We start from the raw sequence: 53,221 nt of genomic DNA, 5'->3' as shown, positions 1-53,221 counted from the left end.
CTCGCGGCGGACACCCTTGCCTTAAGCTAATGGCTACTGCTACCTTCACCATTCGGGACTTTCACCCTATAGACTACGCCCATGCCGGGCGCACAAAAACGAACCCAATCAGCGAAGAAGGATTGGGTTCGTGGTTACAAATTTATGTTAATGGTTTTGTAAGAACTGATTAAAGGATTACCAAGCAACGCCGTCTTTCACCCCGCGATTAAATGGGAAACCGGGGGTTTTCAACCTCCAATTGCTGTAATCATCCCTTGGCCTCTGCAACTGCACTCTTCTCCAAATTGTACTTTCTGTTAATGCGGTTCAATTGCTGCTCAAGGGTTTCATTCAGATCTGGACGAACCATGCGGATATAGCTGGCGTATCCTTTGATATAACCCCAAAAATCCGGATGATGATAAATATTTTGCTTTTCTGGTCCGGTTTTTTCCACATTGTGCAGCAGAGCCCGAAAAGCCCGCAGTTCTTTGCGGCTGATGTTAACTTTTTCGTTTAAGACGATACCCGTCACTTTTTGCCTGCGGGAAGAGCGCAAAACCCGCGTTTTTTCTTCATTCACACGAAATCCTTCAAAACGGATAATATGGCGGGCCGTGTTTATTACCCCGCCCATTTGTGGCAATCCCTCTTCATCGCAGGAAAACGTCAAATCATCTGCATATCGGCTGTAAGTAAAGCCGTTGGCTTCTCCCAAGCCCGTTAACCGCAGATCTAAACGCCGGCACAAAAGATTGGTGATGCCCGGGCTGGTGCAAGCGCCTTGCGGCAACTGGCGCTCACCAATCGCTACATAATAAAATTTCCCGTCAAACTGTACCTGTTTGCGCGGCGGCTCTGTACATAAGAGAGCCAGCAACGTGCTGATCGCTGCACTATAGCCGAACGATTGAAACAACCCTTTGACACGCCAAAACGTGATACTTGGAAAGAAGTCTTTCAAATCCATCTTGATGACCGCAGCTCTCTTCAGATGACACTTCGCGTTATCAACCGTACTCCTTCCGGGAATAAATCCATATGCGCTCGGGTGGACCTCCGAACCTCCTAAAATATGGGTTTTAACCCATTCCTGGGCTCGTCGCAGTTTGGGTTTCGGTGCGGAAATCTCCCGCATCCCCCCGCTTTTTTTGGGTATGGTAAACCGGTGATAATGGCAGATGGTTGCTGTATCCCGATGATAAGTCAGCCATTTCAGTTCACTTAAAGAAATCCCCATTTTCCCGGCGAGTTCTTCTGCTGTCCGAATCACAGGCAATTTGTTTAAACGCAGTTTTTCCTCGTCCATGTCAAACGACTGGAGATCTTTTGAAAAACCGGCTCCGACGTGGATCACATTTTTACTTTTGTACTCTTCCCAGCGTTTCCTGGCCTCTGCCCGGAGCCGCTCCCGTTCTGCTTTCCGTTCGGCCCGTTTCCGTTTGCTCTCCTCGATCCGCTGTTTTCTTCGTTCACGGATCATCGACTCAATATCGCCTAATTTTTCACTTTCCTGTTTCAGCCTATTCAACTCTTCAGTCAACAGGGCATATTCTTCATCTTCCTGTTCCTGCTTTGCTTTTTCTTCCGGAGGGATTGGCTTTTCCGACCAAAAACCCATGCGGATCATCTCCTGCCGGATCACTTCATCCTTTCCCTCTTGCATCACCCGTTCGATCCATTCTTCCCGGGATAAAGGTTGAGTTTCTTGTTGATTTTCTTCGGCCATTTCGCCCCTCCTCCAACTTTATTTATTGCTCTATTTGCGATGGGTTAAAATCAATGACAACATATGGGCACAAGGTCCCTGCATCAACCGGTTTTGCTTATAAAAATAACAGGAGCAAGAAGCATCCTTGATCCGACCGTCTTTATCTACACGCACCACGGGCTTATATGAACGGACTTCCCCTTTAAGCTCATACTCATCCGCGTTTTCAACAATTGATTGCAAAGTTATTTTTTCTTTTGAGAGCAGCTTGGCTGCTTCTTCTTCACGTGGATTGGCATATTGCAACTGCTCCATCGGCAGCGGGTCACGGGTCAATTCACGCAAACGGTATTTTCCCTCTTCCAGATCGTACATCACCCGGCCGGCGCTGCACAGTTGACGGAGTGCCGCCTGTACTGTATCCGGAGACAGTTGTGTCCGGGCAGCCAGTTCACTGGAAGATAACGTTTTGTGCAATTTTAACTGAGCGAAAACTAATGCACTTTGCCGCGGGTCAGCTTTTCCGCCACCGATCATCAAATCAAAATTTCCTGCCTGCGCCCAATCATTCCGGGTCCAGCCCGACAATCCCAGGGTAAAGCTGAAGGAACCCAGATCAGCAATATAGAAGCTGGGCATACCCGTTCCCAATAGATGAATCGTAATGCGACGAGATAAAGGAAGTAGTCGTTCTAACAGGAACAGTCGCCGTCTTCCCCAGGTACGGATTTCCCGAGTGGCATCACCCGTATACACAGACTCGCTGAATATCAATTTTTCGTTCCAGGGTTCAATGATCAATTTGACAGGTTCACCCGGCGTTAACACATAACGCAGAGAACGCGGGCTGTGCCGTTCACGGTGTCTGCGCAAAAAAGTACACAGATTATAAATATCAATCGGTTTCACATCAAAGGAAACCGTTGGCAGACTCATCGCTGACTGTACTTGCAGAAACCCGCGAATCCAACTATCCGGGACATCAATTTTCTGTTCCTTGTATACTTCCCGGCCCTCTGTCGCCACCTCAAAACCGGCAGGATCGATCTGAAACTCAGTGGGACGGTAGGTGCGCATCCTTAATAATTCTCCGTACAGCGCATCAGAAAAATCGATGTTGGTCGTTCCGTACTGAAACTCTTTGACATCACTAAATACATCCTCCCGTACAGCTAAGCGTCCGTAAGAGGATTCATCCTGGGAAAAAGCTTCGAAGAAAACCTGGTCCGGAGCAACCGTAATCACAGGATCTAATACGAACCAGCCCGCCCGATCATAGGTATAAAGATAATCAAAATAACGCCGCTTCGCCTTATTGAAGTCACCATTCCGCCGATCCCTTAGCATCTGTAATTCCCGCAAACGGGAATGGACCGTTTTTAACCGTTCACTCAGTTCTTTGTACTGTGCCACCTGATCAGCAATATCCAGTATGTATTGCTCCTCCACCCATGCTTGATAGGCACTATGGTCTTTGGGCTTATAAGTTAAATCGGACACAACTACATCTCTTAATGCGCACATCGCATCCCGATAGCGGATAGGATCTGCGATTTTTCCTTGAAAATAAGTAGGATCCCTCCCTAAATCCGGGGAGAAACTAACCACTGTTTTTCCGGAAGCATGGCTAATCTGACTTGGTTTGGAGTATGTTTGTTGAAATAGCAAAAGTGTCCCCTCCTTTGCACTTTATCATTTAACCAGAAGAACCGGCAACTCAAGTTCAGGATACAAGGACCGGAGCTTAGTCAAAATCACCAGCACCTGCTCAAAATCCCGTTTTCCGCCATTGCGGGCATAATCGGACAAGACGCGTACCGCTACCTGTGCCAGCTCCTTGTTTTCTTCTCCCCACTGAGCCAAAAGCCTAAAAGCCAAATTCTTCGCTTTACGCCCCTGGTTGACACGGAACAGAATCTGCCTGAAAAAGAGTTCCAGTTCCCCGAGGTGCTCCGCTGACCAACGAAGCTGTTGCGCCCGTTCAACTGCAAAGGTGAGCACCGACAGATAAGGGCTTTCACTCGCTCGAAGCACCAGTTCCCTTGCATCCAGCTGTTCTTCATACTGTTCCGCCAGTTCCATAGCCTTTTGCCTCACTTCATCGATTGAACTGTCCAGCAGCCCGTAGATGAGCGTTGGCGAGACCATCTCTTCCGCCGCATTTTCAATCTGTTCAAAAACCCAGCCCCGCGTATCTTCCCAATCTGTTTCCACCAGATTGACCCACTCTTCGGCCTTTAATTGCTGTTTCACACGATCCAACCAGCCGCGTGCCTCTCTTCTGGCAAATGCGATTCGACAGTGTGCCAGAGAGCTAAGTTCTTCCACGCCCACTTCTTTGGAACCCGGCTCCCATCGTTGTAACAGTCGGGCTCCCAACTCCTGCAGTCCCGCATCCCGGCTGTTGATCAGCAAGAGGACACGGTCCAAACCCGGGTCAATCTTGTCCCAGAACAACCTGCCCATCAGTTCTTCACGGATAAAGTTTCTCACCCCTTCGGGTGTATCCGATTGAGTCATACGAGCCCATAGTTGCGGGAAGATTTGGGTCCAAGTATTGTTGATTTGCTGGTTCCAATACCACCGCAGCCTCCAGTAAGAAAAACAATCCAATACATACCGCTGATGGTCTTCGTCATCAATCAGCAGCCACTCCATTAGAAAATCTGCATTGATCTGCTCATGAAAATAATAAATATCATATTTTAAAATCTCACGAGCTGACTGCCTTACCTGAATCTCTCCTGAAAGAAGGAAAGGAATCAGCTGTTTTGCCGTAAACTGCAAAGGAGTATAATAATCCGGGCGAATCTTGTCCAAGACACGGGCTGCCAGTCTGCGGGTTTCCGGCTCCCGTGATTGCAATAACTGTCCCGCAATTTGTATTGCGTTCATTTCTTTTAAGACAGAGAGTAGCGGTTCCTCCAAAAACAACTCAATATTATCCCGATATTCAACAAGGGCCAAAACAAAAGTTTCATCTATGCTCCATCGTTTATAATGCTTTACAAGCAGGGATTGGGCAACCTTTCTCACTTCATACACTGAAGATGTTAAAAACGGCCCTAAATCCAGCTCCGTATAGGGTTTGAGATCAATATAAAGATGGAGCAACATGCGGGCTCCAAGGATCTGAACCTTTTCAGAATTAAGAGATGCCAACAACTGTTTCGCTTTTTCCAGAGATGCCGCTTGATGGAAAAAGGACCCCAGTGCTCCTTCCAACAATTCAGTTAAACTACACACTGCTGATTCAGGTACCGGATTTTTGCACAACGCCTGCAAAATCATTTCCGTCAGTTCCATTGACTTTACCCATGACCACTTCGCTACGTGCATCTCAACAAAGCGGATTGCAGATCGTTGAACCTCCGGGTCATCGTTGACAGCCAACTTCATCCACAGAGAAAAATCCGGTTGGTTGGGATCAATCCTCAGCAATAATTGTTCTGTCGCAAATTGGCGCTTCACCGGGTGACCACTTTCAAGTAAATCAATAAAAACCCGATACTCCAACGAGTTCAGATAATCCATATTTCCGGCCTTTAACGCACGAATGGCAAACTGAATAACCGGTTTCGCTTTGCCTTTTTGAATGAGTCGAAGCAGTTCCTCCGGACAATCATCCCACAATTCCGGGAAAGCCTCTTCCCGCTCTTCTGGAAAACGCGTTAAATCTTCCTCGGGCAAATCTGCCAGTTTCCATTTTCGATTCTCATGACAGAGAAAGCGTTTACTATTTCTGTAAAGAATCTGGTTAAACACAAAAAAATGAATGTATCCGGTTAATTCATCATCCCGTGTCTTAATCCACCAGGACCAATCTTCAGGGTCATAGTTTAATAGAATTTCTGTTGCCAGCCGCACATAGTCCGCAGATCCGGCTTTCCCCAGCTGACGCAGTTTGCGCCATGAACGGCGGCGCAAGTAATTGGCGGTTGCCATACTATAAAGTTTCAGATGGCCGGTATAGTATTCTCTGCTGTTCCATCTGCTTGTATCAAATAGCCAGGTAAGCTTGGCCCAGGTCTTATAATCAGAACGCAATTCTGCCAATTTATAAATCCCTTTAACATATCGATATTGTTCTTTTGTGAAATACACATTTTGTTCAAGAGTTTTAAACAGAGCACGATGTGCCAGGGGCGTTCCATGCATATATAACGTCCACAACCAAGATGGATCAGTGCCGCGACGCCGGGCAAATTTTTCAGGGAACTGGGGATCTTCTTTTTCTAATAATATCTGCAAATAATTGGACAGCGGTTTAATTTCCTTCTCTTCTTTCCACCAGGCATGCCAACGGGCATTTTCTTCTTCAAAAGCGTCTAATTGACCACCTGTGACTGATTTGTCATCTCTGCTCATTTCCAAACCTCCCTTGCTATTTGGGACTTCCGCTCAACAACAAACTCATTGTTCAAAAACAGAACCATTTACAGAATTACAGATCATGTTATGAGATTACAACAGGCAAATCTATGCCGGGGACAACAGAACGCAGGCGGGTGATCAGAACCATCACTCGCTCAAAATCACGCTTCCCCCCATTGCGGGCAAAATCTGACAACACACGTACAGCCATTTCAGATTGTGGCCCTCCTTCTCCTCCAAGTTTCCCCAGCAGATCTAATGCTGTTTCTTTTGCTTTTCTTCCCCGGTTTACTTGAAAGAGCACTTTTCTCAGTAAAAGCTCCAATTGCCCAAGATATTCTTCATCCCAGCTTAATTGCTTTGCTTTGTCCAGAGCATAATGGAAAATCGTTGGATGAGGGCTTTCCCACATACGAATGACAAGTTCATGTAAATCCAGTTGACCCTCAACCTTTTTTGCCCATTCCAATCCTCTTTGCCTTACCACTTCAATGGAACTGTCCAATAAGCCGTAGATAAATTCTGCGGGAAGTTCCTCTCCGTATTTCCTCTCCATATGCCGGAAAACCCATTCTCTGGTATCTTCCCAATCTGTTTCTGCCAGTTGAACCCACCATTCTATTGAAATCCCTCCCGCTTGTTCATCCAGCCACTTTCTTGCCCTTTCACGAACTGCGAACAATCGGGATTGTGCCAATTGAGACAATTCTTCTATTTTCAATGCCGCAGATGTCATTCTTGCCAGCATTCGCGTCCCCAATTCCTGAAGTCCCTGATCCCGGTTATTAATAAGGTGAATAACACGGTTAGCCGGAATCCAGACCAATTCCTCAAAAAACAGACTTCCGAGCAAGTCTTTATGTATATAGTCACGAATGACCTGAGGTGTATCCGAACGGATCATCCTCACCCATAACTGTTGAATCAACTCTGGTAACAGAGGGACAAGCGTAAACAGATGGGTACTGAAAAATTGGGTTAGAAACACGTGATTATCTTCATAAGGAATATAAATCCATTTTATCAGCGTTTGCACATCAACAGTCAAATGATGCAGATTATTCAAAAGCGCTTGCCTGGCTGCTTCACGGACTTCATACCTGCCGGCTTGTAAGCAGGGAAGTAATTCTTCAGTTGTAAAAGGTGATTTTTCCCATGAAAGGTGAGCTAAAATATCATCAGCGATTTGTTGAATAAGAGGATGAAAGTGGTTCAAAAATTGATCTGCCAGGGGTAAGCTGGCTTCGTCCCGTAAAGCCGGCAGCAAAGGCCCTTCGATGAGACGGTATATGGCATTCCAGTACCAGAGTGTGGACCGTTCTTTCTTACTGCCCAACAATCTGCAAACAAGCTCTGCAGATAACTGGGAAGGCCATTTGCAAGCATGCTCTTCAATATACTGCACTCCCTGCTCCATGAGAGAGAGGTCACTACAGTGATTATCGATGATTCGGTACAAAACATTTATATCAGGGTGATATGAGTCTTGACGCCGCAACAGCTCCCTGCACGCAAAATCACGCTTTGGCGTTTTATCTTCATCCAAAAGGGGGATCATTGCCTCGCTGGGCAGTGATTCTACATAGGGCGGGTTGCCCGTTTTTAAAGCTTGTATGGCAAAACATATGACCCTGGAGTGCTTCGCTTCCTTTATAAGCCTCCACAGCTGATCAGGATGGCGATCCCATAATTGCGGAAACGCTTCTTCCCTCTCCGCAGGGCACTCCTGCAAGGGTTTATTTACATAATCCCATCTGCTGCTGTAATGGCAGATCAACCGGGAACTATGGCGGAACAGAAGGTGATTAAATAACCAGAGCCGCACCAGGTTTTCTCTATTGCAGCAAAAGCGGTGTTCCTGGGTATCCGCTTCAGTATAATGAATAAGCGTATCCACCGCGAACCGGACAAAATTGGAATCACCCGTTTCCCCCAGTTTACGCAGCGTCCGCCATGTTCTTCTTCTTAAATAACGATAGGTAGCATTTGAATAAACTCCCCCGTTTTCCAGGGTACCTCTATATACATCAAAGATCCTTGCCAACAAGCCCCATATCTGACTGTCTAGCTTTTTTTCCGCCAGTTTGTAAATGGCTTTGATGTACCGAAAATGATCCGGACACAAGTACTTGTAGACATTCCCCTGCAATACGTTATGTATGATTTGCCGGGCTGCCGGTTTTGCGCATAAATAAAGTTCCCACAGGATTACACCATTCGGCCTTTCCTGCAACTGCACCACCATTTTTCGGAATGTCTCTTCATTTCCGTCATCCAACAATGTTTCCAGATCTGATGGCAACTCCTTAATCTGTTCTTCTTGCTCCCACCATGCCCTGAATCGCTCCTCCTTATCTTGTCCGCGATATTGGTCCTTGTCCCCGTTTGCTAAAGACATCCCAAACCTCCCAGTACTTACAGCAAAGCCCGACCTATCTTGAGGTCGGGCTTTGTCATGAGTTTGCTTACTAGAACTCCTCCGAGTTGGATTCGCCACTGATCGGTCAGCCACCCCTACATAGGTGACAAAAGAGGCTGCGGCCACGCCTCCTCAGGCAGCCGAGTCACCTATGTAGGGGTGGCTGACTGCCAAGTAAGGCGGAGCCGGGTGACGGATGTTTCCCGTCAACGCATATATGGCGTATCGCCATACAATATGCTAAACAAACTCATGTTTTTAAGTATAAATACTATTCATTTTTGTGTCAACTATTATTTTTTAAAAAATATAGTTTATCCTGTACAATTTAGCTAAGCACATTTCCATGGATCATAAATTTTTGCCAAAATGTTAAAATAATCCATCTTTTCTATACTATCAGCAGTCAAAATTTTGTAGTCGGCTTTATTCTCCCTGACTGCTAGTGCTACCTGAAAAGCAGGACTGAAACAACTTCAAGTAAGAGTACTTATCAAACGTTAATTTTGGATAAAAAATTTAAACTATTCATGAAAATAGAAAGGATCTCGCAAAATAGTGTAGAATTATATTCATGCAAAAATCATTTTACATTTAAAAACCTAATAACAAGGAGGAACCTAAATGTTAAAGGTTGGGCCTAAAATCCTTTTGGTGACAGGTGTGTTGTCACTGTTCTTTTTGCCTTCAATGGTATTCGCACATTTTCTGGACTATAGTGCTGTTGATGGACGGGAAATTCGCTGGGGAAGCAGCACCTCTTATACGACGGCCCGTGACCATGCCATTGCTGCCTGGAATAGTCTTGGGAGAGTAAACATTGCACCAGATACGGCAACTACTGTTGAGGACCTTACATTTTTAGACAGCAACCGTTCCGACGTCTCTTGGGACGGACTTTATACTCACACCTCCGGCAGCGATGAAATTTACCTAAACAGTTACTACTTAAGAAACTATACGACTTTTAAACAAAAGGCGGTGGCCGCACATGAGGTCGGACATGCTTTGGGGCTTGCCCATAGTTACAGCACTCAATTAATGTACTCCTGTTCTACCTGTTCAGGCGTCAATACACCGCAAAGCCACGACAAATCTGATTATTATACCCTTTATCCTTAATCTTGAAATATAAGAAATATATATTAAAAAGGAGCGATCAGGATGTTTTCGATCAAGTGCGGCAAAAAAACATGGTTATTTACTGGTGCGATTTTGTTTCTTGCCGCTGTTTCAAATTTTATCTTATTCCAGTTTATCAAAGAGCCGGATCAGCAATCCGTTCATATAAACATGGTGACTGACCTGAACGATCCCCGGAAATTAGCGGGTCTGGCTGAAAATATATTTGTCGGCAAAGTAATCTCCCAAGCCGGAACGAAGAGCCTCAGTCAGTTGCCGGAGACACAGTTTAACGTGGAAGTCATCCAAAACATCAAAGGAAACCTCTCAGGTACAGTACTGGTTAATCAACAGGGAGGATATAACCAGGATCAGGAACTGGTGTTGGTTGAAAACGATCCCCTTCTCAAACCAGGTCATACCTACCTATTTTCTACGCGTTATCTTCAACAAGAGGACTGGCATACAGTCATCCCCATTCATGGAGATGTTCCTCTCAAAAGTACATCCGAACTCCAGGCTAAAATCTTAAACATAAAAAAAGCAGTACAACAGCAAATCCAATTTCAGCCCGAAAAATAAAGCTTCTGAAACCCGAGCCTTACAGGATCATAGCCTTAAGGTACGGGTTTCTTCACTTTTATTGAAAAAGTCGCTTATTATTTTTATGTTGAAACGCGAATTTTACCCGATAAGGATGGAAATCACGAAAAAGACTAATTTTCAATCCCTCTAAGGATATAAGCTAGTCTTTTTTTGTGGAGCTTCATTAATATTCAGTGGACGAAGAGAATCTAACGAAGTGGGTTTGCTAGTGAATGAATATTCCCCGAAAAAATTGATGTGCTCCCAATTAAGAGGAGAAACGTGATTGAGTAGTTTCGATCTAGGAGCCCTCGACTCTCTAAATATCTAGCAGCTAAAAACTGCGTTTTGACGGCGGGACCCCATCACCATCCAGTTAAGATGTCTTAATACCCCCTAAAACAAAAAAATGAGCTGTGTTGGAGAAAAGATGTATTTTTTTCGTTTTGAAGTCATTTGCTTTTCTAATCTTGATGGCTATGTACGGTCACCCCGAGTAAACCGGTTATCGGATCACTCGGGAAGAATGTTTCCAAAATCCAAGCAATCGGAAATAAACATTATATATTTTATCCCTATAAAGGAAAACGGGTTCGCTTTCTGAATTTCAACTTAAACAGGAACTGGCTAAACATCGCTTGACCAACAATATTTTTTAATTCAACAAGGAAATCCCCTTGGCCAAGTACCACGGATCTCCGTTTGACTTGCGCGTAACGGCCGGTGGCAAATCAGCGGTGAAGTCGCCAAGGTAGCACGACATAAAGGATTTTTGACGAACCTATCGCAAAACGGAAAGACAATTCCAGCACCCAAATAAAAACCCCAAAGATATCCTTCAAAAGGTTAGCGTTTAGCTATAGAGGTATGCCAGACTTTAGAAAAAACTTATTCGGCTTTTGCTGATGCTGGGCTGGATATCGGGCTCGATCATAAAGCACATCCTTGGTTAATCGAAGTGAACTTTCGCGATTTGCGATACTCTTTTCACTCTGCTGGGGAATACAGGATGTTTCAAAAATACCTACTATAACCCCATGCGTTATGCAAAATTTTTACTATCCCCCAAGAGTGGATAAGTACAAACGAAGCCAAAGAGGGAAGTGAGGAAATTGAAATAATACCATCGACTTCACTAGCCGGGATCCCTGCAATTTTTTGATGGCTTCATCAGCAAAATTAATGCCTCCCGTTGACAATACAGTCCCCCGCAATGATTCCTTGGAAAAACCCCATTTTTCATCCGTTTAGTTTTGATGCCCTATGCATTCATTGGCGGCGTTGAATATGCTATAAAACTGAAAACAGTGTAAATATTTTATAAAGGATGATCTGAAACCATGCACAACAGGAATATACGACCGGTCAAGCATATTCGAGGAATGCCTAGGGGTAGTTCTCGTCCACAACAGATCCTCTTTAGCGACGGTCGCCAGTATATAGTCAAATTTAAAAACAACCCCAAGCAAGGGACTAGAGCGCTTGTCAACGAGTACATTGCAGGTCAATTAGCTCGATTACTCAATCTTCCTGTACCTCGCTTCAAAATCGTAAATATATCAAAAAAATTTATCAGGGCGAACCGGATATTGACCCAACATAACTTTGCACCTGGTCATCAGTTCGCAAGTGAATACATTCATAACTGTAAACAAAATATTACACGCCTTCTCCCGCGCAAACTGAACATAATAAACCGAAAACAACTTACCGGGATCATCGTGTTTGATCAATGGGTTAATAACATTGACCGTTTGAAAAGAAATATTCTCCTACAAGCTAATCCCCGTGAAGGTGGCTATAAGATCTATATGATTGATCATGGTCATAGTTTTTCGTATTATAATTTTTCGCGTAAACGTGATTGTAATTGGACACCATATACGCTTAGCTTCCTTCCTCAGAAACTCAAACCTACCGACTTTTATAACTGGTGTGTTGATCAGGTCCGCAGTTCAGGCGATTTTTTCTGGTTCGTGAACAAAATTAAACAACTACCAGATGAGCAAATATATAAAGTGATCGCATCAATCCCAAAAGATTGGAATGTATCGCAGGTGGAAAAAGAGGCATTGTTCGCTTACCTTAAAAAGGCTAAAAAAATGCTTCCGAAATTAATCACACAATATATAAACGAAACTCATTTCAAGAAGCATCGAACCAGGTAAGTGGGGATGTATCCTGTCCTCTATGTGAGCTTCCAGATTGAGAAATTGAGACACAGCGAATCAATAGGAAAATCATTCATGATAGGGGAGAAATTGGTCCAAAAGGAGTATCGCTTTTACAAGTTAGAAGTTAAATCATGTTTAGCGAGCATATGTATTACAATAAACTAACAAGGAAAAGGCGACCCCAATGGATCGCCACACCACTTTGGTGCTTAATTTTTTTCTGAAAGATACGACAGTGTAAAAATCTAAGTTTCATCAAAAGGTCTACGACGTCTACGACGTCTTGGGCAGAAACAGAAACAACCTCTTGGACAGAAGCGTCCTCTTCTAAATCGTTGCTGCGGCTTGATATAGTATATTACTTATTATCAAAAAACGTGCAAACGTTATAAATAATTAGTTGTCTTTTTACGCCCTTTTTGGGGTAGAGGTACATCGCCCTCAAGTTAAGAAATAGAATACTCACAGCATTAGAAAAAACGCTATTCTTTATTAAGACGATAAGAAAGCATGGCGTTTTTAGTGAATCTCCCCATTCAGCAAGAGCCACATCTGTATGCCGAAGAGCTACGAAGACATCTATCCAAGCCTGCTCTTGAACAGTTGGCAAAGCAGACGGGCTTTGTACAAAGAGCAAGTAAATATGGTGCTCAGGATTTGGTTGCACTGTGTGTCTGGATGAGTCGAAACATAGCCAGTACCTCTCTAACCAAACTGTGTAGTACACTGGAAGCTTCAAATGGAATATTGATCGTTTTAATGTGGGTGCTGTTCGATTTCTTCAACGATTACTCGCTCTTTTGTTGAAATCGGAGATTTCATCATCGAGTACAATTTTCAGCGAGTATATAGAGTACTTTCAGTGGATTCGCATTCTGGATTCTACTATTTTTCAGATTCCTGACTCATTGATGGATCATTATCCTGGAGCAGGTGGCTCTGGCCATACAGCGGGTGTCAAAATTCAATTGGAATATGATCTACATAGCGGTCAATTTCTAAACCTACAAGTAGGCCCTGGAAAAGAAAATGATAAAACCTTTGGTACCAGTTCTTTAAATACTCTTCGACCTGGTGATCTATGTATACGGGATTTAAGTTACTTTTCGTTGGAAGACTTGGATCAGATGGATCAACGTGGTGTTTTTTACGTTTCACGCTTAAAACTAAATAACAAAATATACAAAAAAATCCGAAACCCGAATATTTTAGAGACGGAACGATAAAGAAACAAACGGAATATATTCAACTTGATTTAGAAGACATCATGAATCATATGCAGCCGGGTGAAACGCTTGAAATAGCCAATGCTTATATTGGAAGGTATAAAAAACTACCCGCTAGAGTCCTATATCGACTCACGGAAGGGCAAGTAAAGAAAAGACGAAAAGATCAAGCCTATAAAGAAAAGAAAAAAGGGATTACCTATTCAGAACGCAGTAAGCGTTTAACTGAAATTAATACGTATATCACGAACATTCCTTGGGAATTCGTTCCGAAGGAACGAATTCATGACTTGTACTCATTAAGATGGCAAGTGGAAATCGATTTAAAACATGGAAATCGTTTTTCCGGATTGATCAATGTAAGGAAGTCAAACAGGAACGGATGGAATGCCATCTCTATGGACAACTGATTGCCATTTTCTTATGCTCTTCTACTGTGTTTCGCATGAGAGAGCTTTTGCTTCGCAAGAAGCATAAAGAACTGAGTGAATACAAAGCAATCTATATGATTCAAAGCTATGTCCCATTACTTCATCAGTCCATACAGAAAAACACCCAAAAGATATCAAAGATTTTCCTTCGCCTATTCCATATGGTAGAAAAGAATGGGCGAAAATCTCACCGCTATGAGAAAAAGACAGTCTTTGATATTTTGGGTGTCGTCTATGAGTATAACAGAAAGAGTATCAAAGCAGCTTAATTGTAAGAAAATAACATATCTTTAGGTTTGTTTTGTACAACTACCCGTTGTATAAATTATCCTTTTATTATAGTAATATCCATCTATGTTTTTTTACATTGACCTAACTTGATGGCGATGCGGCGGGACCCCTATATGATACAACCGGATACTACCAATCAACTTGCTTATAGTCCTTAAAAAACACGCCATTAGCGGGCTTTTCCGCATCTATACCTTCGTAAACCGGATCGCAAATACGGGCAGCTGCATCATGAAAATTCAATGGCAGCCGGATCGCAGACTTTGCTTTGGCTTTTTCAGGAAATTGATTTGATACCCACCCCGGATCAACACTCGTAATGAAAATTCGGTCCTTCTTATACTCTTTTGACATTGTCAACGTCATCATATTCAGCGAAGCCTTTGCCATATTGGTATGTACGTGGTAGCGGCCTTTGCGCTTCATATTAAATTTCCCCTCTGCTGAGGATACATTTATAATAAATCGATTCAAATTGGGGCTCCTGAGCATAGATGGCTTTAACCTGGTGCTTAACAAAAAAGGCGCTGTCACGTTAATCAACTGTACCTCCAGCATCTCAACCACCGAAATTTGATGAGATTGTGCGATCCAGGAATTGTGCTCCTGTGGATTGTATTTCATTAACTCGATCTCTCGATTGATAAGCTGCAAATGCTGAAACTCCTGTGGCAGTGTATTGGGTTGTTGAAATTGAGCTACAGGAGCCTCGCCGGTTGTAAGCTGTAATGTTTGGCTTCCAGTCAATTGATCTTTTAATTTAATCTCGTTTACAGCCAGCTTACTATATTCTTCTTCCGGCATTCGTACTGTTTGTGCTGCATTATTTATAATAATATCCAGGTATGGAAACTGCTTATCCAGAAAATACGCAAACTTCCCCACCTCTTCTATTTGTCTGAAGTCTAGTCCGTAAATATGGATACGATCTTTCCAGGTTTCAAAGTCAGGCTCCCGAATATAACGCTGCAGAGCATCATAAGGAAACCTGCTTGTCACAATAACCCGCGCACCGTCACGCAGTAGTCGCAAGGCTGTATGGTAACCTATTTTCGTTCTTCCGCCTGTAACCAGGGCAATATATGCACTTAAGTCATGCTTGGCCAACCGCTTTTTTTCGTTAAAATCTCCACATTCATGGCAGAGCTTATCATAATGCGGGTGTCCAACGAATATAGGCTGTTTACACACATAGCATCTGTTCTTCTTTTTCTTTTCATTTTTGCTGCTTTTGATTTAACATTTTTATCACCTAATTCTTATTTACAAAAGATAATAACATCGGTTACAATTCATTTACACAGTAGCTTAATTAAAGTGCCGGCACCCACAGTCAAGATGAAGGTATTAATCCTTCCTGCGTACTGCGGTAGTTTAATTAAAACGCCTGCCTTTCCAGCAGGAGATGAAGGTTCCAATCCTTCCCGCTTTTACAATAAACAGAACAACGATGCGCACCCGGTTAAAATCAGGTGCCTTTTTATTTTCATCTATAGTTATTCATGTAGCTGAAATCTTTTTATCATGATGTCTAAAACCTGTTACAAGCGTCAAAAAAGGTAACACCCAAAGAAACACGGCAAAAGGCAAGTACGAGATAACGGGAACATCAATGATATGGCTGCAGAGAATGGCTAACATATTCCAGGGAATCAATCGACGACTACCTGGGTTAGTTTCCCATTATCCTTGAAAGCTCCCTGACAGAGAAATGCCGATCCCAATGGCTTTGCAAAACCCGTCCCGTAAGCATGATTGGAAAAGTTTGATTTGGCGAAATCATACAAATGACCAGAGCGAGACAAAGACTACGGAAGGTATTTGATCGAATGGAATGGTGATTTGATATAAACGGGCGGATAAAAGGTTGAATAATATTGCATCGTTCCATCATTTCACTATAAACTCCTGCCATCGCTATAAACACAACTGTCGGAATGGTGCCTTTGATTCCCCCCAGTTCCTGGACCCCATTCCAAATCGCGTGTAATAAATCTAAAGGCGAAACACCTTGCCATAGTGAGATGCAAGCAGCGGTAGTAATACTTACGATAAAAGAAAGGTAAAGGTTTCGGAAAATGGATATACATAAAAGCATAAGAACAGGCGGCAAGAAGTAGATAAATACATAAAATGACGCATCACCAGGCATGGGGTCAATGAAACGGGCGGCACATCAAAGTATACATCAGCCCCGGCATAAAAAAGACCGGATAGGAATATGCCCGCGATTGTTGTTGGCAACAGCACTTTAAACAACGAGTACTGATTCAGTTGCAGAATTTGTCTTAACAGCTGAAACGAACTTGAAAAAGGTGAAGTCCGATCCCCAACAAATGCACCGGAGATCAGTGCACCGGCCGCCCACTCTACAGGAAGCCCTGCCATATGTGAGATGCCCATGACAGGTACACCAATCACACTTAAACTGCCGAGAGAAGTTCCCAGTAACATAGACATCAATAATGCTGACAAAAACACGAACAGAAAAAAGATATACATATCAATCCAGTGAAGGGTGAATGTTACGATATGTGTAACTGTACCACCCAGTTGCCATACAGGCAACATAACTGCAATAAAAAATAAAAGCCAGCATACATCTTTTATTTTAAACGCCCCACTTTTGATATTCCAGGAACACGGAGAGCAAAAAACTACCCAGGGTTATTATAACAAGATTCAGAAATTCCGGTAATCGAAAACATGTATTCATAAAAAATCCAATCACCCTCTATATAGACAGTATTTTTTTATAGATGAAAATAATATATCAATAAAATAATCATTCGACCATTCCTAAAATCTTCTTTATGCCTTGGCAAAGGACTTCAAGTCACCTTTAAACAACACATAACGAAAGGATTTTATATTCACGCCTCATTATTGATTCAAAATAATGAAACCCCCATATAATAATAATTAACTGATAATTGTTGTATAGCCGCCAGCAACAAAACAACATGATCTAAAAACATAAAGGAGATTGAATAGATGCGGATTTTAAATCATCTTCCCCCCGGAACCTTTGACCTGCACTTACACACAACAGCCTCTGACGGCCTCTTCACGCCATCGGAAATCGTCAAACGAGCCAAACAAATTGGGCTGCAAACGATTGCCATTACTGATCATGATTCATTATCGGGGATCGCAGAGGCCGTGGAAACAGGCAAAAAACTGAAGATTACAGTCATTCCGGGAGTGGAGATATCCACGCGCTGGAAAGGAAAAAACATTGATATTCTTGGTTACAACATCAGAGATTGTGAACAACTTCATCAGGCGTTATCTCCGTATTGGGAGGCACGTCTCCGCCGGGCAGAAAAAATCATCCAACGGTTTTGTGCATTAAACATGCCCATTACTCTGGAAGAGGTACGGAAATGGAGCGGCAACAATCTGATTGCCCGTCCCCATATTGCCCAGGCAATTGTCAGTAAAGGTTATGTTAACACAATTCAAGAAGTATTCAATCATTATCTGGCAGATGGAAAACCTGCGTCAGTAGATAAAAAAGAACTCGCCCTGCAAGATGGAATTAAGCTCATTCATGAAGCCGGCGGGATCGCTGTTTTAGCTCATCCTGTCTATGTAAAAGACATTTCTTTGGTTGAGGAAATGATTCGTGAAGGGATAGAAGGTATCGAAGTCTGGCATCGCAACCATTCCAAAAGAGATGCCAAGGCATTTATAAGATTGGCAGACAAATACGATTTGATAGTAACCGGGGGTTCTGATTTTCACGTGGAGGAACATCGCATGGGCCAGTTTACGCCGGAGTAAGAGGAAAAGCTGGTACGCTTTTATGAAAGTGTGCCAGCTTTTTTATATCATGACCCATTTGAGCAAAGAGAGACAGCATCCAAATCAACAATACTCCCTGTATTGCCAAAGACCGTGAAGCGTACCCGGGGATGCCGAGCGCGAGCACGGAACACAAATGTAAACTGATTGTAGTCGGACGGTAAATCCCTCCCGCTGATCACAATGGTTCTGCATCCAAACTGGAGCACCAGGCGCCGCGGGGCATCCCCGCTGGAACGAATAGCGAAACGCAACACATACAGCTTTCCCAATCTTAAATTACGCGTTCGTTGCCATATCCTGCCGATCTGTCCTGATCCCGGAGTAAAACGAACATGACCTGATCCGACAAATGCTGTCTCTCCCTCAGCTTTCAACTGAACAAAACCGGAAGGAATCCAAGGAAAAAAGCTGATATCGGAATCCTCAAATAACCCATTACGAATCCGGTTTGAAGTGCTTTTGGCCAAGTTTTCCAATTGTGACGGGGCACATTCCAACGACGAGGATAATAACATATGTCATTCACCTTTTAGAAGAAAAGAATTATACAATTTTATATATTCCTTTCTGCCAATCTTGGTGAATCTTTTCTTTTAATCTTTAAAATCAAGGCACTTCAATGCATTTATAATTGTCACACCTATTGCGGCTTGATTGCATCCGCAATAATGGACACAAATCTTAGCTTGCCTTCCAGATTGCGGTGATCAAAGCGTAGCGAACGATAGATTTTCCCGTCTTCCGGGTCCCAGTGGCGGTAATGAAACTGTCCTTTTTCGTCACAGTATTCCAGCAGCTTTGTCTCAAAACCTGCCTCTTCAAACATCTGTGTCAGTGTGCGGTGGTTGTAAACAATCTTGTGGCTGGCAGCAGGATGATCCTTAGGTCCCGGCCCTCCTACCTGTACCGTGCACTGATATTCGGGATCCGGAAAATAGCCGTCCGGTACGGCACATCTAATATAGCCACCCGGCTGTAAAAACTCGAAGCAAATGCGTGCAGCCCGCACGCCTTCTTCATAAGTTAAATGCTCCCACACATGTTCGGCTAGAATGGCCGTCACACTTCCTGGTTGAAAACGATCAGCCCAATCTTCACGTTTCAGAAGATTAAGCTCCTTTTCCTGGGTATGTAACCATCCGGGGTTGTTGATAAAGCTGCCGGCCCCCACAACAACGCGGATCTTTTTATCTCCCGGCATGATCCCCCTCCTAATAAATAGTAGGTTAATGTTATTTAAATGTTGCAAAAGAAGGTGTACGTTTCCTTGAGTTAATATTACAATAACATTACATATATTACAATAATATTACAAGCCATACTTCTTCCTAGAGTTTGAACCAACAACTGAACGACGAAGTACAATCTCCCCAAATGAAGGATGCTGGTTTCTTTTGAGGAACTTACGTTACACTTTGGAACCCCGCCCCATTTTCGCGGATTATTTGTACCATTTTACAATTGGCACTCCTTAAAACACTTGACAATGGCAAAGGTGAAAAAATACAATAAAGACACACTTAACAGTATTTGATTATATCATCGGAGGATTAAAGAGTGAAATCTTCTTCTGAACGAATTTTAAAAGCAGCTTTTGAACTAGCTAGTCGTTATCCATATGACAAAATTACTTATGCAGATGTAGCAAAAGAAGCAGGAGTACACTGGTCAACTGTGCAAAGATATTTTGGCAGTAAAGATGAAATGAGAAGAGTTCTATTAGAGAAACAAACGCAACATCATCACTCCCTTGCAGATACGAGAATGAAAATCCTGGAAGCGGCAAGGCGTGTATTTGCAAAATACGGATATGAAGGCGCTACATTGGATCAAGTTGCAAAAGATGCGGGATTGACTAAAGGGGCCATATACTGGCACTTTTCGAGCAAGAGTGATTTATACCTTGCTCTTTGTGAACGAAGCCTGACACAGCTCCTGCAAGGACTTCCCGGACAGATCCGAAATATTTTTGGTTCATCCAATCCAATGGAAGCTTTAAAAACTCTTCTTGAGTCACAATTTGCCTCTTGCGAAGAGGGAAACGGCGAACAGCCCATGCTTTTCTTTGAATTTATATCCAGCAGCCGGGACCCTTCTGTAAGAAAAAAACTGTGTGAATCCTTCTCCAAATTATTTCAGGGAACCTCTGATATATTGCGGGAAATGCAACAAAAAGGTTTGTTAACTTCAGATGTTGACTCCCGTGATTTATCCGTCATTCTCCATTCTCTTGTCAACGGTATTGTACTCATGTGGTTAGTAGCTCCAAATCATGTCTCATTTCAATCAGTTTCTGCAGCAGTGTCAAAAATACTATGGTATGGAATACAACCGAATGAGCAAGAAAAGGAAAATCACCCGTAAAATACGGGTTTTATAAATCAGTAAACATACTCAGAAGTATGTTAATATTACATTTTTGGTTGAGGAGAATGAAATGAAGAGAGGATTGAAAAACTTGATAATCATATTATCGATTGTTCTTTTTTTGGCGGCCGGATTGTTTTGGTATAACCAATATGAATTTAGACAGGCCGAAGTTAATTTTCCGCCAAACGGTAATTTTATAACTGTAGAAGGAACTAAATTGCACTATATCCGAAAGGGCTCAGGTAAACCCCTTGTTTTTCTTCATGGAGGTGTTTTGACAGGTAATGACTTTGAAAAAGTGATGGAAATAGCTGCAAAACAAGGATACCAAGCTATCTCTTTTGACCGCCCGGGATACGGATATAGCGAAAAGCCAAAAAACGAAGAAGTAACTCCTATTGTCCAAGCCAGACTTATACATGGTGCATTAAAGAAGTTAGGTATTGGAAAACCGATTCTTGTCGGACATTCATGGAGCGGAATATTGGTTCTTTCGTATGCACTTTCCTATCCGGATGAAGTTTCCGGCATAGTAACCCTGGGAGCGGTTATGTACAAGGAAGGGTATCCTGCAGAAAACGGGGATCCCATTTCTGCTGTTGTAACAACGCCGATCATCGGAGATGCCCTTCTCAATACTTTGTTAAAAAGTCCACTGGGAACAGGTTTAGCGAAAAATATATTGAAAGAAACTTTCGCTCCTGAACCAGTACCTTCCGATTATCGAAAAGCTGCTCTCGCACTTTGGCTTCGTCCAACCCATTTTAAAGCGAATCGAGAAGATGTTCTCGCTTTTTCTCCTACTGCAGAAAAAATAAGTAACAGGTACAAAAATATCAAACATCCAATGGTCATTGTAGTTGGTAATAATGATCCATTTGGAACAAAAGAACAAGCTTGCAGATTACAAAAATATATACCGCATGCTAAGCTTATGGTTTTACCTCATGTGGCTCATATGATTCCGCAGAATCATCCTAAAGCCGTAATGGATGCAATTAAAACACTTATTGAAAAATAACCTTGTAAATAGACTTCATGATCATTTATTCAATATACATTATAGAGACATTCCATTATATAATTTGAATACTTCTTTTTTCGTCACTTACAATCTTATCATCCTGATAAATTTAGGCATCTTCAAGATGAAAAAGTTGAGAAAACTTGCTTCAAACGTTAGCGGATTTACTTGTTTCTAAACTATCGAAAGGTGTGCAGAATCATGGGTTGGATTCAAAATTTTGCTAAACAATTTCAACATCCGGTAGGTTTCTGGGGACATGTGGCTGGAAATATTATGGCGCTTAGCACCGGAGCCAGAAACACTTGGACGCTGTCCTTCTTAGATATTCAGGGAGATGACCGAGTGCTTGAGATTGGTTATGGACCGGGTATTGGTATTTATCAATGCAGTCAGATGATTCAACAAGGTAAGGTGATCGGCATCGATGTTTCTGACACCATGTACAAACAAGCCATGCGACGAAATCGAAAAGCCATTCAAGAGGGAAAAGTAGAATTGCGAATCTCCGCAATTGAGAACTTGCCAATATCTGATAAACCCTTTAATAAAATTTATTCTGTTAATTCTGTTATGTTTTGGTCTGATCAACAAGCGGCATTCCGAAAACTATATTCATTATTAAAGCCAGGTGGAACTATAGCAACAACCTACCAACCCATTTATAAAGGAGCAACGAAAGAAGACGCCATTAACTATGCTGAAAAGTTGTCTAGCATACTTCAACAGGTTGGATTTACAGAGATCTCAAAAGAATTGAAAGAATTTAAACCTGTAGCCGCCGTCTGCATTGTGGCACGCAGGAACTAAAACAACCTTTCATCTAGGGGTTCGCCACATAGCCACCCGTCTATCTGAGAAATGAAGGAGACGATCACACCATTGTTTGCTCACTGATTTGCTGAATTGGCTTATTCTATCTATGCTTTAGTTAAGTACCTCCTTGTTTTTAATGAGTGTTGGGGAACACCCATAAGTTAAACAGGAGGTACTTTCTTTGTCCAAAACACCTCATTGGGGTCCCGCCGTTTTTTCGCGGATTCACCACGTTAGGACATGCAAAAAGCAAAAATCCCGATGTTCAACCACGCTAAGGAGTTGATCATCGGGGGGTGGATTTCTTTGATCATGAATCCTACTCTAAGATTAGAATGAACAAAAAACCCTATTTTCACTATGCTAGCGAGAAATCGAGTTTTAGATTATATCGTCTTATCCGTCTCCATTATCTAGTTTTTACTAGGAGATCGATGGCCTCTTTCAGTAATTTTGTGGTATCAGCGTTTTGGTCTTTTTCCAATTCTTTGCGAATACATTGCTCCAAGTTATGAGTGAGAATATACGCGATCGACCGGTCCACAGCTGAACGAATCGCAGATAATTGTGATACGACATCTTTACAATCTTTATCTTCATCCATCATGCGTAAAACTCCGCGAACCTGCCCTTCAATACGGCGTAAACGTCTTTTTACATCGTCATCGTAAATCATGGCCTTACCCTCCTTACTTGCTTTTTCTGATCGGTCCTTTCCAACGTATAAGTCCACCTTGAAGATGAATCACTTGCTGGAAACCAAGCTTGCGGAATTGTCGGGCAGCTATTGCACTTCGCGAACCGCTTCGACAGTACAGATAAATGTGTTCGTTCGGCTTCCATGCAGAAGACTTTTTCTTTAATGACTCCATTTGACTAAGCGGGAAGTTTATAGCCCCAGGTATATGCCCCGACCGAAACTCATGTTTTTCCCAAACATCAATCAAACGAACTTTTTTGTTTTCTATGATCTTCATTAACTCACTGGGGCTTATTGTTTGAATGCCCCGATTCATGAGGAAAAAATAAAGAATCCCACCTAATAATACAATAATACCAATGAAAATACTATTCATTGAAGATTTCGCCACCCTTGATAGAAAAATTCCCCATGAAGTTTTGGGGGGGGGATTAAAGGAGATCCAACCAAATTTTTACCGATGTTGCTACAATTAACACAGCCAAAATCACTTGTAACACTTTGGGATTCACTTTTTTTCCAACACTAGCCCCGAGTGGAGAAGCGATAATGCTAGCAACAACCATAATGATGGCTGGAAGGAAAAGAACCTGACCTGTCATGATTTTGCCTACAGTTGAACCAATTGAAGAAATGAATGTAATGGCGAGCGAGGTAGCAATGGTCATACGTGTAGGGATTTTCAAGACGACAAGCATAATCGGTACCAAAATAAATGCGCCTGCTGCCCCTACAATCCCGGAAGCAATCCCTACAAAAAAAGCTGAGAGGGCAGCTAGTGTAGGATTAAAAGTTACTTGATCAAGGGGAATATCATCAAGACCTTTTTTTGGTACAAACATCATGAGAGCGGCAATCGTAGCCAATATAGCATAAACAAGGTTGATTTGCCCTTCGCTGAGTAACTTGGAACCATATCCACCGATGAAACTACCAATCAAAATGCTGATTCCCATGTAAAGAATGAGATACTTATTGAGATATCCGCCTTTTCGATAAGCCCAAACACCACTGATCGTAGTAAAAAACACTTGAACTGCACTAATTCCTGATACCTCATGAGCAGTATAAGCCGCAAATCCCAGTAGAGGAGGGATATAAAGAAGCATCGGATATTTAATAATGGAACCTCCGATTCCCACCATTCCTGATATAAAAGAACCGGTAAATCCTATCAAAAAAATGAGCATAATAAACCATATATCCATCTCTGAACACTTCTTTCTCAGATAAACAAGTTAATTTTTGCCTCGTTTGCCTCTGCAAGATAAGAGGCCACCCCAGCATACTCAAGTCCATCAATCAGCTCTTCTTGCTGAATCCCCAGCACGTCCATCGACATGGTACATGCGACCATTTTAATATCCAGTTCTTTTGCCATTTCGATGAGCTCTTTCAAAGTCGTAATGTTTTTCTTTTTCATGGTGTATTTCATCATCTTGGCTCCCAGGCCACCAAAGTTCATCTTCGAAATTCCTAGTTTTTCAGGCCCTCTTGGTAACATCTTGGCAAACATCTTGTCCATCAATGATTTTTGTACAGATACATACTGATCTTTACGAAGAATGTTCAGTCCCCAAAAGGTAAAAAACATGGTCACTTGGTTTCCCATCGCAGCAGATCCCGTTGCGATAATAAAGCTGGCAATGGCTTTATCCAAATCGCCACTGAATACAATCAAGGTTGATTTATTGTTTTCCATTCATATCTTCCTCTGCCATTCAATGATTTGAAATGAGATGATCTCCTTCGATCCTTCCCCCGTGAAGATAATGAAGGAGATCTTTGAATCACTTAACCCTTTTGAATCCAGAATTTATACACACCGTTATCTTCGCTTTGTTCGATTACTTGATGCCCTGCTGTCTTTGCCCATGCAGGAATATCACTTAAAGCTCCTGAATCCGTCGTATGAAGTTCCAAAATTTGTCCCGCCTTTAACTCATCCATCGCCTTTTTGGTACGAACGACAGGCATGGGACACGAAAGCCCTTTTGCATCTATCACTTTAGCCGCGTTCATTTATCTTCGTCCTCCTTAAACAAAATGAATTAATCATGCACGGCACAACGGTTGGGGCCGATTTCCATTTCCCTTTGTTCATCTTCTGTAGGGGTGAGTTTCCCCATATTGGTTTGACGAATTTCCTGATAAGCATTAGGTTGCGGCGGAAGATTCTCGGTTACCATTTTGCGGAATACCTGTTCATCTTCTACTTGCAGACCTGCGTTTTTCGCATACAGTTCTCCGAGTTTAGCAAACACGCGTCCTTGATCATCCATTTCACTAATCTTTCCAAAGTGCGCCGGCAGAACGAGGAGTTCTGGTGAAAGTTCTTTATACAGTTGGTATAGGGTACGGCGCAAATCACCAACCCAGTCTTTGGCTTTTCCTGCCAAGTCAGGTCTGCCAATGGAATCCACAAACAAAATGTCTCCAGACAGAAGATATTGATCATCCACAATTAATGATGTACTTCCAATCGTATGCCCTGGAGAGTACAGAGGCTGAATACGAATGCGCGTATTCCCAACCAGAATATCTTTACCTTCTTCCAATGGCTCGTATGAGAAGGTTACTTCCGTCGCATCTTTAGGCGGAAGATAATAAGTCGCCCCCAGTTTTTCAGCCAGTTTACGACCACCGGAAATATGGTCAGCATGAAGGTGGGTATCAATCAAATATTTAACGGTAAGCCCCTTTTCTTGAGCAAATTGCTCAAACGGTTCCGTCATCCTTACCGCATCGATGATCGCCGCTTCACCATTAGACTCAACCAAATAGGAAAGACACCCTTTTCCGATCCGGTTAAACTGATAGATGCTTCCGCCATTTTTCAGATCACCGATTTTGACAGGATAGAGGTATTCACTCCACGCTCTCATACCGCCTTGGAGATAATACACTTCTTCCACACCCGCTTCATCCAATTGCTCTGCCACAAATTTGGAGGAACCTTCCTTTGCACAGACGACCAGGATATCTCTCTCATCTTTCGGCAATTTTTCTAATGCGTGTTCTACACTGTCGATCAGATCAAAATATGGAATGTTAATGGACTCCACTTTTTTCCCTTCAATTTTCCAATTGGTATAGTCTTCTTGATTACGTACATCCAAGATAAAAAGCTCTCCATGAATCACTTTTTCGGCTGCTTCTTTTGCCGTCATTATTTTTACCATGGAATAAACACCTCCTCATCAGAATGTGAGTGTGACATCGGCATCTTGGGCAAAATTCACGTGGCTGCCCCGCCAACGTCGACTCCGTCTACAAACTCTTCCTTTTTCAAACTCATAACATCCATGGTCATTTGACAAGCGATCAGCTTTACATTCATTTCCTGTGCAAGTTGCACCAATTCAGGAATGGAAGGAACATTGGCTTTTTTAAATCGATCCATGTAATGCTCTCTGCCTGTAGGGACTGGCAATTGCTGATGGGCTTGCTTATGAATCAGATTTAATCCTTCAAAGGTGAAGAAAATAGCTACTTCTGCATCTGCAGCGGCCGCAGCCGTAGCAATATTAAACACTTTATAGGCATCGAACAAACCACCATTGCTTGCGATAATCGCAACTTTTCTACTCATCCAATATTCCTCCTTATTTTTCCTGATCGACTGGTCCTGTCCACTTATACATGCCAGGAACGACATTGATCACATTTGTAAATCCATGTTTGGTTAATTGTTGAGCAGCCATGTCGCTTCGGGTGCCTGTGCGACAAACGACATAAATGGGTTGATCCTTTGGGATTTCATTCATTCGCTCTTCCAATTCACCAAATGGAATCGAACAAGCGCCAGGAATATGTCCAAAAGCGTACTCGGCTGGTTCACGAACATCTAATAAAAGAAATCCTTCGTCACTATCCAGCATTTTTAATAGTTCCTCGTTTTGAACGACATGTGGATACTTCCGCTCTTGTAATTCGGACTCACTAGCTTTTCGTAAATAATGCTTTAATACCTCTCCTTCTTGTTTCGTACCCAAGTATTGATGCCCCGTGCTTTTGGCCCAGCCCTGAATATCCGCCAGAGATCCGGGATCCGTCGCTTGGACTTCAATTACCTGACCGGGCTCCAGTTGATCCATTGTCTTTTTGGTACGAACAATGGGCATCGGGCAGGAAAGTCCTTTGCAATCTAGCTGAACATCCACTTTGATGGACATTTTCCATTCCTCCTTATTTATTGTGTCTTACCTTTTCCCAATCGAGCATCCCACCGACTATGTTTTTCACTTTAAACCCATGTTCTTGCAAAAGCTCACAGGCCCGCTCACTTCTGCCACCTGAACGGCAGACCATGATATATTCATTGCTTGGGTTCAGTTCATGCAGTCGATCGGCTAGAGTTCCCAAAGCAATATGTTTCGCTTCTGGGATTTTTCCTTCCGCTATTTCCTCTGCTTCTCGAACATCAATAATGTTCAGTTTCTCTCCTTTTTGAAGTCGATGTTCCACTTCTTGCGGTGTAATGGTTGGAATGGTTTTTTTCATGAAAAACTCCCTCCTTTCTTGTCGATATTAAAGTTTGCAAAGGAAGGGGTTCCTATACATATACCAGTATAGGTATATGTAGGCGGTAAAAAAATACCAACCTGAATCGGTAGTTTGGTTGATATACATATACGCCTATGGGTATAATACAAAAGGAAATGCTTTTTGTCAACATCACTGGGCCATTCATTTGAAACTGATGAGATGAAAAAGGCATTTGAGGAGAATGGATTCAAAATTGTCAACTCCACTTATCCAACAGAGCAACATTACATCACCGTCGCACAAAAATAACAAAAGGCAGGTGCAGCGATTTTTCGATGGACTGTCCCGGCAGGTTGTCTCTACTTGGGACAGTCCCCTTTTCTGCCGCTTATTTATCCATTTCGGAACAAGTCGGCGGTTTCAAGCAGGTTCATTATCAAGCTTATATTTTTGCGTACCTTCTGCCCATCATTTCTTTTCGTTCAAAACCATACTGTTCATAGAGGCCGTGCGCATCACGAGTCCCCAATGTCATATGGGTATGACGTACGCCTGGATGCTCCACCAGAAATTGCATCATCCATTTACCTAATCCTTTCCCCCGATGGTCCGGATGAACGATCACATCACACACCCACGAAAATGTAGCGTAATCCGTAACCACCCGCATAAATCCGACTTGTCCTGATTCTCCGTAAATACCGACACATAGCGAATTTTCAATGCTCTTTTCAATGGTTTCTTTTGTGCGGCCAGCAGCCCAATAGCTCGTTTGCAGCAGGGTATAAATAGTATCCAACTCTAATTGATCCTTGCAATCACTGATCCGATACGGGAGATATTCGTGTTTCCACTCCATCTGTATCCCTCCAGAAACTCTTATATTTTTGATTTTTTATAGTATAATGGATACAGATGGAGGTTAAAAGATTTATATTATTAAACTGTATGGGTACAGATCAAGGAGAACCTATGAATAAATACGAAATCGTCAAGGGATACATAAAAGAGCAGCTTCATTCCGGAAAGATCAAACCTGGTGGCAAGCTGCCATCTATAAGGGAAATATCGATTCAATTCTCATGCAGCAAAAACACGGCAATTCGAGCTTATCATGATCTTGAGAAAGAACACCTGATCTATTCTGTGCCTAAAAGCGGCTACTATGCTGTACTTCGTGCGTCTACCATGAACCTCCAACCACCCGGACTGATCGATTTTTCCTCTGCCAGCCCGGACCCCGATGTTATGCCGTATGAAGATTTTCAGCATTGCCTGAACCGTGCCATTGAGCTGTATCAAGACCAGCTATTTTCATATTCTGACCCGCAGGGTTTCTTTTCCCTTCGAAAGGAGCTTAGTAAGCATTTAGCGATATCGCAAGTGTTTACACGGCCGGAGCAAATATGTATGGTTTCCGGTGCCCAACAAGCGCTTCATCTGTTGACCGTCATGCCTTTCCCAAACGGCAAAAGCACTATCCTTGTGGAACAGCCTGCTTATTATGGCATGATTCGGTCCATTGAACTGCTTGGAGTTCGTGCAGTCGGCATTAGACGAACAAAAGAGGGCATTGATCTAAAGGAGCTGGAAAGACATTTCCGCAGCAATCATATCAAGTTTTTTTATACGGTTCCCCGATTCCATAATCCCCTTGGAACCAGCTTTAGTCAGGAACAAAAAAAACAGATCGCCCGACTGGCTGAAAAATACGATGTTTATATTGTAGAAGATGATTATTTGGCTGATTTGGAAATGGACCGTAAAGCAGACCCCATTTACAGTTACGATCCATCGGGACATACGATATATATCAAGAGCTTTTCCAAAGTCATGCTGCCCGGTCTCAGACTGGCAGCTGCTGTCTTGCCGCAATCACTGATCGAAACGTTCCGTATGTTTAAATCTTCCTGTGATTTAAGCTCAACAGCATTATCCCAGGCGGCGCTTGAAATCTTTTTGAACTGTGGAATGTTTAACCGGCACACTGAGTATATGCGTAATCGTTACCATAAACGCATGGAAATATTACGAAACGCATGCAATCAATGGCTGCCCTCAGAACTTAGCGTTCACGTCCCGGAAGGCGGCATCTTCTCGCGAATGGTACTGCCTGATCAGCTGCCTGCAATTGATCTGGCAGCAACTCTCAAACAACAAAACGTCCTTGTTGTTCCGACAAATCGCAGTTTTTTGAAAACATTTCCAAAAGAGAACGGCCTTAGAATCAGCATCATTCACACTAATGAAGCACAAATTGAATCCGGAATTCGTCTGATCGGTGAAGCAGCTGAACAACTGCTATCCAGAACAACACCTGAGACAGTTTCAGTGATTGATTGGGTTTAAATGTACAAAAAAGCATTTTAAACCATGGTTTGTTTCAACCTTACGAGCTTTTATACAACTCCCCGCATGGCCCGGTATTTTCGCCAGCTGACATATGACAGCACCATAACGATCAAACCGCTTACCCACAACGTTATCGTATAAAGAGACACTTCTTCTAATGGTCCGGAAACTGCCGTCACATCTTTTTCCGATCCAAAGAAAAGCGGCTGGAGGAGCGCTTCCAGCTGTTTCACACTGGATTGGAGTTTTTTAAGATCTTCCTGCTTTCGGATAAAAGTGACCAGTGAATCTACCTTTTGTACTGTATGCGGGCTTTTTGATACAATCAATGCGGGACGGACCATCTGGTAGTCATCATACATTTGATCGATCGCTTTTTGAACGGATGACCGGTTGTTATGCCGGATCTCTTCCTGAATTTGCCCAACATCTTGTTTAAGCGGACTGTAATACTGTTGCCATAGAGGTTGATGCGAATGTGAAACAGCGTCAAAAGCGATCTGTAAGCGAGTGGCTGAATAAACCATCTTTCCTTCATCCGGAATAACCTGATTTAAATTGCGCTCCATATCTATGATCACATCTGATAAGACATGAATACCTTCAACACTCAGATTTTTATCTGATAAATCGGATTTTGAAAATTGCCTGGCCAATATAGACAATTGAGACCTCGCTCCTAATAAATCTTTTTTCTCGACCAACCTCACAATTTGATTCGCCGTATGAGACCATTTCTCACTTTCCTGTTGAAATTCTTCACTTGCCTCCGCCCTGGGAAGATTCATAAAAATGGGCATGAGACAACATAGAAAAATCCCCCGTTTTATCCATTTATTCTTCAAGAGATCCGCTCCTCCTTTCCCCCTGTCAAGCTTTGTTAGTACAAGTCTATTCAGGTTGTCCTCACAGATATGTCTGCAAACAAAAAAAGCCGGCTATTTTCCGGCTTCAAATAGTAGAGAATATGCCCATTTCCTTTTTGAGGTTTTTCGCATGGCAAGAATGGCAAAGAGCATGATCGTGGTAAAGCTGAGAATAAGCGTAAAGATACCTACAATATGATCATAGGGCTCCAGTGTCGGTGCCAACCAGGGATGAATATCCAATCCGTAATCCAGCACATCATTGAGCAGAGTCCACGCAGCGACAATAAGGATTTCCCTGTTTTGATAGGTATAGAAAGGGGAATAAAGAACCGCCTGTGCCGCCATTCCCAGATGAGAGAAGATCAGCATCCAATGTTCCCAGGCCAGTACATCTAAGAAAGGTCCAGGATCCAGGAGCGCACCCCAAATAATCATAACAACAGCCCAGATTCCATATTTAAACAGGGTTATAGATGCAAATGCTTCCAGCAGGGGGCTTCTTCGCGAAAATAAATAAAGCAAAAGCAACAACGTAAAAAAAGCACTGGCAGTTGGGCTGTCAGGGACAAAAATGATTAATTCCGGGTCCGTGACAGACAGTTGATTTTTATACCAATAAAAGCCGTAGATAGAACCGAGGAAGTTAATTGCAAACAAAACCCATAAAAACCAGCGGCGATCCAATAGAGCAAGAAATTGTTGCCACCAGCCGCGCACTACCGCTCCACCTTCTTTCGTTTATGTAAAAACCTGGTTGCACCTTAGCAACCAGGTTCGTTCGTTAAGTACTTATTATTTTTGCTTCTGTTTCATCAACCAGTCAACCAGTACTTTCTTTTGCTGTTCGTTCCCCTGGAACATACCAGCCGGCATTGCGCCTCTTCCATCATCGATGATTTCGGTGATTTTCTCATGTGAAAGGCGGTTACCAACTCCGAGCAAACTTGGACCGTTTACACCTTGAAGCTGGTCGCCGTGACAGCGGATACAGGCGTTTTGTTGATAGATGCTGTACCCTTCATCATCTTGAGCCATCACTTTTGTATTTTGCGGCTTTTCACCAGGGTTGGATTCCATTTGCGTTTCGTGCTCAACCTCAGCTGCCCAGGTAAGCGCGGCAACTGAGATGAGTGAGAGAATCATGATCCCTGTTGTCACTGGACGCCTGAGAGGACGGCGCTCTTTACTGCGGTCCAGCCATGGGGCCAACATCAAAGCCGTGAAAGCAATCCCGGGAAGGATTACCGTACCAATTACCACAAATGGACCAGACGCCCATTTGTATTTCAGCAACTGGTAAAGAAAGAGGAAATACCAGTCGGGTACCGGTAAGAAACTGGTGTTAGTCGGGTCAGCAATTTCCCCCAGTGGTGGTTCCTCCGCCATGACCAGCGTCATAAAACCAACGAGGAAAACAACTGCAACCATCCATTCTTTTAGAAGGAAGTCAGGAAAGAATGCCTCATTTTTACCCGGAAACTCAGAATAGTCCTTGGGGTACATCTTTGGGCGGCCAGCACGAACGCGCGAGTCTCCCACATAGTGGACCTGTGTATGGTTTCCGTCTTCATTATGTGCCAAGTGGATCTCCCTCCTCACGCGTAGACCTTATAGTGGGCCTGAAATACCCTGGCGACGAATTAAGATAAAGTGGGCACCCAGTAACCCCAGCAGAGCCGCAGGCAGGAAGAACACGTGAAGAGCGAAGAAACGCGCAAGCGTTTGGGCCCCTACAATATCTCCCCCCTGTAGGAAACTGGCGATATAAGGTCCAATAACAGGGACAGAAGCAGCGATTTCAACCCCTACCTTGGTCGCAAAGTAAGCCTTGTTGTCCCAGGGCAGCAGATAACCTGTGAAGCCAAGACCTAACATCACAAAGAAGATTAGCATACCCACTACCCAGTTAAATTCGCGCGGGTGTTTGTATGAGCCTGTAAAGAATACCCGCAAGGTATGCAAGAACAGCATCACAATGGCCACACTCGCTCCCCAGTGGTGCATTCCCCGTACAATGGCGCCCATAGCCAGTTCATTTTGTAAGTAATCCACACTCGAGTGAGCGTTTACAATGTCTGGAACATAGTACATCGCCAGAAACATGCCAGAAAGAATCTGAATAACAACAACAAAAAAGGTCAGTCCACCAAAGCAATAGATAAATGCTGAGAAATGGTGGGCAGGATTCACATGTTCCGGCACTTCGTGGTCAGCGACATCCCGCCAAAGAGGCGTAATATCCAGACGTTCATCCACCCAGTCGTAAATGGTGCGCAGCACTTAGCTACACCTCCGATCACTGCACATTATACTTTCTCTAATGGTCCAATCAACAGCCTGCCGTTTTTGATCTGTGTCTTATACTTGTCTAACGGCTTCGCTGGCGGAGTACCGGGAACATTGGTTCCATCCTTGTAATATCGCCCAAAATGGCAAGGACAGAAAAACTCATTTTTAAATTGTGGATTGCTATTCCAGTTTACGGTACAACCCAAATGCTTGCATATGGGTGAAAGAGCAACAACTTTTCCATTATTGTCTTTATACACCCACGCTGTTTTGGTTTCCCCTTTTGGCGGTTCATACCATCCGTCTTTGACGTGTACTGTAAACTGAACCGCTTTCGGACTATTGGTCAGCTCCGCCTCAGTCATCGTCGTTTCGACGAATCCCCCGCTGTCCCCCTTTTTGAGGACGGGATCGATGGCAAAGCGAACCATCGGGAAAAGCATCCCGGAAGCGAGAAAACCAGCTGTCCCGCCAAGTGTGTAAGTCAAAAATTGACGGCGGGAAAGTTTCTTACTCACGACTGTCCGACCTCCTTCTATACGGCTTAACCGTCCACCCGGACCGGAACCCTTCATTTGCTAGGACAAATATTCTTTTTACTAGGACATATACATGATAGCGAAAGCATTCCATAAAAGTCAAGAAAATGCCTGTGACTATAAGACGACATTCTTAATATTGTAATTAACAATTAAGATGTGTTTTGCCACATATTGACAACTTTTTGGTAAAGAACCTCTGCTCTTTGTTCAATTTGCTCTTCGGTGCTATTTTCCCCAAAGTCAAGGGAATAACATAAAAGTTGTACAGCATCCGTTTGTATTTCCAAATTTCCACATAAGGATGCATGTCTTTCATCCGTGATTAAAATAAGGTGATAAAATCCTGACCGGGATAACTGGCCAATCACCTCGTTTAAATAGGACAGAAACACTTTTTCATCTTTACTTGTATAGGTGATGGCCGGAAGTAAAAGAAGCCTTCCCGTCAACTTTTTTTCCAGCAAGCGTGCCACCCGTTCAACTGACCTTCCCTGCTGGTCCAGGATCTGTTTCTCCTCGATATGTATGGAGTAAACCGGAAGACACAGCGTGTCTATGTACGGTGCATTTTGACGCCATTCACTGATTTCCAGTGTCGAAAGCCGCATCTGCTTCCCCTTCTTTCCATATTAAAATGCTCGGCTTCTGCCGAGCATTATATCTTAATTATTTTCTTGATTCTAGTATTTTAATCCATTGTTCGCTGAGCTGTAAAAATGTTTGTTCATCCCGTACTGCCAACGCGTCGTCGATTCGTCTGTATAACTCATGCTGTCTGAATTCTTCTACCGCTTGGTCAAGAAGCATCTCCGCGAACAGACTGAGCAAATGGTCTTGCGCCAAGTCATGTTTTTCCATGGGATTAACCTCCAATACAGCGGCATACTCGGGACACGTTGCCCGGTCCTTAAAATACAGCCCAATATATAAATCTTCGTGTGGATAGGAACGAATATCATAAAAGGCGGTTTCTACATCGGCACCAACACGCTTGTTCTTTGTAAACTTAAACGGTGTCATATTACTGCACTTTGTGGAAAGGATCATCGATTTTGATACATAACGGACATTATCGACAAAATGGAGTTTTTGCAAAAGCTGATCATTTGAGGACAGATAACTGAGCAGCCAGGCTGCTTCTTTTTTTTGCAATTCATACCGATTTAAAAACCATCCGATAAATTCTTTTTTCTCAGAGATGGACACACTCTTGTTCATGATCCTTCCCCCCGGAACTATGCATGAATATTGTGTCTATTTTGTTTTAGTATACGCAAAAACATTTTTCGTTCCATCAGCGGGAGTATCGTTTCTGCGTATATATTTATTCTACTCAAACATGTGTTTTTCCTGCTTAACTGCTTGTTTTGATAAATCCGTCCTCGATCACCTGTTCACGGAAAGCCGAAATGCCCTGCATCCATTTCAAACCGGATTCCGTCAATGTCAGATAATGCTGTTCCCCTTCAATCCCCGTTCGCAGCACTCCTAAGTGCAACATCATCTGGATGATACGCTGAAATAAGGATTGTTCCGTTTCATAGTAATAGGGGGATATCCATTCTCCAACAGCTTCATAAACCAACTCTGCCGGGATCCAACCGGGGTAACTTAGCAATCCGATCAAGCGGATGATCATGGGTAAATGGGGAATCGGTCTCCGATAAAGACGGATCCAAAACCGATAAAGATCTTTAGCCTCTTGGATATCTTTATGTTTTATTTTCCCGAAACCAGATTCTGTTAAACTTAGATACCCTTCTTCCTCTTCAATAAAATAACCTTTATAAAAAGCGTAATCATACAAAAGAGAAAACCGGTCAGGATAAAGATGATACTTGCGCCCGAACCCAAATCTGGGACCTTTTTGGCAGATAGGCTCCTCAGGAATATGAAAACTTTTAAATAACTGCCTTTGCTGTTGCTTGTAAATCGATCCGTCATTAGTCACTCTGACTACTTCCCTGCCAATAAAGTTGAGAAAATGATGGAGATCCTCCAGCATTTGTTTCTCTTCATCACGGTAAAAACCGGGCGTTTCCCTTAAAATGCGGAGCGGATCGCGAAAAGGTTCGATCAACAGCTGAATCATTTGCTCTTTCGTGTCGGAGGGCATATGGTACAAGTATTGAGTACGGTGGGAATATCCTGAAAATAACCATCCCCTTTTCATCGCCTCAACAATCAGGGTACGGGGTTCTCCATTTGCTCCGTTTAACGCTGCTCTGCCCTTTGCCAGCAACTCTTCCATTGTATAGGACATACTTGTATCAAGCACGATCAGTTGCAAGAAACGTTTGGTTTCGGGAGGCAATTCCTCCATCATCCGCTTCAACTGCGACTTTTTTCCCATTTGCCTGAGTAAGGAGCATATCAGATCATGCTTTGAATGATGATTAGAATCACAACCATAGTAGCGATTCAGTTGTTTTAATTGGTCAATATCCGTATAAGTAAGCCAGTCAGCCATTCGCACCGTCTTTTCTTCCTCCCTAACTGATGTCATTACCCAGTTTGGTCTATTTAGAAGGAAGATAGACTTTTCTCTTGTAAATTTAGATAATCAGCGGCCAGCCAGCTTGTCCCATACCTCATCAGATCAGATGATGAAAAAAGACGGAGTCACTCCCCGCCGCTGATCAAAAGTGCTGGATTAGTCATCCCATTGGCTTATCAAACCACAGACCCAGTTTAACGCATGAATCCGCTCATATGTAATCAGCATATCAAATTGAAGATCCTCTTCGTTTGCAAAAGCTTCTACCTGATGGTTATAAATTTGAAAATGCTGTTCAAGCATATGTACAATCTCTTCAACCGGACGCAGCCGGGCTTGAGCAATAAATGTTTGAAGTGACTCACCAAGTTCTGGTAACACCTCGCCAAGCATGTTGCCATCACACCGTTCAATGGGTAAATCAAGCTCTTCAACCAGATTCATACTCCATAGCAAAGCTTGCAAGCCTTCTACCCGCCAAGTCAGCAAACTGGACTGTATCGCTTTCTGTTTCCATTTTTTCTCTGCCGGACTGAGATCTGAGATCGGCACTGTAAAAAAACTATGTTCTTGAGGGCTTAAGGAGTCCCACAGGCCCTCTTGAATTGCCCACTCCGTAACCTTCTCAGGTTCCTGGTAAAAGATAACTCCCAATAACAGATGAAGAGACAAGGCTCGTTTAGCTACATCTTCAGCTGAACGCAAATGAACTTCATTCTTTTCCGGGTAAACAGGGAAATTGTATATCATATTCACTCGTCCGCTATTCTGATCAATGGATATTTGTTTATTGGTATCAGAATCAGTCATATAATCGTTTCCTTTCTATTCGGGATTCTGCCATTATATCGAAAAATGATTAATTGTTCTACTCTTTTTGGGACACACGACTTATACCAATGAATAAACATATACAGAAAAACCTTCATATCCAAAAATCTATTCTATCTTTTTTGTTTTTGGCTGATAAACCTTCTCATGTCAGACTTTTTAGCCACATTCTTCTCATCTTTCACCCGGATCCCCCTGCCGAGAAGAAATAATCCCAAATAGACGATTACAAAATACGGATAGGAAAAGGATTGGCCGGGTGAAAATAGGGACACGAAGTCTCCAATTAAACGAAGCCAAACAGTAATGATGTCATTGAACAAAAAAAACACTGGCAAAAGCCATTGCAAGTGAATGATAAAAAATAAGGCTGCCGCTCTTATTGCAGAAAATTGATATACATGTTTTGCTGAAGAGCCAAGACCCAGATAAACAAAGCAAGTAATCATCCCAACAATCAGAACCGTCCATTCTTGCATCAATGCTGAAAGGTCATCCGTTGGAAACCAGATTGATATAAAAAATGGAAAAACCCACATTTTCAGAATGATGATCACAGATATAACAAACAATGTCTCAAGTCCGAGCCTCCAATAGCGCAGATCCATCCATACCCCTCCTCATCAGAGGTTTATGAATTTGTCCACAAAAAAAGAACCGCTCGATTCCGAGCGGCTTGCACACAGGACGTACAATATTGGATAGGAGTGGAGAGAAACCATACTGTAATTTCTATTATACGAAAGCCAGTAGACAAGGTCAACAGGTTTTTCCTAATTTTCAGATTTGACCGCATTTTATTTTTTCAATAAAATTTGAGAACCCTGGAAAAGAAATATCAATCGCTTCCGATCCTTCTACGCAAACTTCAGCAGCTGCCCCGAGTCCGGCAATGACCATCGCCATCCCGATACGGTGGTCTCCGCGGCTCTGGCATACCCCTCCTTTAAGCGGAGTGGGTCCGGAAATAATCAGTCCATCATCGGTCTCCTCAACATGAGCCCCTAACTTTCTCAATTCTTGGGCGGTTGTGGAAATCCGATTGGTTTCCTTTACTTTGAGTTCAGCTGCATCACGAATGACTGTTTCCCCGGCAGCTTGAGTTGCCACTACAGCCAGGACCGGAATCTCATCAATCAGCCGTGGAATCAACTTTCCTCCGATCTCAATCCCCTTTAACTCATCAGCCTGAACAGTTACTCTTCCCACTGGCTCATTACACCACATGCCGGTTTGTTCAACCGCCACTTCCGCTCCCATCATGTGAAAGGCGTCAAGGATTCCTGTTCGTGTGGGGTTTAGTCCTACATCATCAATAGTTACGCGGCTTCCCGGCACCATCAGTGCTGCTGCTAACAGGAAGGCAGCTGATGAAATATCTCCCGGTACCTTTACTTGAGTGCCGGCAAGGGATTGTCCACCCTGAACAGAGACCTCCCCCTCCGATGTACGTACATGAACCCCGAATGCCGGCAGCATCCGCTCGGTGTGATCACGGGATCGTGAGGGCTCACGTACCGCAGTCACACCATCAGCCGAAAGACCCGCCAAAAGTAAACATGACTTTACCTGGGCACTGGCAACAGGGCTTTCATATGTGAGTCCCGTTAGCTTTGCTCCCCGAATCGCCAAAGGAGTAAATCTCCCCTCCTGGCGCCCGTAGATCTGTGCCCCCATTTCTCTTAAAGGGTTGACAACTCGTCCCATCGGCCTGCGGGCAATTGAATCATCCCCGACTACCGTACTAAAAAAAGAGGTTCCGGCCAGGATTCCTAACAGAAGACGAATGGTTGTTCCGGAATTCCCGACATCCAGCGGCTGAACAGGTTCCCGGAGCCCGTCAAAACCTCTCCCCAGAATGCGGACCGAGGTTTCCGAATCCCTTTCAATATCCACTCCCATCTGCCTGAAAGCAGAGATGGTACTTAAACAATCAGCTCCTGGTAAAAAGCCTTCTACAAGGGTTTCACCACGGGCAATGGCCCCAAACATAATGGAGCGGTGTGAAATCGACTTGTCTCCGGGTACGCGAAATGTACAATCAAACGGTTTGGGACGGGATACGCGAATGGTACTCATGTTTGTTGCTCCTATCTTCATCGTCTGCAAATACAATGTAACCCGCTTTTCGCAGGCAGATCACGGCATTCATAAAATCTTCATATCGTTTAAAGGAGAGTTGAAGCACCCCGGGGGTATCTTCACGATTCTCCATCACACCGATGTTACTTAAGTTAATTTGTTCGTTTCCCAATAAGGTGGCTATTTTGGCAATCACTCCGGGCCGGTCGGGAACGTCGATATAACACTCATATCTGGGGGAAAGAATCCCTTTTTTCTTATCCGGTAATTGACTTCTTAATTTTTTGGACCGTTCAAACAAGTACTCGATTCGGCTGGCATCACATTCCGAAACGGCTGAGCGAAACTCCGACATCTGGGAGATCCAGTCATCCATCAGCCGGATCAACACCTCGCGGTTGGTGAGCAAAATATCCCTCCACATAATAGGGTGGCTGGCTCCAATCCGGGTCAAATCCCGGAACCCCCCTGCCGCCAGGCGATGAAACCATTCATTTGTTTCGTTATAATTTCCGACCTGATTAACAAGTCCAGCTGCAATAATATGAGGCAGATGGCTGATCGCTCCAACGATGCGATCATGATGCACCGGGTCCATAATGATCAGTTCCGCACGTGTAGCCAGGTGTAACAGCCGGCTTAGCCGCTGAACATCGGAGATGGAAATGTCGGGCTCCGGTGTTAACACATAATAGGCATTTTCAAAGAGCAATGACTGGGCTGCTTTCACCCCAGATCGATGCGACCCGGCCATTGGATGACCACCGATAAAAGTAATACCTCTTTCTTTTAATTTGCGGGCGTGCTCTACAATTTCTGATTTCGTACTGCCAACATCAGTAACGATACAACCCTGACGAAGGGGTAACTGGCACAGGCTGTCAATGGCTTGTTTAATTTTTCCCACGGGCAAAGCGATAATAATCACATCCGCTTCTTTAACCACAGAAGCCAGTTCAGTTGACCCTTCATCAATCGCTCCAATCAACTTGGCAAAATGCAAATCTTCGGCAGAAATATCAAAGCCGATCACATCGCTATCTGTTCGCTCTTTTAAACCAAGGGCAATAGAACCACCAATCAGGCCGACTCCCAAAATCGCTACGCGCTCAGGCATTGGCGTGGATCTTTCCTTTCTCCTTTAAAAACAAGGCATAAGCTTCTAAAAAACGGCTGTTTTGTTCCTCTGTACCTACAGAAACACGAATATAAGTGGGAAAACCAAGAGCCTGACCGGACCGGACAATAATACCCTGTCGTAACAGATAGTCAAAAGCTTCATTGGCGGGAAAGCCGGTATCAAACAAAATAAAATTTCCATGAGCCGGGAAATAGTGGAGTCCCCATTCGTCCAGCTTGTTCGTGATCTTCTTGATCCCCAGGCGGTTTTGGTTGCAGCAGTAGGTGACAAACGTTTGATCCTTGAGTGCCGCCAGTGCTGCTTGCTGGGCCAAACGGTTCACATTAAATGGCTCACGTACCCGGTTAAGTTCATTGATCACATCCGGGTGGCCGATTCCATAACCGACACGGAAAGCCGCTAAGCCGTAAATTTTAGAGAATGTCCTGAGTATGATGATTTGAGGGTTATAATCAAGCAGCGATAAGCTGTCCGGATAGGACGGATCTGTGACATATTCATAGTAAGCTTCATCTACTACAACGAGTACATGTTCAGGGAGTTGGTCCAAAAATTGGCTTAATGCCCCATGGGACACAATCGTCCCTGTCGGATTGTTGGGATTACAGACCCAAACGATTCGAGTTTTCGCGGTAACCGCTTGAGCCATCGCCTCCAGGTCGTGAGTCCCGTCTTTTAATGGCACCTTAACCGGAATGCCGCCTTCAATCCGGATGGCCGTTTCATAGCGCGGGAAGGTAAGATCGGCCATGACAGACTCAGCTCCCGGCTCTAAATAAGCCCGAGCAATCATCTGTACAATTTCATCGGAACCATTTCCCAGTATAATCCGGCGGGGATCTGCTTCCAGATGCTCGGCCAGCTTTTCACGAAGTTCAGGAGCTGTTCCTTCCGGATAAAGGTGAAAATGATCTTTTTCTTCCGCCAAAGCCGGCCAAACCTCGGAAGAACAGCCAAACGGGTTTTCATTGGAAGCTAATTTGATTACTTCGTCTAACCCCAATTCGCGCTTCACTTCTTCCAAAGGTTTCCCCGGTTGATATACAGCCAACCCCTGGATCGATGCTTTCGGTTTCATTTGCGCTGTCTCCTCCTACATCTTTTCCCTCTATCTTACTCCGATTTTAAGCCCCTGACAAATACTCTTACCTCGTTTAACGCGTCATCACACTGCTCCGGATCGGAGAGTTTCGGGGAAAGTTCCTCGATTTTTCGTACCAGAGCACTACCGACGACAACTGCATCCGCCTGTTCCAGAAAACGAACCACATGCTCCCTTTTCGAGATACCAAATCCAACTGCCGTCGGAACCGGGCTCATCTCCCGTACTATCTGTAAAAAAGAGTCAACATGGCCCGCAAACTGTTGCCGCATTCCTGTTGTTCCCAACGAAGATACACAATAGACAAAGCCTTGCGCATCGCTGACAATCTTGCCGATGCGCTGTCGTGATGTAGGGGCGACTAGCGGAATGACAGCAAGCCCCGCTTCAGACCCCAGTTTACGGAGGGGAGCGCTTTCCTCATAAGGAAGATCCGGGACAATCACCCCGTTAAAACCACATGACACGGCTTGTTTGACCAAACGTTCCAAACCATATTGAAAAACAGGATTTGCATACGTAAACAAGATGAGAGGAACATCACACCCCTGTTGCCGTACCATTCTTCCCAGTTCCAGAACATCACTTAATGTTACATTTTGTTGCAAGGCCCGCTCAGATGCAGCTTGTATCACAGGTCCATCTGCCATGGGATCTGAGAAGGGAACCCCTAACTCGATAGCGGCAGCCCCTTCTTCTGCCAGAAGATAGATCAGTTTCAGCGTCACTTCCAGACTCGGATCGCCCGACATGATAAAAGGGATCAAGTGCTCCTTTTGTGACCGGAATGCAGCTTGCAGTTGATTCATCCCCGATCTCCCCCCATCCTGTGCCGAATCGTTTCTACATCTTTATCTCCTCTTCCTGACAGACAAACAAGAATAATGTCCTCGGGTGATCCTTTCCTGGCCAGTTGAATCGCTTCCGCAATCGCATGGGCTGACTCCAGTGCCGGTAAAATGCCTTCTGTTTGGCATAACAACCTGACTGCTTCCAGCGCCTCTTCATCAGTCGCAGACGTATAGCGAACACGTCCCGACTCTTTCAGAAAAGAGTGCTCGGGACCCACCCCCGGATAATCGAGACCGGCAGAAATCGAATGAGCGGGCTGCACTTGACCATGCTCATCTTGCAGCAAATAGCTGTAGGTTCCGTGTAATACACCAGGACGCCCCAGGCTTAAGGAGGCAGCGTGCTCTGCTGTATTTAACCCTTTTCCGGCCGCTTCGACACCGTGCAAGCGTACCGTCTCATCCTCTAAAAAAGCAGCAAACATACCAATGGCGTTACTGCCGCCCCCCACACAGGCCACTACATCTCCGGGTAACCTTCCTTCCTGCATTAACAGCTGTGCACGTGCTTCATCACTGATTACCCTCTGAAAATACTTGACCATGGCCGGATAGGGATGAGGTCCAACTGCCGAACCGATTAAATAAAAGGTATCCTCTACATGGGCCACCCACTGGCGCAACGCTTCATTGGTCGCATCTTTTAAAGTACGGGTTCCGGAAGTAACCGGGGTCACCCTTGCTCCTAACAGCTCCATGCGAAAAACATTTAGCTGCTGGCGTTTGACATCTTCCTCACCCATAAAGACCTGGCACTCCATTCCCAGAAGAGCGGCAACCGTCGCCGAAGCTACTCCATGCTGGCCGGCACCCGTCTCAGCGATCAATTTCTTTTTCCCCATTCGTTTTGCCAGTAATGCCTGCCCCAGGGCGTTGTTAATTTTATGTGCACCGGTATGGTTAAGATCTTCTCTTTTCAGATAGATCCTGGCCCCTTGCGCAACCTCCGTCAACCGTCTGGCGAAAGTAAGCGGGGTAGGGCGCCCGGAGTATTCTTCCAGGTAATAACGCAACTCTTTATTAAAGTCAGGATCTTGAATCGCCGCTTGAAAAGCTTCCTCTAACTCTAATAATGCATTCATTGTTGTTTCGGGTACATATCTCCCTCCAAAACACCCAAAGCGGCCGGTGAGTTCCTGCCCCATTGTCTTATCAGGCTCCTTCAGTTGTTTGCCCACTTAACATCACCTTCCTCACAAACCGGTTCATCTTTTCTGGATCTTTTTGTCCTTCCTTTTCAATTCCGCTTGAGACATCGACTCCATCGGGAGCGAAATCCCTGATCAATGTATCAACATTTTCTCCGTCCAGCCCTCCCGCTACCCAGCATGGAAGCTGAAACCTGCTGCACTGCTCTTTAAATGGCGGAATCCGTTCCCACTCAAAAGCAACTCCTGTGCCGCCGCGGGATGTTCCCGTACTGGAATCCAACAGGGCAATATCAATCCAGGGAGCATATTCCTTTAATGGAAATGCACTTTTAATCCGATCTTCAACATGAAAGGTTTTAATGATTTTCACTTGAAACTGTTCTTTTACCGAACGGCAAAACGCTGGTGACTCGTCTCCGTGCAGTTGAACAGCTTGCAGCGGGGCCAATGACAACCACTCATGGATCTGACGGATGGTCGGGTTGAGCAACACCCCTACTGACAGAACCTGTGATGGGACCAGCTTGACCATCATTGGCAAATCACGCGGATGGACGGACCGCTTTCGACCCGGAACCAGGATAAACCCGATCGCGTTAACCCGAAGCCGGCCTGCCTTCTCTACATCCCCGGGTGTACGAAACCCGCAGAACTTAATTTGTGTCCGTTTCATCCAATTTCCCTTTCAATCAGCCGTCGTACCGCCCGTTCGGGATCCGCTTGTCGCATCAGATATTCACCGACAAGAATTCCGTCCACTTGAGCTTTTGCCAAACGTTCAGCATCTTCTGCCGAATGGACCCCGCTTTCGCCGATGACAGGACAGTCCTGGGGAAGGAGCGGGCGTAAACGTTCCGTTGTCTCAATCTCAGTTACAAACGTGTACAAGTTGCGATTATTGATGCCGATCACATCCGCTTCACAAGCGAGAGCAAGCGGGACCTCCGATTCCTCATGGATCTCCACAAGAACTTCCATCCCCAGTTGACGGGCCGTTCCCCTTAACAGCTGCAGTTTTTCCCTGTCAAGAAGTGCTGCGATCAACAAAATCGCATCCGCACCGAGAAATTTACTTTCTAACACCTGAACCGGTTCCAGAATAAAATCTTTGCGCAACACCGGGATTTTCACCGCCTCTTTTACCCTGGTCAAAGATTCCGGCTTTCCTTTAAAATAAGAGACATCTGTCAATACCGACACTGCACTCGCTCCGCCTCTCTCATAGGCGAGCGCAGTTGCCACAGGATCAACCGTTTCCCGAATCACTCCTTTGGATGGAGAAGCCGGTTTGACTTCGGCAATGACGGAAAGCGCCGGTTGTGATTGAAGAGCCTGGGCCAGAGAGCATCCGCGCGGAAGTGCTGAAGCCTTTTCCCAATCCTGATCCGTGTAAGTCAGATGCAATTGTTTGATCTCTTCCCGTTTTGTCGCAACGATTTTTTCAAGAAACATAGCGAACCTCCTGTGAATAGCGAACCACCTGAGCCAGTTTTTCTTTCGCTTTACCTGAATCAATTTGTTCCGCAGCCAGTTTGACACCATCCCGGATGCTGGCTGCCTTTCCGGCAATATAAAGCACAGCCCCGGCATTTAAAAGAACCACATCACGCGGGGCTCCTGTTTGGCCGTCCAAGATTTGGCGAATCAAGTTCGCATTATAAACCGAATTTCCGCCGCCAATCTTCTCGAGAGAGGCTTTAGATACCCCCAATTCATCAGGGGTTACTTCATAGGTGGTTATCTGCTCTCTATTCACTTCACTGATGCGTGTGGGAGCCGTAACCGTGATCTCATCAAGCCCGTCCAGACCAGAGACAACCAGTGCCCGCTCTACGCCCAAGGCTTGCAGAACGCAGGCAACGTTTTCCGTAAGTGCCGGATCATAAACACCCATCAGTTGAATCTTTACCCCGGCCGGGTTTGCCAGCGGACCAAGCAAATTAAAACAGGTTCTGAAACCTAATTCTGTCCGGGTCGGCATAACATGTTTCATCGCCTGATGATACATAGGTGCAAACAAGAAACAAAGACCGGTATGACATAGTAAAGTTTGCGCTTCTTTGGCATTCAGCTGAATATCCATACCCAAAGCTTCTAATACATCTGCGCTTCCACTTTTGCTGGAAACAGCCCGGTTTCCATGTTTGGCAATCGGCACCCCCGCCGAAGCCGCTACAAAAGCAGCAGCCGTGGAGATATTAAACGTTTTACCTCCATCTCCGCCTGTCCCGCAGGTATCTACTGCATGAGGAAAGTCGTGGTAAACCTGGGTTGCATGAGAACGCAATGCCTCAGCAAAACCGATGAGTTCTTCAACGGTTTCTCCCCTCATTCTCAGAGAAGTTACCAGGGCGGCCATTTGTGCGGCTGTCGCCTTTCCCTCCATCATGGCATCCATGACCGCTTGAGCCTCCAGGCGGGTTAAATCCTGTCCGTCTACTACTTTTTTAAGCATTTCTTGAATCATAAACACCCCTCCACCATCTTTTCGCCCGCCAGCTGAAGAGCCTTCAGCATCCCTTTTGCCTTGTTGACAGACTCGATGTATTCATTATCCGGTACCGAATCGGCCACAACTCCTCCGCCTGCTTGCACATAAGCACAATTCCCGCGAAAATAAATGGTCCGAATCGCAATACACGTATCCAGCTGCCCTGTAAAGCTGAAATAGCCGATGGCTCCGGCATAAATTCCCCGGGGTTCCGGTTCTAATTCGGCGATGATTTCCATTGCCCGAATCTTAGGAGCGCCGGAAACGGTCCCGGCAGGAAAACAGGCGCGAAATGCATCAAGAGCATGATAAGAATCGACCAGTTCACCAGTCACATTAGAAACGAGATGCATGATATGGGAATATTTTTCAATTTTCATCTGCTGTGTTACTTCTACTGTCCCGTAACGGGCCACTCTGCCGACATCATTGCGGCCGAGATCAACCAGCATGATATGCTCCGCTTTCTCTTTTTCGTCCCGGTATAAATCGCGGACCATTTCTTCATCTTCCTGTGCATTTTTCCCTCGTGGCCTCGATCCGGCGATCGGACGGGTATCCACTCGTTTTCCATCGACGCGAACCAACAGTTCCGGTGAGGTCCCGACAATGGTTTCTTCTCCCATGCGCAAATAGTACATATACGGGGATGGATTCAGAACTCGCAAAATGCGGTAAACATTCATAGGGGCCGGTGCATTCCGGTATTCCCATCGCTGGGATGGAACCACTTGAAAAATATCACCGGCACGAATATATTCTTTGGCTCGTTCTACCAACTCCATATACTCATGTCTGGTTAGATTGGAATAAGCACAGTCAAAAACAACCTCCCGATCCAGGGAAGGAAGCTGCGGGATCGAAACAGGGCGGGTATACAGTTCTCGCTCCCATTCTTCCAAATCGGATAAAGCCTTCATATATAACTCTCTCAACTGCCGGTCGTCATAGTTTTCCGGGACAAATAAATGGGCTACCAGTATGATCTTTTGCTTTAAATGATCAAAAATAAGCAGGCGATCGTAAAACATCAAGTGAACATCGTAAGCCCCCGTTCCTCTCCCAGCTTGCGTAACCGGTGAATTCGGCTCAAAATAGCGAACGGCCTCATAGGAAAAGTATCCTACCGCTCCCCCCAGAAATGGCGGATATTCGTCGTAGGAAGGGGAATGAAAAGCGTTTAAGTGATCTTTCAGAAGGACAGCGGGATCAGCCGCAGTAACCGGACGGCTCCCCTGTTGATCCGTTAGGGTGTATGAGCCATCTTTTCCAGTAATCACTTGAAAAGGTTTTGAGCCCATAAACGAATATCGCGACCACTTTTCTCCTCCTTCCACACTTTCAAGCAAAAAGGAGTAGGGATCATCTGCGAGTCGATGATATAGACCAATGGGGGTTTCCGTATCTGCGTGAACAGATTTGCAGATGGGAATCGTAGAAAATGTGTGTGCAAAAGTTCGCACCTCTTCAAAACAGGGGTAGATCAATGTGTTCCCTCCTCTTTACAGGCCTGGGCCCGTAAGATAGAGAGAAAGGATATAGAGGATCTATTTGGGAGGGTAAAAATAAGAAAAGCCAAAGCACAGCGGCTTTGGCTGAAGATGCAAAATTTTCCAAACCTCCACTCTGCTCATCTATGCTATATCCATTCTCTTCTCTACTCAGCTGCTCATTGTCAAAAACAAAAACTTCTAAACTAAAACTCATAAAACCTTCTACTCAACTCTGCCTTATCCATGACTTTAACCGAGAATAGATTCCCTGTCAATAGCGGATTGACCTTCGACAAGATCAGGTCGTAAACCGGCTGCCTCACCAAGATAGACATGTTTCACCTCCCGGGGTGAAAGGTGAGTATTTACCAGCAACAGCAATCGAATGCATTTCTCCAATCCACCCGCTACGGGAATCTCACTAGAACAGAGCAAGGGAACTAATTCCCATCCCGGCATGGTTCGGATCGCCCGGGCAGGAAATGTGGCATTCAAATCATGGGTAACCGTCACAAACACACTGCATATATCATCAGGATCAATCCGGTTCTCTTTCACAATTGTTAACAGCAATTCCTTCGTCGCTGCCAATATTTCTTCGGTCTCATTGGCTTGGACGGTAATCGCACCGCGAATCCCCCGCACGCTCATCCGGTTCCGCCTCCGATCTCTTTTAATACCTGACTTACATGGACTTCTTCGATTCCTCTGATCAATTCAACCTGACCCATGGATCTGGAAAGTACAAAGGCATACTCCCCCCTGCGGGCCTTTTTATCCCTTTTCATCGCTTGCAACATGTCTCTCTCCAACCATGCCTGGTCATACCGGACAGGCAACTGAAACGCTTGAAGCAATTCTTCCGTACGGGTAATCAATTCCGGAGAACTTCCCAATACTTTTTGACTTAAACGGGCTGCTCCGGCCATTCCGATCGCAACTGCTTCCCCGTGGGTATAATATTGATAGCCGGATACGGCCTCTAAGGCATGGCCGATCGTATGCCCGTAGTTCAAAATAGCACGGATTCCTGATTCTTTTTCATCCTGGGAAACCACTGCCGCCTTCACCCGGCAACCTCGGTAGATGGCTTCCTCTACTTTGGCCGGCTCTAAAGACAACAACGCTTCGGTATTCTCTTCCAGCCATTTGACAAAAGAAACGTCCCAGATGAGAGCATGTTTTACCACTTCAGCAAACCCGGAGACAATCTCCCGTTTGGGCAGGGTATGCAGTACATCTACATCAAATACAACCATCACGGGCTGGTGAAATGAACCAATATAGTTTTTACCCAGCGGATGATTCACCCCTACTTTGCCTCCCACACTGCTGTCATGAGCCAGTAAAGTGGTGGGCAGTTGAATAAAAGGGATCCCCCGCATATACGTAGCGGCAACAAAACCGGCTACATCCCCGACCACTCCCCCACCCAGAGCAAGAATCAGACTGCTCCTGTCCAATCCAAACTGCAAACACTCTCCGATTAATCGTTCCAGCTGTTGTAAATTCTTATTCGATTCCCCGGCAGGAAATACACTTACTCCTGTCTCATAACCGGCAAAATCCAGACAGCTTTTAACCCGGTCGGCATACCGCGGCGCTACCTCTGAATCAGTAATGATCATCAATTTCCGGTCCCGGCCTACTCCGGCCTTCTGCAACAACTCCGGCAATAGTCTGTATAATCCTGATCCGATGTGAATGGAGTAACAGGACTGATCCAAAGATACTGTCAACGATCTCATGGTTAAAACCTCAATGCTTTTTCACGATATTGAGCCACATACTCCGACAACTCATCAGCCGTATCTGCCGGGAATTTTTCCAGTAACGCCCGTGCTATTTCCCAGGCAACCACATTTTCTGCGACCACGCTCGCGGCCGGTACGGCACAGCTGTCCGAACGCTCAATACTCGCCTCAAATGGCTCTTTCGTATCTATATCTACACTTTTCAACGGCTTATACAACGTTGGAATCGGCTTCATCACACCCCGGACCACAATTGGTTCACCCGTGGTCATACCGCCCTCAAAGCCGCCCAGGCGGTTGGTTGCCCGGTAAAATCCTCGTTCTCCGGACCACATGATTTCATCATGCACCTCCGAGCCGCTCCGTTCGGCAGCTTCAAAACCAATGCCAAACTCAACTCCTTTAAACGCATTGATACTGACAACCGCCAGCGCAATTCTGGCATCCAGTTTCCGGTCCCATTGTACATGACTGCCCAGGCCAATCGGTACTCCCTCCACAATAACTTCCACAATGCCGCCAAGAGAATCCCCGTCCTTTTTAGCCTGGTCAATCAAGGACATCATTTTTTGCTCCGCAACCGGATCCAGGCAACGAACCGGTGAATCTTCAGAACGTTGTCTGATTTCAGCAAGCGAAAGCCCGGTGGGCCGTTCAGCAGCAACTTCACCAATCCGCGTCACATGGCCTGTGACATGAATATCGCACAACTCCAGGACTTGCCTCGCCACAGCCCCCGCTGCCACCCGTGCAGCCGTCTCCCGGGCGCTTGAACGCTCCAACACATCGCGCATATCGCGATGATTGTATTTAATGGCTCCATTTAAGTCGGCATGACCCGGACGCGGCCGGGAAATTCTCCTTTTCCCGGCATCTTCGGGATGAGGGTCCGGGCTCATAATCTTTTTCCAATGAGTCCAATCTTTATTTTCAATGACAAGTGCAATAGGAGCGCCGGTGGTTTTCCCAAAGCGCACTCCGGATAAAACCTGAACCCGGTCTTTCTCAATCTGCATCCGGCGCCCGCGGCCATAGCCTTTTTGCCTGCGTGCCAATTGCTCATCAATTTTGTCTTTGGAAAAGGGGAGCTGGCTTGGCACCCCCTCAACAATAATCGTCAATTGTGGTCCATGTGATTCTCCAGCCGTCAAATACCTCATCTCAAACCGTCCCTTCTACACTCACGCTGATCTCTTTTTCGCTGTTAAGTATTACAGTGTGAAACTTGAAGAAAATTTGTTAGTTATCATAACACAGAACATGCTGCTGTGGGAGATTTTTAAAGAAAGAATTTTGTTTGTGATACAAACTGGTTTTTGTTGTATTGGGTTTTATCTCTGTTGACACCCGACTTCCCGTAAATAATCAAACGGATGTTCATGACGAACACCCGCTTCTTGAGGTTCCTTGTCAATCTATTTTTGTTAACCCGAGAAAAACTATTTCGAGCTAGCTGCAAGGGCATTCACATCGATCACGATCCGTCCGCGAACACGCCCGTCTAAAATCTCCTCGCTCAAGCGCGGGATTTCACTTAACGGATAGACCTGAGTGATTCTCTCCAATAAATCACTGGTTAATAGCTGTGATAATCTTTCCCATGCCTTTCTCCTTGTTTCACTCGGACACAAGACAGACTCAATTCCAATAAGCTTGGCTCCCCGCAGGATAAAAGGAAAAACAGTGGTACAGAAATCACTTCCTCCTGCCAGACCACAGGCGGCCACCGCCCCACCGTGAGACAGACTTCTTAAAATGCCGGTAAGCGTTTTTCCGCCGACAGTATCAATGGCTCCTCCCCATTGTTGTGTTTCCAGCGGTTTCCCCTCCCGAGACAGTACCTGGCGGTCTATGATGCGATATGCCCCCAATTCCCTTAGATAGTCATGGGCTTCTTCTCTCCCGGATGATGCGACCACTTTGTAGCCCAGTTTAGATAAAAGAGCAATTGCGATGCTTCCGACCCCGCCCGCTGCACCTGTCACAACAACCTCATAATCTGATTGCAAACCGTTTTCTTCAAGAGCCATAACGGAAAGCATTGCGGTAAGGCCGGCTGTTCCGATGCTCATGGCGTGTTTTGGCTTCATTGATGCAGGTAAGGGAACGAGCCACTCCGCTTTCACCCGGGCATATTGAGAGTATCCTCCCCAATATTTTTCGCCAATCTCCCATCCGGTCAAAATCACAGCGTCTCCGGTGCTAAATTTCGGTGAATTTGAATACTCCACCACTCCGGTCAAATCGATTCCGGGCACCATCGGGTAGCTTCTCACAATCTTTCCGCGGCCTGTAACAGCAAGGCCATCTTTATAATTCAAACTGGAGTAGGAAACCTTAATGAGGACGTCCCCTTCCGGCAAGTCTGATATTTTCATATTCTTAACACAAGCATTGCTGCCTACATGATCAAGAACAAGGGCGTGAAAGATTTTTTCCTGATCCATCCCTGATGACTCCTTTCATCTTTTTTGTGCAAAAAACTATCATTCATTCACTTTTTATTCCACTTACTTGGGTTAGCTGTAAACATTTTTTAGCTTCATATTTTATACTTCTATAACAGAAGGCTGCTATCCTTTGACAGCAGCCTTTCATTACCTTCAAATCTTTTATTCACTCTTTGATGTTGATACTACTTTGTACAGCGTGCTCCCAGCTGGGAAAATAGTAAAGCGCACATTGCATCAGTTCCGGATTGGTTTGTTTCACCTTTTTCTTGCTTAGGGACATTCCGCTATCGTCCAGTTGTTTGATTTGATTTAACACTTCTTCCATACTCAGAGGTACGTCCATATTCCCGCTCCTTCGGCAAAAGTTTTTTTACTAGCATCGTTTCCAATTAACAAGGAGCATAGACACTTATACCGGCCGATGAAGAAAAATAAAAAATTCCGCCAAACTCATTTATCAATCGGCGGAAAGTCAGGTTTTTTATGTCTTTCGTTTTCTGTTACAAGAGAGTTCGAATAATAGCGGCAGCACCTGCAACCGCAAGAATAACCAAAAGAGGAAATGAGCCGGGAAGCAAGGAATACAGAGCAACTACGGCCAAAGATGACCATACTCCCAAACACCAGTGACAGCTAAAAAGCGTTCCGATCCAATACCGCAATCCGGTTCCCTTTATCTTGATGTTTTGTATGGTCTTCCCTTCTTCATCTTCCTTAAAGGTAACAGACAAAAAAGGGGCTCGGATAAAAGAAGCGATATGATCATACATAAGCAGATGAGTGAGTCGAAACGATGCAAGCGCCAGGATTGCAAAGTGAAGCCACGAGATTTCAAACAACACATTAATCCCCCCGGTTTTTCTCACTTCTTTCCACTAAAAGATTGATTTTTTCATAAAGTTTTACTCTACCATTTCCTTTTGCCGTTTTCTATTTATAGTATGAGCCACTTTTCGAATCGTGCAGTGAAAATGTACTCGTTGTTAGCGTTCACAAGAAAATAGCTTATACGAACTGACAGATTACCGGATACAAAAAAGAACACCAAAAAATGGGCTCTTTTTTGCGAATCTATATTTATCTTCTACGACCGTTTCCACGTTGGTCTCTATCACCTCTGCGAGGGCATTCTACCCGATCAACTTCGCGAAACATTTTGAAAGCATTCCCGTTGTTGCGGCTGGAGTTGTTTAGGTCTGACTACTTTCTTTTTCATACTTGACATTCCACCTTTTAAAAAGAGATTGTACTATTTGCAGCACAATATTCGATGAAAATCATTTCTGATAACTTCCGCTAACATAGTTGGAAAGAAACACTATTTAAATAGATTGATATAAAAAAGGCTTTAATAATGCGACCATGTACACTAGGATCTGTCTGGTAAATAGGTAAAGACAGTCTCATTACAGAAAAAGGAATTTTTAAATTGCTGATTCTTTGCGGAATTTACCTTCAGTTTTTCTGTCAAGATGATTATCAAAATGATTTACCAGACACGCCCTAAAAGGATCACAGCTTGAGTGTCCAAACCCCGGCGATAAAAAGTTATTGAATTCTCAATCTCCTTTGAATATCCTTTTAGTTAGACAGAGAACAAAGCGGCCCAAAAGTCCTGCGGTAATATGTCAAGCCATTGAAACAGGGAAATTGGAAATTATAAAGCCCCTGTTATCTAAAAAAGGCAAAACTTAAGAAACTCAGTCTAGATTTCCATTAACTGGGATATTACCGAAGGATATTGAGGAGGTGTTTACCTCATCGATCCACCTTCCTTCCAGGCGTGTAGATTTGGTTGCT

At 44.4% G+C, this 53,221-nt stretch carries 51 protein-coding genes and 2 pseudogenes; 10 read left to right on the top strand and 43 right to left on the bottom strand.

The features are described from left to right. Positions 1-250 precede the first annotated feature (250 nt). The 4 genes from I8U27_RS17400 to I8U27_RS17385 form a co-directional block, all read right to left on the bottom strand. Positions 251-1,711, bottom strand: coding sequence for a reverse transcriptase family protein (locus tag I8U27_RS17400; protein WP_181754185.1), 1,461 nt, complete (start codon positions 1,709-1,711; stop codon positions 251-253). Between the two features lie 30 nt (positions 1,712-1,741). After that, the gene (locus I8U27_RS17395) at positions 1,742-3,361 is read right to left on the bottom strand and encodes an SWIM zinc finger family protein (RefSeq protein WP_181754184.1); all 1,620 of its coding nucleotides are present in this window, start codon (positions 3,359-3,361) and stop codon (positions 1,742-1,744) included. A gap of 24 nt (positions 3,362-3,385) precedes the next feature. After that, positions 3,386-6,061, bottom strand: a complete 2,676-nt coding sequence (locus tag I8U27_RS17390) for a hypothetical protein (protein ID WP_181754183.1) — start codon at positions 6,059-6,061, stop codon at positions 3,386-3,388. 88 nt (positions 6,062-6,149) lie between these two features. Further along, complete coding sequence (locus I8U27_RS17385) at positions 6,150-8,465, bottom strand: hypothetical protein (RefSeq protein WP_181754181.1); 2,316 nt, start codon at positions 8,463-8,465, stop codon at positions 6,150-6,152. 645 nt (positions 8,466-9,110) lie between these two features. On the opposite strand from I8U27_RS17385, the gene I8U27_RS17380 reads away from it, so the two are divergent. The 5 genes and pseudogenes from I8U27_RS17380 to I8U27_RS17365 all read left to right on the top strand — a co-directional run bounded on the left by I8U27_RS17380 (position 9,111) and on the right by I8U27_RS17365 (position 14,293). Further along, the gene (locus I8U27_RS17380; protein WP_181754179.1) at positions 9,111-9,608 is read left to right on the top strand and encodes a matrixin family metalloprotease; all 498 of its coding nucleotides are present in this window, start codon (positions 9,111-9,113) and stop codon (positions 9,606-9,608) included. Positions 9,609-9,650: 42 nt separating this feature from the next. Further along, positions 9,651-10,190 carry a hypothetical protein gene (locus I8U27_RS17375; protein WP_181754177.1) on the top strand — a complete coding sequence of 180 codons (540 nt, stop codon included), beginning with the start codon at positions 9,651-9,653 and terminating at the stop codon, positions 10,188-10,190. 862 nt (positions 10,191-11,052) lie between these two features. Continuing rightward, positions 11,053-11,226, top strand: a complete 174-nt coding sequence (locus I8U27_RS21430; RefSeq protein WP_374057944.1) for a YheC/YheD family protein — start codon at positions 11,053-11,055, stop codon at positions 11,224-11,226. Between the two features lie 307 nt (positions 11,227-11,533). Continuing rightward, a complete protein-coding gene (locus I8U27_RS17370) occupies positions 11,534-12,361 on the top strand; it encodes a HipA family kinase (RefSeq protein ID WP_181754175.1) in 828 nt (275 codons plus the stop codon). Between the two features lie 528 nt (positions 12,362-12,889). Beyond that, positions 12,890-14,293, top strand: a pseudogene (locus tag I8U27_RS17365) (IS4 family transposase). Positions 14,294-14,444: 151 nt separating this feature from the next. On the opposite strand, the gene I8U27_RS17360 reads toward I8U27_RS17365, so the two are convergent. Together I8U27_RS17360 and I8U27_RS17355 are read right to left on the bottom strand one after the other, a co-directional pair. Further along, positions 14,445-15,422, bottom strand: coding sequence for an SDR family NAD(P)-dependent oxidoreductase (locus tag I8U27_RS17360; protein WP_232345615.1), 978 nt, complete (start codon positions 15,420-15,422; stop codon positions 14,445-14,447). Between the two features lie 939 nt (positions 15,423-16,361). Further along, complete coding sequence (locus I8U27_RS17355; protein WP_181754173.1) at positions 16,362-16,883, bottom strand: Na+/H+ antiporter NhaC family protein; 522 nt, start codon at positions 16,881-16,883, stop codon at positions 16,362-16,364. A 426-nt stretch (positions 16,884-17,309) separates the two neighbouring features. On the opposite strand from I8U27_RS17355, the gene I8U27_RS17350 reads away from it, so the two are divergent. Further along, complete coding sequence (locus I8U27_RS17350; RefSeq protein ID WP_181754171.1) at positions 17,310-18,101, top strand: PHP domain-containing protein; 792 nt, start codon at positions 17,310-17,312, stop codon at positions 18,099-18,101. Between the two features lie 47 nt (positions 18,102-18,148). Here the strand turns inward: I8U27_RS17350 and I8U27_RS17345 are convergent, their stop codons facing one another. Both I8U27_RS17345 and I8U27_RS17340 read right to left on the bottom strand, forming a co-directional pair. Next, positions 18,149-18,640 (bottom strand): carbohydrate binding domain-containing protein, encoded by a 492-nt coding sequence (locus I8U27_RS17345; RefSeq protein WP_181754169.1) that lies wholly within the window; start codon positions 18,638-18,640, stop codon positions 18,149-18,151. 125 nt (positions 18,641-18,765) lie between these two features. Next, positions 18,766-19,326 carry a class I SAM-dependent methyltransferase gene (locus I8U27_RS17340; protein ID WP_181754167.1) on the bottom strand — a complete coding sequence of 187 codons (561 nt, stop codon included), beginning with the start codon at positions 19,324-19,326 and terminating at the stop codon, positions 18,766-18,768. 356 nt (positions 19,327-19,682) lie between these two features. Here I8U27_RS17340 and I8U27_RS17335 point away from each other — a divergent pair, with 356 nt between their 5' ends. The 3 genes from I8U27_RS17335 (at position 19,683) to I8U27_RS17325 (ending at position 22,329) form a co-directional block, all read left to right on the top strand. Continuing rightward, positions 19,683-20,489, top strand: coding sequence for a TetR/AcrR family transcriptional regulator (locus tag I8U27_RS17335; RefSeq protein ID WP_181754165.1), 807 nt, complete (start codon positions 19,683-19,685; stop codon positions 20,487-20,489). A gap of 73 nt (positions 20,490-20,562) precedes the next feature. Then, the gene (locus tag I8U27_RS17330; RefSeq protein ID WP_181754163.1) at positions 20,563-21,516 is read left to right on the top strand and encodes an alpha/beta fold hydrolase; all 954 of its coding nucleotides are present in this window, start codon (positions 20,563-20,565) and stop codon (positions 21,514-21,516) included. Positions 21,517-21,720: 204 nt separating this feature from the next. Then, positions 21,721-22,329 carry a class I SAM-dependent methyltransferase gene (locus tag I8U27_RS17325; RefSeq protein ID WP_181754161.1) on the top strand — a complete coding sequence of 203 codons (609 nt, stop codon included), beginning with the start codon at positions 21,721-21,723 and terminating at the stop codon, positions 22,327-22,329. Between the two features lie 415 nt (positions 22,330-22,744). Here the strand turns inward: I8U27_RS17325 and I8U27_RS17320 are convergent, their stop codons facing one another. From I8U27_RS17320 to I8U27_RS17275, 10 genes and pseudogenes are all read right to left on the bottom strand, one after another. After that, a complete protein-coding gene (locus I8U27_RS17320) occupies positions 22,745-23,011 on the bottom strand; it encodes a metal-sensitive transcriptional regulator (RefSeq protein ID WP_181754159.1) in 267 nt (88 codons plus the stop codon). Between the two features lie 13 nt (positions 23,012-23,024). Beyond that, positions 23,025-23,411 (bottom strand): rhodanese-like domain-containing protein, encoded by a 387-nt coding sequence (locus I8U27_RS17315; RefSeq protein WP_181754157.1) that lies wholly within the window; start codon positions 23,409-23,411, stop codon positions 23,025-23,027. A 55-nt stretch (positions 23,412-23,466) separates the two neighbouring features. Beyond that, complete coding sequence (locus I8U27_RS17310; protein WP_181754155.1) at positions 23,467-24,243, bottom strand: sulfite exporter TauE/SafE family protein; 777 nt, start codon at positions 24,241-24,243, stop codon at positions 23,467-23,469. A gap of 17 nt (positions 24,244-24,260) precedes the next feature. Further along, positions 24,261-24,737 (bottom strand): DsrE/DsrF/DrsH-like family protein, encoded by a 477-nt coding sequence (locus I8U27_RS17305; RefSeq protein WP_181754153.1) that lies wholly within the window; start codon positions 24,735-24,737, stop codon positions 24,261-24,263. Between the two features lie 92 nt (positions 24,738-24,829). Further along, complete coding sequence (locus I8U27_RS17300) at positions 24,830-25,057, bottom strand: sulfurtransferase TusA family protein (protein ID WP_181754151.1); 228 nt, start codon at positions 25,055-25,057, stop codon at positions 24,830-24,832. Between the two features lie 29 nt (positions 25,058-25,086). Further along, a complete protein-coding gene (locus I8U27_RS17295) occupies positions 25,087-26,217 on the bottom strand; it encodes an MBL fold metallo-hydrolase (protein WP_181754149.1) in 1,131 nt (376 codons plus the stop codon). Positions 26,218-26,235: 18 nt separating this feature from the next. Beyond that, a pseudogene (locus I8U27_RS17290) lies at positions 26,236-26,627 on the bottom strand (DsrE/DsrF/DrsH-like family protein). Between the two features lie 13 nt (positions 26,628-26,640). Next, positions 26,641-27,210: a sulfurtransferase TusA family protein gene (locus tag I8U27_RS17285; protein WP_181754148.1), complete on the bottom strand. Its 570-nt coding sequence runs from the start codon at positions 27,208-27,210 to the stop codon at positions 26,641-26,643. 13 nt (positions 27,211-27,223) lie between these two features. Further along, positions 27,224-27,538: a rhodanese-like domain-containing protein gene (locus I8U27_RS17280; protein WP_181754147.1), complete on the bottom strand. Its 315-nt coding sequence runs from the start codon at positions 27,536-27,538 to the stop codon at positions 27,224-27,226. A 427-nt stretch (positions 27,539-27,965) separates the two neighbouring features. Next, positions 27,966-28,382 (bottom strand): GNAT family N-acetyltransferase, encoded by a 417-nt coding sequence (locus I8U27_RS17275; protein WP_181754146.1) that lies wholly within the window; start codon positions 28,380-28,382, stop codon positions 27,966-27,968. Between the two features lie 113 nt (positions 28,383-28,495). Here I8U27_RS17275 and I8U27_RS17270 point away from each other — a divergent pair, with 113 nt between their 5' ends. Beyond that, complete coding sequence (locus I8U27_RS17270; protein ID WP_181754145.1) at positions 28,496-29,872, top strand: aminotransferase-like domain-containing protein; 1,377 nt, start codon at positions 28,496-28,498, stop codon at positions 29,870-29,872. A gap of 50 nt (positions 29,873-29,922) precedes the next feature. Here the strand turns inward: I8U27_RS17270 and I8U27_RS17265 are convergent, their stop codons facing one another. From I8U27_RS17265 to I8U27_RS17145, 25 genes are all read right to left on the bottom strand, one after another. Continuing rightward, positions 29,923-30,720 carry a sporulation protein YpjB gene (locus tag I8U27_RS17265; protein ID WP_181754144.1) on the bottom strand — a complete coding sequence of 266 codons (798 nt, stop codon included), beginning with the start codon at positions 30,718-30,720 and terminating at the stop codon, positions 29,923-29,925. 93 nt (positions 30,721-30,813) lie between these two features. Beyond that, positions 30,814-31,461, bottom strand: coding sequence for a DUF1405 domain-containing protein (locus I8U27_RS17260; protein ID WP_181754143.1), 648 nt, complete (start codon positions 31,459-31,461; stop codon positions 30,814-30,816). 75 nt (positions 31,462-31,536) lie between these two features. Continuing rightward, positions 31,537-32,325 (bottom strand): menaquinol-cytochrome c reductase cytochrome b/c subunit, encoded by a 789-nt coding sequence (locus tag I8U27_RS17255; protein ID WP_232345614.1) that lies wholly within the window; start codon positions 32,323-32,325, stop codon positions 31,537-31,539. Positions 32,326-32,352: 27 nt separating this feature from the next. Then, positions 32,353-33,024, bottom strand: a complete 672-nt coding sequence (qcrB, locus tag I8U27_RS17250) for a menaquinol-cytochrome c reductase cytochrome b subunit (RefSeq protein WP_181754141.1) — start codon at positions 33,022-33,024, stop codon at positions 32,353-32,355. Between the two features lie 26 nt (positions 33,025-33,050). Then, entirely contained in the window at positions 33,051-33,551 is a 501-nt protein-coding gene (locus I8U27_RS17245; protein ID WP_309506176.1) for a QcrA and Rieske domain-containing protein, read from the bottom strand. Positions 33,552-33,724: 173 nt separating this feature from the next. Beyond that, positions 33,725-34,183 carry a DUF2487 family protein gene (locus I8U27_RS17240; RefSeq protein WP_181754137.1) on the bottom strand — a complete coding sequence of 153 codons (459 nt, stop codon included), beginning with the start codon at positions 34,181-34,183 and terminating at the stop codon, positions 33,725-33,727. A gap of 58 nt (positions 34,184-34,241) precedes the next feature. Next, complete coding sequence (locus I8U27_RS17235) at positions 34,242-34,793, bottom strand: ReoY family proteolytic degradation factor (RefSeq protein ID WP_181754135.1); 552 nt, start codon at positions 34,791-34,793, stop codon at positions 34,242-34,244. 136 nt (positions 34,794-34,929) lie between these two features. Next, on the bottom strand, positions 34,930-36,051 hold the full coding sequence (locus I8U27_RS17230) for a hypothetical protein (RefSeq protein ID WP_181754133.1): 1,122 nt from the start codon (positions 36,049-36,051) through the stop codon (positions 34,930-34,932). A 177-nt stretch (positions 36,052-36,228) separates the two neighbouring features. Continuing rightward, positions 36,229-36,882 carry a DUF4272 domain-containing protein gene (locus I8U27_RS17225; protein ID WP_181754131.1) on the bottom strand — a complete coding sequence of 218 codons (654 nt, stop codon included), beginning with the start codon at positions 36,880-36,882 and terminating at the stop codon, positions 36,229-36,231. A 134-nt stretch (positions 36,883-37,016) separates the two neighbouring features. Next, positions 37,017-37,511, bottom strand: coding sequence for a hypothetical protein (locus I8U27_RS17220; protein ID WP_181754129.1), 495 nt, complete (start codon positions 37,509-37,511; stop codon positions 37,017-37,019). Between the two features lie 172 nt (positions 37,512-37,683). Beyond that, positions 37,684-38,982 carry a 3-phosphoshikimate 1-carboxyvinyltransferase gene (gene aroA / locus I8U27_RS17215; RefSeq protein WP_181754127.1) on the bottom strand — a complete coding sequence of 433 codons (1,299 nt, stop codon included), beginning with the start codon at positions 38,980-38,982 and terminating at the stop codon, positions 37,684-37,686. After that, on the bottom strand, positions 38,945-40,102 hold the full coding sequence (locus I8U27_RS17210) for a prephenate dehydrogenase (protein WP_181754125.1): 1,158 nt from the start codon (positions 40,100-40,102) through the stop codon (positions 38,945-38,947). The genes aroA and I8U27_RS17210 overlap by 38 nt, the downstream gene beginning before the upstream one ends. After that, positions 40,095-41,204: a histidinol-phosphate transaminase gene (gene hisC / locus I8U27_RS17205; RefSeq protein ID WP_181754123.1), complete on the bottom strand. Its 1,110-nt coding sequence runs from the start codon at positions 41,202-41,204 to the stop codon at positions 40,095-40,097. Before hisC ends, I8U27_RS17210 begins: the two co-directional genes overlap by 8 nt. A 35-nt stretch (positions 41,205-41,239) precedes the next feature. After that, entirely contained in the window at positions 41,240-42,037 is a 798-nt protein-coding gene (gene trpA, locus I8U27_RS17200) for a tryptophan synthase subunit alpha (RefSeq protein WP_181754121.1), read from the bottom strand. Further along, entirely contained in the window at positions 42,034-43,224 is a 1,191-nt protein-coding gene (gene trpB, locus I8U27_RS17195) for a tryptophan synthase subunit beta (RefSeq protein WP_181754186.1), read from the bottom strand. Before trpB ends, trpA begins: the two co-directional genes overlap by 4 nt. 7 nt (positions 43,225-43,231) lie before the next feature. Beyond that, positions 43,232-43,903, bottom strand: coding sequence for a phosphoribosylanthranilate isomerase (locus I8U27_RS17190; RefSeq protein WP_181754119.1), 672 nt, complete (start codon positions 43,901-43,903; stop codon positions 43,232-43,234). Continuing rightward, positions 43,900-44,682: an indole-3-glycerol phosphate synthase TrpC gene (gene trpC / locus I8U27_RS17185; protein ID WP_181754117.1), complete on the bottom strand. Its 783-nt coding sequence runs from the start codon at positions 44,680-44,682 to the stop codon at positions 43,900-43,902. The genes I8U27_RS17190 and trpC overlap by 4 nt, the downstream gene beginning before the upstream one ends. Beyond that, positions 44,672-45,697, bottom strand: coding sequence for an anthranilate phosphoribosyltransferase (trpD, locus tag I8U27_RS17180; protein ID WP_181754115.1), 1,026 nt, complete (start codon positions 45,695-45,697; stop codon positions 44,672-44,674). The genes trpC and trpD overlap by 11 nt, the downstream gene beginning before the upstream one ends. Beyond that, positions 45,694-47,208, bottom strand: coding sequence for an anthranilate synthase component I (gene trpE, locus I8U27_RS17175; protein ID WP_181754113.1), 1,515 nt, complete (start codon positions 47,206-47,208; stop codon positions 45,694-45,696). The genes trpD and trpE overlap by 4 nt, the downstream gene beginning before the upstream one ends. Positions 47,209-47,463: 255 nt before the next feature. Then, the gene (gene aroH, locus I8U27_RS17170; protein ID WP_181754111.1) at positions 47,464-47,865 is read right to left on the bottom strand and encodes a chorismate mutase; all 402 of its coding nucleotides are present in this window, start codon (positions 47,863-47,865) and stop codon (positions 47,464-47,466) included. Next, positions 47,862-48,962, bottom strand: a complete 1,101-nt coding sequence (gene aroB / locus I8U27_RS17165; protein ID WP_181754109.1) for a 3-dehydroquinate synthase — start codon at positions 48,960-48,962, stop codon at positions 47,862-47,864. The genes aroH and aroB overlap by 4 nt, the downstream gene beginning before the upstream one ends. A 2-nt stretch (positions 48,963-48,964) precedes the next feature. Beyond that, on the bottom strand, positions 48,965-50,128 hold the full coding sequence (gene aroC / locus I8U27_RS17160; protein ID WP_181754107.1) for a chorismate synthase: 1,164 nt from the start codon (positions 50,126-50,128) through the stop codon (positions 48,965-48,967). Positions 50,129-50,407: 279 nt separating this feature from the next. After that, positions 50,408-51,415, bottom strand: a complete 1,008-nt coding sequence (locus I8U27_RS17155; protein ID WP_181754105.1) for an MDR family oxidoreductase — start codon at positions 51,413-51,415, stop codon at positions 50,408-50,410. A 169-nt stretch (positions 51,416-51,584) separates the two neighbouring features. After that, the gene (locus tag I8U27_RS17150) at positions 51,585-51,764 is read right to left on the bottom strand and encodes a hypothetical protein (RefSeq protein ID WP_181754103.1); all 180 of its coding nucleotides are present in this window, start codon (positions 51,762-51,764) and stop codon (positions 51,585-51,587) included. Between the two features lie 157 nt (positions 51,765-51,921). Next, positions 51,922-52,263, bottom strand: a complete 342-nt coding sequence (locus I8U27_RS17145) for a DUF1360 domain-containing protein (protein WP_309506175.1) — start codon at positions 52,261-52,263, stop codon at positions 51,922-51,924. Between the last annotated feature and the right edge of the window lie 958 nt (positions 52,264-53,221).

This window comes from Paenactinomyces guangxiensis (assembly GCF_016055185.1).
Taxonomy (GTDB): Bacteria; Bacillota; Bacilli; order Thermoactinomycetales; family Thermoactinomycetaceae; genus Paenactinomyces; species Paenactinomyces guangxiensis.
The sequence above is the reverse complement of the archived record's forward strand: the minus strand, read 5'-3'. Positions and strand labels throughout refer to the sequence as shown.

Coding starts and splice junctions, on each gene's coding strand:
- I8U27_RS17345 (WP_181754169.1), bottom strand. CDS start 18,640: ATGTTATTATCCTCGTCGTTGGAATGTGCCCCGTCACAATTGGAAAAC.
- I8U27_RS17370 (WP_181754175.1), top strand. CDS start 11,534: ATGCACAACAGGAATATACGACCGGTCAAGCATATTCGAGGAATGCCT.
- I8U27_RS17390 (WP_181754183.1), bottom strand. CDS start 6,061: ATGAGCAGAGATGACAAATCAGTCACAGGTGGTCAATTAGACGCTTTT.
- I8U27_RS17295 (WP_181754149.1), bottom strand. CDS start 26,217: ATGGTAAAAATAATGACGGCAAAAGAAGCAGCCGAAAAAGTGATTCAT.
- aroH (WP_181754111.1), bottom strand. CDS start 47,865: ATGAGCGTGCGGGGGATTCGCGGTGCGATTACCGTCCAAGCCAATGAG.
- I8U27_RS17240 (WP_181754137.1), bottom strand. CDS start 34,183: ATGCGGCTTTCGACACTGGAAATCAGTGAATGGCGTCAAAATGCACCG.
- I8U27_RS17320 (WP_181754159.1), bottom strand. CDS start 23,011: ATGATTTACGATGACGATGTAAAAAGACGTTTACGCCGTATTGAAGGG.
- I8U27_RS17210 (WP_181754125.1), bottom strand. CDS start 40,102: ATGCCTGAGCGCGTAGCGATTTTGGGAGTCGGCCTGATTGGTGGTTCT.
- I8U27_RS17305 (WP_181754153.1), bottom strand. CDS start 24,737: ATGGAAAACAATAAATCAACCTTGATTGTATTCAGTGGCGATTTGGAT.
- aroB (WP_181754109.1), bottom strand. CDS start 48,962: ATGAGATCGTTGACAGTATCTTTGGATCAGTCCTGTTACTCCATTCAC.
- I8U27_RS17270 (WP_181754145.1), top strand. CDS start 28,496: ATGAATAAATACGAAATCGTCAAGGGATACATAAAAGAGCAGCTTCAT.
- I8U27_RS17190 (WP_181754119.1), bottom strand. CDS start 43,903: ATGAAACGGACACAAATTAAGTTCTGCGGGTTTCGTACACCCGGGGAT.
- I8U27_RS17310 (WP_181754155.1), bottom strand. CDS start 24,243: ATGGATATATGGTTTATTATGCTCATTTTTTTGATAGGATTTACCGGT.
- I8U27_RS17330 (WP_181754163.1), top strand. CDS start 20,563: ATGAAGAGAGGATTGAAAAACTTGATAATCATATTATCGATTGTTCTT.
- trpD (WP_181754115.1), bottom strand. CDS start 45,697: ATGATTCAAGAAATGCTTAAAAAAGTAGTAGACGGACAGGATTTAACC.
- I8U27_RS17385 (WP_181754181.1), bottom strand. CDS start 8,465: ATGTCTTTAGCAAACGGGGACAAGGACCAATATCGCGGACAAGATAAG.
- I8U27_RS17280 (WP_181754147.1), bottom strand. CDS start 27,538: ATGAAAAAAACCATTCCAACCATTACACCGCAAGAAGTGGAACATCGA.
- I8U27_RS17235 (WP_181754135.1), bottom strand. CDS start 34,793: ATGAACAAGAGTGTGTCCATCTCTGAGAAAAAAGAATTTATCGGATGG.
- I8U27_RS17325 (WP_181754161.1), top strand. CDS start 21,721: ATGGGTTGGATTCAAAATTTTGCTAAACAATTTCAACATCCGGTAGGT.
- I8U27_RS17380 (WP_181754179.1), top strand. CDS start 9,111: ATGTTAAAGGTTGGGCCTAAAATCCTTTTGGTGACAGGTGTGTTGTCA.
- I8U27_RS17340 (WP_181754167.1), bottom strand. CDS start 19,326: ATGCCGGGAGATAAAAAGATCCGCGTTGTTGTGGGGGCCGGCAGCTTT.
- I8U27_RS17315 (WP_181754157.1), bottom strand. CDS start 23,411: ATGAATAGTATTTTCATTGGTATTATTGTATTATTAGGTGGGATTCTT.
- I8U27_RS17150 (WP_181754103.1), bottom strand. CDS start 51,764: ATGGACGTACCTCTGAGTATGGAAGAAGTGTTAAATCAAATCAAACAA.
- I8U27_RS17300 (WP_181754151.1), bottom strand. CDS start 25,057: ATGAACGCGGCTAAAGTGATAGATGCAAAAGGGCTTTCGTGTCCCATG.
- I8U27_RS17155 (WP_181754105.1), bottom strand. CDS start 51,415: ATGGATCAGGAAAAAATCTTTCACGCCCTTGTTCTTGATCATGTAGGC.
- trpB (WP_181754186.1), bottom strand. CDS start 43,224: ATGGGGCAGGAACTCACCGGCCGCTTTGGGTGTTTTGGAGGGAGATAT.
- I8U27_RS17400 (WP_181754185.1), bottom strand. CDS start 1,711: ATGGCCGAAGAAAATCAACAAGAAACTCAACCTTTATCCCGGGAAGAA.
- I8U27_RS17225 (WP_181754131.1), bottom strand. CDS start 36,882: ATGACTGATTCTGATACCAATAAACAAATATCCATTGATCAGAATAGC.
- I8U27_RS17220 (WP_181754129.1), bottom strand. CDS start 37,511: ATGGATCTGCGCTATTGGAGGCTCGGACTTGAGACATTGTTTGTTATA.
- I8U27_RS17285 (WP_181754148.1), bottom strand. CDS start 27,210: ATGTCCATCAAAGTGGATGTTCAGCTAGATTGCAAAGGACTTTCCTGC.
- hisC (WP_181754123.1), bottom strand. CDS start 41,204: ATGAAACCGAAAGCATCGATCCAGGGGTTGGCTGTATATCAACCGGGG.
- trpA (WP_181754121.1), bottom strand. CDS start 42,037: ATGAATCAACTGCAAGCTGCATTCCGGTCACAAAAGGAGCACTTGATC.
- aroA (WP_181754127.1), bottom strand. CDS start 38,982: ATGAGTACCATTCGCGTATCCCGTCCCAAACCGTTTGATTGTACATTT.
- I8U27_RS17375 (WP_181754177.1), top strand. CDS start 9,651: ATGTTTTCGATCAAGTGCGGCAAAAAAACATGGTTATTTACTGGTGCG.
- I8U27_RS17275 (WP_181754146.1), bottom strand. CDS start 28,382: ATGGAGTGGAAACACGAATATCTCCCGTATCGGATCAGTGATTGCAAG.
- aroC (WP_181754107.1), bottom strand. CDS start 50,128: ATGAGGTATTTGACGGCTGGAGAATCACATGGACCACAATTGACGATT.
- trpC (WP_181754117.1), bottom strand. CDS start 44,682: ATGTTTCTTGAAAAAATCGTTGCGACAAAACGGGAAGAGATCAAACAA.
- I8U27_RS17350 (WP_181754171.1), top strand. CDS start 17,310: ATGCGGATTTTAAATCATCTTCCCCCCGGAACCTTTGACCTGCACTTA.